The sequence below is a fragment of the Lapidilactobacillus mulanensis genome, from assembly GCF_003946215.1.
GTDB lineage: Bacteria > Bacillota > Bacilli > Lactobacillales > Lactobacillaceae > Lapidilactobacillus > Lapidilactobacillus mulanensis.
Window position 1 is genome coordinate 1 of record NZ_RHOW01000015.1, and the last position, 56,694, is coordinate 56,694.

General features: G+C 43.4%; 38 protein-coding genes, 1 other RNA gene and 2 pseudogenes. 26 read left to right on the forward strand and 15 right to left on the reverse strand.

The features are described from left to right. The first annotated feature begins 926 nt into the window (after positions 1-926). From EKM67_RS05240 to nth, 7 genes are all read left to right on the forward strand, one after another. Positions 927-4,496: a PD-(D/E)XK nuclease family protein gene (locus EKM67_RS05240; protein WP_125577973.1), complete on the forward strand. Its 3,570-nt coding sequence runs from the start codon at positions 927-929 to the stop codon at positions 4,494-4,496. After that, positions 4,489-8,232: a helicase-exonuclease AddAB subunit AddA gene (gene addA / locus EKM67_RS05245; protein ID WP_125577975.1), complete on the forward strand. Its 3,744-nt coding sequence runs from the start codon at positions 4,489-4,491 to the stop codon at positions 8,230-8,232. The genes EKM67_RS05240 and addA overlap by 8 nt, the downstream gene beginning before the upstream one ends. 223 nt (positions 8,233-8,455) lie before the next feature. Then, positions 8,456-11,209, forward strand: coding sequence for a helicase C-terminal domain-containing protein (locus EKM67_RS05250; protein ID WP_164506575.1), 2,754 nt, complete (start codon positions 8,456-8,458; stop codon positions 11,207-11,209). A 78-nt stretch (positions 11,210-11,287) separates the two neighbouring features. Beyond that, positions 11,288-11,764 carry a cell wall elongation regulator TseB-like domain-containing protein gene (locus EKM67_RS05255; protein WP_125577979.1) on the forward strand — a complete coding sequence of 159 codons (477 nt, stop codon included), beginning with the start codon at positions 11,288-11,290 and terminating at the stop codon, positions 11,762-11,764. A 15-nt stretch (positions 11,765-11,779) separates the two neighbouring features. Further along, positions 11,780-13,078, forward strand: a complete 1,299-nt coding sequence (gene asnS / locus EKM67_RS05260; protein WP_125577980.1) for an asparagine--tRNA ligase — start codon at positions 11,780-11,782, stop codon at positions 13,076-13,078. Positions 13,079-13,171: 93 nt separating this feature from the next. Then, a complete protein-coding gene (locus EKM67_RS05265) occupies positions 13,172-13,792 on the forward strand; it encodes a DnaD domain-containing protein (protein ID WP_125577982.1) in 621 nt (206 codons plus the stop codon). A 16-nt stretch (positions 13,793-13,808) separates the two neighbouring features. Beyond that, positions 13,809-14,468, forward strand: coding sequence for an endonuclease III (gene nth / locus EKM67_RS05270; protein ID WP_318531160.1), 660 nt, complete (start codon positions 13,809-13,811; stop codon positions 14,466-14,468). An 85-nt stretch (positions 14,469-14,553) separates the two neighbouring features. Here the strand turns inward: nth and EKM67_RS05275 are convergent. Further along, positions 14,554-16,812, reverse strand: a pseudogene (locus EKM67_RS05275) (PBP1A family penicillin-binding protein). Then, the gene (recU, locus tag EKM67_RS05280) at positions 16,799-17,455 is read right to left on the reverse strand and encodes a Holliday junction resolvase RecU (protein ID WP_125577983.1); all 657 of its coding nucleotides are present in this window, start codon (positions 17,453-17,455) and stop codon (positions 16,799-16,801) included. Before recU ends, EKM67_RS05275 begins: the two are co-directional and overlap by 14 nt. A gap of 68 nt (positions 17,456-17,523) precedes the next feature. Here recU and EKM67_RS05285 point away from each other — a divergent pair, with 68 nt between their 5' ends. From EKM67_RS05285 to EKM67_RS05300, 4 genes are all read left to right on the forward strand, one after another. Further along, complete coding sequence (locus EKM67_RS05285) at positions 17,524-18,093, forward strand: DUF1273 domain-containing protein (protein ID WP_125577984.1); 570 nt, start codon at positions 17,524-17,526, stop codon at positions 18,091-18,093. An 804-nt stretch (positions 18,094-18,897) separates the two neighbouring features. Continuing rightward, the gene (gene gpsB, locus EKM67_RS05290; RefSeq protein ID WP_125577985.1) at positions 18,898-19,380 is read left to right on the forward strand and encodes a cell division regulator GpsB; all 483 of its coding nucleotides are present in this window, start codon (positions 18,898-18,900) and stop codon (positions 19,378-19,380) included. Between the two features lie 19 nt (positions 19,381-19,399). Continuing rightward, positions 19,400-19,755, forward strand: an RNA gene (rnpB, locus tag EKM67_RS05295) — RNase P RNA component class B. Positions 19,756-19,847: 92 nt separating this feature from the next. Beyond that, entirely contained in the window at positions 19,848-20,987 is a 1,140-nt protein-coding gene (locus EKM67_RS05300; RefSeq protein WP_125577986.1) for a THUMP domain-containing class I SAM-dependent RNA methyltransferase, read from the forward strand. Between the two features lie 233 nt (positions 20,988-21,220). Here the strand turns inward: EKM67_RS05300 and EKM67_RS05305 are convergent, their stop codons facing one another. From EKM67_RS05305 to EKM67_RS05315, 3 genes are all read right to left on the reverse strand, one after another. Beyond that, the gene (locus EKM67_RS05305; RefSeq protein ID WP_125577987.1) at positions 21,221-22,138 is read right to left on the reverse strand and encodes a magnesium transporter CorA family protein; all 918 of its coding nucleotides are present in this window, start codon (positions 22,136-22,138) and stop codon (positions 21,221-21,223) included. 144 nt (positions 22,139-22,282) lie between these two features. After that, positions 22,283-23,158 carry a DegV family protein gene (locus EKM67_RS05310; protein ID WP_125577988.1) on the reverse strand — a complete coding sequence of 292 codons (876 nt, stop codon included), beginning with the start codon at positions 23,156-23,158 and terminating at the stop codon, positions 22,283-22,285. 83 nt (positions 23,159-23,241) lie between these two features. Beyond that, positions 23,242-23,637 (reverse strand): reverse transcriptase-like protein, encoded by a 396-nt coding sequence (locus tag EKM67_RS05315; RefSeq protein WP_125577989.1) that lies wholly within the window; start codon positions 23,635-23,637, stop codon positions 23,242-23,244. Between the two features lie 149 nt (positions 23,638-23,786). Here EKM67_RS05315 and EKM67_RS05320 point away from each other — a divergent pair, with 149 nt between their 5' ends. The 8 genes from EKM67_RS05320 (at position 23,787) to EKM67_RS05355 (ending at position 33,794) form a co-directional block, all read left to right on the forward strand. Then, positions 23,787-24,182, forward strand: coding sequence for an EbsA family protein (locus EKM67_RS05320; protein ID WP_125577990.1), 396 nt, complete (start codon positions 23,787-23,789; stop codon positions 24,180-24,182). Positions 24,183-24,186: 4 nt separating this feature from the next. Then, positions 24,187-25,854, forward strand: coding sequence for a formate--tetrahydrofolate ligase (locus tag EKM67_RS05325; RefSeq protein WP_125577991.1), 1,668 nt, complete (start codon positions 24,187-24,189; stop codon positions 25,852-25,854). A gap of 49 nt (positions 25,855-25,903) precedes the next feature. Then, a complete protein-coding gene (gene lspA, locus EKM67_RS05330) occupies positions 25,904-26,374 on the forward strand; it encodes a signal peptidase II (RefSeq protein ID WP_125577992.1) in 471 nt (156 codons plus the stop codon). Further along, on the forward strand, positions 26,371-27,273 hold the full coding sequence (locus EKM67_RS05335; protein ID WP_125577993.1) for an RluA family pseudouridine synthase: 903 nt from the start codon (positions 26,371-26,373) through the stop codon (positions 27,271-27,273). Before lspA ends, EKM67_RS05335 begins: the two co-directional genes overlap by 4 nt. A gap of 341 nt (positions 27,274-27,614) precedes the next feature. After that, positions 27,615-28,136: a bifunctional pyr operon transcriptional regulator/uracil phosphoribosyltransferase PyrR gene (pyrR, locus tag EKM67_RS05340; RefSeq protein WP_125577994.1), complete on the forward strand. Its 522-nt coding sequence runs from the start codon at positions 27,615-27,617 to the stop codon at positions 28,134-28,136. A gap of 69 nt (positions 28,137-28,205) precedes the next feature. Then, positions 28,206-29,489, forward strand: coding sequence for a uracil-xanthine permease family protein (locus EKM67_RS05345; protein ID WP_125577995.1), 1,284 nt, complete (start codon positions 28,206-28,208; stop codon positions 29,487-29,489). A 28-nt stretch (positions 29,490-29,517) separates the two neighbouring features. Further along, a complete protein-coding gene (locus EKM67_RS05350) occupies positions 29,518-30,600 on the forward strand; it encodes a carbamoyl phosphate synthase small subunit (protein ID WP_125577996.1) in 1,083 nt (360 codons plus the stop codon). Beyond that, positions 30,600-33,794 carry a carbamoyl phosphate synthase large subunit gene (locus tag EKM67_RS05355; protein WP_125577997.1) on the forward strand — a complete coding sequence of 1,065 codons (3,195 nt, stop codon included), beginning with the start codon at positions 30,600-30,602 and terminating at the stop codon, positions 33,792-33,794. The genes EKM67_RS05350 and EKM67_RS05355 overlap by 1 nt, the downstream gene beginning before the upstream one ends. A gap of 83 nt (positions 33,795-33,877) precedes the next feature. Here EKM67_RS05355 and EKM67_RS05360 read toward each other — a convergent pair whose 3' ends face one another. Next, positions 33,878-35,611: an Rqc2 family fibronectin-binding protein gene (locus EKM67_RS05360; protein WP_125577998.1), complete on the reverse strand. Its 1,734-nt coding sequence runs from the start codon at positions 35,609-35,611 to the stop codon at positions 33,878-33,880. A gap of 222 nt (positions 35,612-35,833) precedes the next feature. Here EKM67_RS05360 and EKM67_RS05365 point away from each other — a divergent pair, with 222 nt between their 5' ends. From EKM67_RS05365 to EKM67_RS05395, 6 genes and pseudogenes are all read left to right on the forward strand, one after another. Continuing rightward, positions 35,834-36,253: a MarR family winged helix-turn-helix transcriptional regulator gene (locus tag EKM67_RS05365; RefSeq protein ID WP_125577999.1), complete on the forward strand. Its 420-nt coding sequence runs from the start codon at positions 35,834-35,836 to the stop codon at positions 36,251-36,253. Positions 36,254-36,432: 179 nt separating this feature from the next. Next, the gene (locus tag EKM67_RS05370) at positions 36,433-37,296 is read left to right on the forward strand and encodes a DegV family protein (RefSeq protein ID WP_125578000.1); all 864 of its coding nucleotides are present in this window, start codon (positions 36,433-36,435) and stop codon (positions 37,294-37,296) included. A 265-nt stretch (positions 37,297-37,561) separates the two neighbouring features. Further along, positions 37,562-38,392 carry an aldo/keto reductase gene (locus EKM67_RS05375; protein ID WP_125578001.1) on the forward strand — a complete coding sequence of 277 codons (831 nt, stop codon included), beginning with the start codon at positions 37,562-37,564 and terminating at the stop codon, positions 38,390-38,392. Between the two features lie 121 nt (positions 38,393-38,513). Further along, positions 38,514-39,050 (forward strand): annotated as a pseudogene (locus EKM67_RS10985) (2'-5' RNA ligase family protein). Positions 39,051-39,205: 155 nt separating this feature from the next. Next, positions 39,206-40,201, forward strand: coding sequence for a sodium:calcium antiporter (locus tag EKM67_RS05390; protein ID WP_125578004.1), 996 nt, complete (start codon positions 39,206-39,208; stop codon positions 40,199-40,201). A 128-nt stretch (positions 40,202-40,329) separates the two neighbouring features. Beyond that, positions 40,330-40,596 (forward strand): helix-turn-helix domain-containing protein, encoded by a 267-nt coding sequence (locus EKM67_RS05395; RefSeq protein WP_125578005.1) that lies wholly within the window; start codon positions 40,330-40,332, stop codon positions 40,594-40,596. Positions 40,597-41,373: 777 nt separating this feature from the next. Here the strand turns inward: EKM67_RS05395 and EKM67_RS05400 are convergent. The 9 genes from EKM67_RS05400 to parE form a co-directional block, all read right to left on the reverse strand. Continuing rightward, on the reverse strand, positions 41,374-43,353 hold the full coding sequence (locus EKM67_RS05400) for an acyltransferase family protein (RefSeq protein ID WP_125578006.1): 1,980 nt from the start codon (positions 43,351-43,353) through the stop codon (positions 41,374-41,376). Then, complete coding sequence (locus EKM67_RS05405) at positions 43,350-43,757, reverse strand: MORN repeat-containing protein (protein WP_225417322.1); 408 nt, start codon at positions 43,755-43,757, stop codon at positions 43,350-43,352. The genes EKM67_RS05400 and EKM67_RS05405 overlap by 4 nt, the downstream gene beginning before the upstream one ends. Positions 43,758-43,915: 158 nt before the next feature. Continuing rightward, entirely contained in the window at positions 43,916-45,199 is a 1,284-nt protein-coding gene (locus EKM67_RS05410) for an aminoglycoside 6-adenylyltransferase (protein ID WP_164506576.1), read from the reverse strand. Positions 45,200-45,406: 207 nt separating this feature from the next. After that, positions 45,407-46,336 (reverse strand): manganese-dependent inorganic pyrophosphatase, encoded by a 930-nt coding sequence (locus EKM67_RS05415; protein ID WP_125578009.1) that lies wholly within the window; start codon positions 46,334-46,336, stop codon positions 45,407-45,409. 92 nt (positions 46,337-46,428) lie between these two features. Beyond that, entirely contained in the window at positions 46,429-47,388 is a 960-nt protein-coding gene (locus EKM67_RS05420) for a LysR family transcriptional regulator (RefSeq protein WP_125578010.1), read from the reverse strand. A gap of 168 nt (positions 47,389-47,556) precedes the next feature. Then, entirely contained in the window at positions 47,557-48,357 is an 801-nt protein-coding gene (pflA, locus tag EKM67_RS05425) for a pyruvate formate-lyase-activating protein (protein WP_225417320.1), read from the reverse strand. A gap of 134 nt (positions 48,358-48,491) precedes the next feature. Next, on the reverse strand, positions 48,492-50,753 hold the full coding sequence (pflB, locus tag EKM67_RS05430) for a formate C-acetyltransferase (protein ID WP_125578012.1): 2,262 nt from the start codon (positions 50,751-50,753) through the stop codon (positions 48,492-48,494). 421 nt (positions 50,754-51,174) lie between these two features. Then, positions 51,175-53,619, reverse strand: coding sequence for a DNA topoisomerase IV subunit A (gene parC / locus EKM67_RS05435; RefSeq protein WP_125578013.1), 2,445 nt, complete (start codon positions 53,617-53,619; stop codon positions 51,175-51,177). 5 nt (positions 53,620-53,624) lie between these two features. Further along, positions 53,625-55,646, reverse strand: a complete 2,022-nt coding sequence (gene parE / locus EKM67_RS05440; protein WP_125578014.1) for a DNA topoisomerase IV subunit B — start codon at positions 55,644-55,646, stop codon at positions 53,625-53,627. 330 nt (positions 55,647-55,976) lie between these two features. On the opposite strand from parE, the gene plsY reads away from it, so the two are divergent. Further along, positions 55,977-56,594, forward strand: a complete 618-nt coding sequence (gene plsY, locus EKM67_RS05445) for a glycerol-3-phosphate 1-O-acyltransferase PlsY (protein WP_125578016.1) — start codon at positions 55,977-55,979, stop codon at positions 56,592-56,594. Positions 56,595-56,694 lie beyond the last annotated feature (100 nt).

A 56,694-nucleotide genomic window follows, 5' to 3' on the forward strand; every position in this document is an offset into this window, starting at 1 on the left:
TCAGAACACGATCCTTCCTATAATGGCATTATACTAAATCGTGTCCATAGATTCATACTACATCCATCCAACAATATCGACTGTCGCCGCAAGTGTTAATGATAGTAGTGATCCTGTTTCAATATCATCAGCTCCGGTTGCTATTTATGTGACCTATGCTGCTGCATATTTGGGAACTACGTGGTCGTAATATTATGCCAGCATATTTAGTGATCACATTAAGCTTGATATCAAGTGGATTAGTATTAATTGGTGTATTTAGAAAATCAAAACACCAGCAGGCTTGGCTAATTTTCTCTGGACTTACGATCTTAATAACAAGTATGAGTATTTCTTTCCTGTTTACCCCACAAAATCGGTTCTTAGGTTATCTTGTTGGAATACTCGATATTGTCACTGTTTCAAGTCTTCTATTTTTTTGGAGAGATGATTTGTTTCATCGGAATAAACACAAATGATTATTGTCCAAGCGTTATGTTCAAGAGACTGACATCTACTGATGCAGTTCCTTTTTTCCAAATTGTGTCTAATGCCAGACAACTGTAAAATATTGATTGAAATATTTTACAGTTATTGAGATTTCATTTCAATCGTTGGACTATAAAGTCCACGCAACCTGAAGTAACCGTTGCGTGGACTTTTTATTTTACAGCAGATATGTTAATTATTTGATTTTCATTACCAATCAATAATAAGTCGTTCAAGAAAAGCTGAAAGCTCAAATATTTATTCGGCTGAAATACATCACCTAGGAGTTAAGCGCATGTTTTTTAGTCTAGGCTAAAGAGAAGGCATCTTTGATCACGCTGAACTAATTCTAAAAAACGACTGAGCTGTTCACCACAGTTTCCATCCCAAAAAATAACAAGCTGCAGTATTTTCCAAAGCTAAATATGCTAAAATATTAACCAAGGAGCGATGTGCAAATGGTCATGAAATTTATTGTAGGTAAACAGCAAGATGATGTCTCTGCGCAGCTTTTTAAGCAGATCAGTGATGATTACACTGCCCAACTAAATCAGCAGTTTATTTGTTTAGTCCCGAATCATATTAAATTTAACAGCGAAGTCCAAATTTTGACTAAGCTGGCTGATTATCATCCAGAGTTAGCTACCAAGGGGATCATCGCAAGCAGTCGCTTGCAGATCCTATCGTTTTCGCGCTTGCTATGGTATTTTCTCCGTGACGATCCACACTACCAACAACCCCAATTGTCTGACGCAGCGCAGGCCATGTTTTTGAGTGATCTCTTGCAACGACATCGCCAAGATTTGCCACTTTTTTATGGTGAGAGTCGCCGCATCGGTTTCTTAGAGCAACTGGGCGCGCAATTGACCGAGTTAATGCAAGGCAACTTCACCGTCGCGGACCTTAAGGAACTCGTCGATCAATTAGCCACGACTCAACAAGTGGTTGGCTCAACGGTAGACAAGCTGACTGAATTATCGTTTATTTTTGAAAAATATCAAGCCGAAATTGCCGACAAGTTCACGAGTAACGAAGAGTTGATGGCTTATTTATTAGCGCAGGTCGATCAACGCGACTTTTCCGGATTCCACATTTATTTATTAGGCTTTCCTGAATTTAACCAACAACAATTAGCCTTGATTCAAAAATTCAACCAGCAGGGCGCAACGATTTATTTAACATTATACTTAGATCCTCAATTACGTGAGCAACCAACTTCAGAAACCTATTATTTCACCAATTCATTGAGAACTTTGCGCCAACTTGGCTATGATTCGCTTCAACAAATTCCGCAAGAGAATTGGCTGCCTGTGACGGCCAAACGGACGAGTATTGCCTTACAACAGGTGGAGAATTATTGGATCGATTCCACCAATGGCAATCTGATCACGGCAGAAATAGTCCCGGAAATCAAACAGGATGTTCAAATTTGGGAGGCGGATTCTCTAACCAGTGAGGTGCGCGCGGTTGCTAATTACATTCGTCAATTAGTTGCCTTACAAGATTATCGCTATCGTGATTTTTTGGTGCTGGCCAATAACGTGCCCAATTATGCCGCCACCATTTCCGCTTTATTCACCCAAAATGAGATCCCGTATTTTAGTGACCAACAAATGCCAATGGCTAACCATCCGTTTGTTTTATTTGTCAAATCTTTATTAGCTATCACCCAGAATCCATTACGACTCGAAGATCTGCTGATTTTATTGCGAACGGAATTATTGCTGCCGGAAGAAACGAACTTAACCGAATTCCGGCAAGAACTCGATTGGTTGGAAAATTACGCGATTGCGTTCGGCATCCGCGGTAAAACTTGGCTGAAGGAACGCGCATGGACAGTTCAAGGACCCTATTCGCATCAAGACCCTGAATCTTTGCCAGAATTAACCGCCGAGCAAACTAAAAAAATGGCCGCCATTGAAGGCCTACATCAATTTATCATCGCTATTTTTAAACCTTGGTTGAAACTGGTCGAAGACGTGGGTTCTGCTGGTGAATTTGCCGGTTATTTATATGAATTTTTGCGAAGCCATCGCGTAATTGACCGCTTAAAAGATTGGCAGAAAGTGGCGACTGACGAGGGTGACTTGTCTTTGGCACAAGAGCCTCAACAAACTTATCAGGCGTTTATTAATCTGCTCGACGATTACGTCACTATTTGGGGCGAGCAAGAATTCGACCTGACTGTCTTCAGCGACTTGCTGAACGCCGGTTTCAATAATACCGAGTTTTCGCAAATTCCCGCGACTTTGGATGCCGTGTTAGTTTCAAACGTTGGGATGATCCAAGACCAGGGTCATCAAATCACCATTCTGTTAGGCGCCACTCGCGAAAACATCCCCGGTCAAACCCAACAAGCAAGATTGATCGACGACCAAGAACGGCGCGTGATTAATCAATACTTGCTTGACCAACAGCGGCCTTTGCAACTAGGGGAGACCGCCAATCTACAAGCCACAGACCAGCCGTTAAAATACGGCGCGGTTTTTTTGAGCAGTCAACAACGCCTGATTTTTTCTTATCCGAAACATAGTGATGGTCACGCTGATAATAAATTGTCGCCATATGTGGAGCGTATTCAAACCTTTTTCCATTTAGTGCCAACAAAATATCATGATTTCCCGGAAGCGGAGAGTCGAATATTGGACTTTGCTGCCTCTAAACAGGGCGTGCTCGGGCCATTACTGTTGTTGGCGCAACATCAGAAGAGTTTGCGTGAATCTTTACCACAATCTTGGCAATGGGTGGCTCAAGACTTAGCTGCCGATCCAGAACACGGCGAATTTTATCAAGGCATCCTGGCCAGTCTCGATTATCAAAATATACCCGCGCAATTAACGTCGGCACATGTGGACACCTTATATGGTCAGCATTTGTTTAGTTCGGTTTCTCAACTCGAAAATTTCTACATGAATCCTTATGATTATTTCTTGAAATTTGGGCTCAAGTTGCATACTCGCGATCAATATACCGTCGACAGTGCAAACACGGGGACATTTTTCCATGATTATCTGGATCACTTCGTTAAAATACTGGCGGCCGAAAATTTGACCCCGGCGGAATTGACGCCAGAAAAGCTAACTGAGATCAATCAACGAATCACAGCGGAATTATTTGCACAAAATACGTATCAAATCCTGACTGGTCCTGGCCAGATGCATTATTATCGGCGCCAGCTTGGTAAGACCAGTGCGTTTATGACTTCGGTATTGACGGAACAGGCGGCACACACTATCTTGAAGCCATATCGAACTGAGGTTCAATTTGGCTTGATCGATGGTAAAACCGGCATTCCCGGATTGGAGTTTGAGCTGGACGACCAGAAGAAACTCTCTGTTCGTGGGAAAATCGATCGCATCGACATCGGTGAATTAAATCAAACACCTGTTTATCAAATTATTGATTATAAATCTGGTGATAAGAAGTTTGACTTTACGAGGGCTTATTATGGCCTCTCGCTGCAGTTACTGACTTACCTACAAACGGTCGCGGATAATCGTCATCAGCTCACACTGGATAATGCAGAGCCAATTGGGGCATTCTATTTGCACATTGCCGATAAACCGTTAACCTATACTGCCGATATAGATGTTGTTAACGAAATTGTGAAGGAACATCGTTATAAGGGTTTATTGATCGATCAAGCTTTCCCTGAGTATCTAGCAAGCATTGATCCGCAAGCAATTGAACAAAATTCGTTGCTTTATCCGATTGCCTACACTAAAAAAAGTGGCTTCAAACTCACCAAGGAAACGCAAGGCGTCACCGAACCAGAATTAGAACTCTTATTAGCGCGGAATCGGCAATTATTAGTGGCGGCGGCCGAAGAAATTTTTTCTGGAAAGTTGCGGATCGCGCCTTACAAGTTGAGCGATCAAGAAACCGGTCTGAAATATACCGATTATAAATCGATCATGATGTTTGATGCCATGTTGCCAGAAAATCAGTATCGTTTATTGCCAAGTCTGGACAAGAAAACAATTATTGAGACTTTAACTCAAAAGGACGGTGAACCAGCAGATGACTAATTTTACGGCACAACAGCAAGCGGCCATTGATCATCACGGCCATGATATTCTAGTTTCAGCATCTGCTGGATCTGGCAAAACAACCGTCTTAGTTGAACGAATCATCAAAGAAGTGTTGCAAGGTGTCGATCTCGATTCATTATTAGTCGTGACCTTTACGGATGCCGCCGCGGCCGAAATGCGCGATCGAGTCCGCGTGTCACTGAATGAAGAAGTCAGTCAGGCGACCGACCGTGAAACGATGCAGCAACTGAGACAACAATTAAATTTATTAGCCACAGCCCAAATCAGTACCTTGCACGCATTCTGTTTGAAAGTGATCCAGAAGTTTTATTATTTACTAGATTTAGATCCGAATTTTCGCTTGTTGACAGATAATACCGAGCGCGAATTGTTGAAGGAACAAACTTGGGCCAATTTACGTGATCGTCATTATGATCAACAAGACGAAGACTTTTTTGCTTTGGCAGAACAATTCGGTAGCGACCGTTCTGATCAAGGATTGCAAGATGCCGTGTTTCAGTTATACGCGTTTGCCATCACCAGACCCAATACCAACGATTGGCTAGACGAAATCATGGCTTCTTATCAGATCACGACGGATCTAGCTTCGAGTCCATATTTCCAACAACAGATTCGTCCCGCAATTTTTGAGCAGCTGACACAGTTACGTCGTGACTTCCAGCAACTACTCGATATGCTACCGCAAATCACCGATGCGAAAAATCGGTTGGCCGATTTGTTTACGCAAGATTTGGAATGTATGGATAGTCTGATTCAATCAGACCAACTCACTTTCAGCCAAATTGATGCCGCCTTAAAACAAATCGAATTTCCAGCGCGATTCGTAGCAAAAGGGAAAAGTTATGTCGATGAATTAGAAGCGCGCCAGGATTTCAAACAGCAGTTAGATCTAACCAAGGCAACTTATCAGGAGCTGTTAGACCAATATTTCTTTGCACCAGAAGACGTCTTAGTTGAGACGCAGAAACGTGCGGGCAAGATCATGGCAACGCTCGTGGCAGCAACTAAAGAATTCATGGCCAATTACGCTCAGGACAAACGTCGACTTAAATCTTTAGACTTTAACGATTTGGAACAGCTGACTTTTGCCTTATTGAATTTTGAGCAGGCTGATCGCAAACCCGTTCAAACTTATTATCGTCAATTCTTCCACGAAGTTTTGGTTGATGAGTACCAAGATATTAACCCGTTGCAAGAAGCGATTCTGCGTGCGGTGGCACAAGTAGAACCAGGAAATATGTTTATGGTCGGGGATGTCAAACAATCGATTTATGGTTTCCGCCAAGCCGATCCCAGCAAATTTTTAGAAAAGTATCAGCAATTCAAAGCCGACGATAATCCCGGCGAACGAATCGTCTTGGCCGAAAATTTCCGCTCAACGGCCAATATTAACGAGAGCACTAACTTTCTATTTAAACAATTCATGAATCATGACTTAGCCGAATTGGATTACGATCAGGATGCGCAACTCGTCACCGGTGCGCAAGATTATCCGACTGACTTGGAAACGACCACGGAAATCTTGTTGTATGAAAGTAAACCGACAGCCACCGACGCACCGATCAACCAGGCTGATCAAGTCAAAACTGCGGAAATCGGTAAGGCTGAGGCACGGATCAAAATTCTGGTAAACCGAATCAAGCAGCTATTCCAAGAATCTTATCAGGTTTATGATCGTCATGAAGCAACTCCGAAAAAAATCAGCTATCGAGACATTGCGATTCTGGTGCCCACACGTGGCGACAATTTTGCCGTGATCAGTGAGATGCAGCAACAACATGTGCCAATTTACGTTAAGGATGCCAACGATTATTTTCAAACCACAGAGATTCAGGTGATGCTTGCTTTATTGGAGCTCATTAATAATCCGGAACAAGATATTCCGTTAGTTACCGTTTTACGTTCGCCGATCGGCCACTTCGATGAAAATGACCTCGCAGAAATTCGTGGGGTTAATAAAACAGTTAATTTTTACGCAGCATTACAGCTTTCAGCACGATCAGAAAATAAAGTTTTACAACTCCACGTTCAAGATTTCTTAGCGTTGCTAGAACATTTGCGCAATTTTGCCGTTCAACACAGTATTGCCGAGCTAGTTTGGGAAATTTATCAACAGACTGGTTATTTGGATTATGTTGGTGGCATGCCTGGTGGTTTACAGCGCTCATTAAATCTGCACGCGTTATACCAACGTGCTTTCAGTTATGAGCAGACTAGTTTTAAAGGCCTGTATCAATTCATTAGTTTCATTAAGGAAATGCAAGATCATGACCAAGATTTGGCACAAGCGCAAGTTGGTTCTGGTGGCGAGGATGCCGTTCAATTAATGACGATCCACGGCAGCAAAGGCCTGGAATTTCCGATTGTTTTCGTCTTAAACCTCGATCATCATTTCAATCTAGATTCGGTGCGCAAGGATAAAATCGTCCTCGACGGCAAATTTGGTGCTGGCATCAAATATATTGATTTCGATAAACGTCTGAAATATCCCACACTGATTGATAATTTCATCCGTCGTCAGCGTCAACAAGCCACGATTGCCGAAGAAATGAGGCTTCTATATGTTGCCTTGACTCGTGCCAAGCAGAAATTAATTCTGGTGGGGCAAGTTGAAAATTGGCCCAAAATGGTGGCTAATTATCAATTGATCGATGAGCATCGTTCGGTTTTATTGCCCACAAATCTACGACAACCTAGCCAAATTCAAGATTTTCTACAGCTGATCATGCCAGCTTTGTTGCGCGCAAGCACGCTAAAAATTGCGGGAACGGCTGACAACGAATCACCAAGCACGCCGCTTAAAACTGAGGCCAGCTTTAACATCAAGCTGTATCATCAAGCCGACTTGCTCACAACCGAGAATGACACACCCGTGATTCAGGAAAATAGTGCACCGTTAACACCGTTAGATGAAAAATTAAAATCGACGATCCAACAATTGCTTAATTTCCAATATCCATATCAGACGGCCACGAAAACGACGGCTTATCAGTCGGTATCGGAAATCAAACAGGCTTTCGCCGATCCAGATCAGTTCCAGCTGAGCTTTTTGCCATTGACCGTTGCTGGAAGATCCACCGATGAAAATCCGCAACCACAAAGCCTGCAATCAGATAAAAGCCGTATCTTTGCGGATGATTTTCCTAAACCCACCTTTTTAACCGAGCAACAGCAGATAACCGGTGCGCAAGTGGGGACGGCAACGCATTTATTGTTGCAGCGGATCGATCTGCACCAATTCGTCGATCAAACTTATTTGACCAGTTTGATCAAGGGGCTGACTTTGCAGCAATTGATTTTGCCAGAAGTGGCTGCGAAAATCGATTTGAATTCTGTCATCAATTTTTTCCAATCGTCTTTAGGCCAAATGCTGCAAGATCCCCAAAATAAAATCTATCGCGAGGTTGCTTTTTCACTGCTAATCCCAGCGCAAGCCATCTTTGCCATGCCCGACGAACCGGAAATACAAAATCTATTAGTTCATGGTATTATGGACGGGTATGTTTTAAACGATGATGAATTGATTTTATTTGATTATAAAACCGATCATCTTGATCCTCGCAAAGAAACCGAGTCGCAATTACAACTTTTGATCGATAAATATCGCGGTCAACTCAACCTTTATGAAGAAGCGCTGAGTAATATGTTGCAACGACCTGTGACACATAAATATTTATATTTCCTAAGTGCAAATAGATTGGTAGAATTATAGGGGAGCCGGTGCTGGGGATCAAACCTTGGTGGGCCACAACATAAACGTGTTCGAGCTGACTGTCTGCGTAAGCTCTCACAACATAATCGTGTTCGCAAGCACTGTCTTTTCCGCTTAACTTGTAAAACATTTGAATCCAAAAGCAGGATTCAAGTGTTTTACAGGTTAATGCTCAAAGCCAACCCGTGCTTGCTCACAACTTGATATAAAAGGAGCGTTATCTTTGTCTGATCGGAGTTTTGCTGTTGTTGATTTAGAGACGACTGGTACTCAGCGGCATGCTGGGAACAAGATCATTCAGTTTGGTTGTGCCTTGATTGAAGACAATCAAATTATTGAACATATTTCGATCACGATCAATCCTGAACGGTCGGTGCCGCGTGAGGTGCTGGCTTTGACTGGAATTCGTGAGGCTAGCCTGAAAACGGCGCCGACGTTTGATGAAGTGGCACCAGCGCTGCATCAACTTTTGATCGACAAGATTTTCATTGCACATAACGTGAATTTTGATTTACCTTTTTTGAATGAAGCTTTTGAAAACGTGGGTTTAGAGGCCATCGATCCGATTGCGCTTGATACCGTTGAGTTGGCACAGATTATGTTGCCCCAGGCGGCTAGTTATCGTCTAAAAGATTTAAGCACTTTTTTAAATATTGTGCACAAGCATCCTCATCAGGCAGATAGTGATGCGATTGCAACAGCGAAGATTTTTCTATTATTGCTGAAACAAATCGAACAATTACCTCGTCCGGTTTTGCAACAAATGGTTCAACTAAGTCGTTATTTGAGCCGACAAACCGGCGAAGTCTTCGAACAAGCGCTCCGTCAAAAAGCGACTCAAGAATTACCGAGTTATTTACAGCAGGTCGGTGAATTTGTTTTACGCTGCAGCAGAAGTGATGACAGTTCAACAATCATCCATGCAAATGATCATTACCCAATCAGTGATGCGGACAAACGGCAACAATTCGGTCAAAAAATCAAACCGCGAGCCACTCAATTTGCCATGATGGATTTTATTCATCAATATCAGGATCAAGGCGAACCCAATAAACTCGTGATCGAGGCGCCAACTGGGGTCGGGAAATCTTTGGGCTATTTACTACCACTTTCCTACACGCTGACAGGTGCAAACCGGCGGCGTTTAGTGGTGACGACCTCCACAACGGTTTTACAAACCCAACTTTTTCGTCAAGCCGTTCCGTTATTGAATCATTTGCGCGATTTAAATTTCAAAGTTGCCTTACTCAAGAGCGCGAGTCACTATCTTGACTTTGATCGATTGGCTGCTTATTTGCGGCATGGCGCCAAAAATCGTGGGACTGCCATTAATGAAATGCGGATCATCATTTGGTTGACGCAAACGCAAACCGGCGATCTGGATGAATTGCAGATCACCAATTATGAAACGGAATTTTTCCAGAGCATCAATCATTTACCGACGTTAGTGCCAAGCAGTCGGTATTATCAAGTCGATTTCTGGCACAAAATTGTTTCAGATGCTGCCAATGCACAAATTGTGATCACGAATAATGCCTATCTCGCGCAGCACATCAAAGATTTCACCCCTGAGCAAAACGTTCTAGTGATCGATGAAGCTCAACACTTCGCCGAAGATCTGACTCATAGTTCCCATGGCTATTTTTCGGTCATGCGCCTGCACAATCGCTTGAATCAGATCATTGAACTCATTCGTTCGCTTCAAGATAATTACGATGCGGAACCGGCGCTCGAACGGATTCAACCTGATTTATTGTCATGTCAATTATTGTTAACCGAAACGATCAAACGGACGCATGATTTAAACGATCAAATTTTATTGTTGGCGCAACAGAATTTTATTCGCGAAACTGTTTATCTGCAAACCGAAGACTTTTTGCACCATCAAACTGGACTTTTGCGGGCTTTAAATCATGTGATCAGCAATTTAGATCGTTATTTAGACGCGGTTGAATCGCTAGAAGCGACGATCGGCCAGGAAGAATTACGCCCGAATTCATCTCAAAAAGTGATGGAATTGATTTTCCATAACAATAAGCTAGAGCAATTACAGACCCATTTATTGGAAGCTGTCGATCATTTACAAGACCGCGAATTTAAGCAGTATGGCTTTTATTTGGACTTAGATGATGATGGCATTAATTATGAGCTGAATTGGTTAGCAAAGTCACACGAAGCCCTTCGTCAAGCAATCGACAAACAATTTCCGTTACAGGTTTATACGGGGGCCTCTTTGGCAGTTGGTCGTGATTTCTCCTACTTCTTGAATCAACTGGACTTGAAGCCTGAACAAGTCCATAGTCTTCGCTTAAATTCACCATTTCTTTATCAAGAGAAGGCCGAATTATTGTTACCGCAAGAAACTTATTCGCCTAGTGAAAACGGTGCGGATTATGATAATTGGATCGTCAACACGATTTTGCCAGTCCTTAAGCAAACCGATCGGCAGACCTTGATCCTATTCAATTCGCTGGCCAGTATTAAAAACGTTTATGTTCGTTTGCAACAGGTTCTCGGCTTTAAACGTGAAGTGATGGCCCAGGGGATCACGGGTAGCAACGATAAAATTGCCAAACGTTTCCGCTTAGCCAAAGATGCGATCTTGTTAGGCTCACAAAGTTTCTGGGAAGGGATCGATTTTCCTGGTGAACAGTTATCGCTCTTGATCATCACCCGCATTCCGTTTGAATCGCCGAAGAATCCGACGACTCATTATCGGAGTAGCTTGTTGAAGGCCCAAAATATTTCGCCATTTACGGCGGATACGCTGCCTAAAGCGATCCTCAAATTAAAACAAGGGTTCGGACGATTGATCCGGACGGAAACCGATCGGGGAATTGTGTTAATGTTAGACGAGCGCGTGATCAACAGTTCCTACGCGGCGCAAGTTCAACAGGCTTTTCCGGAAAAGTTACCGAAATTGATTCTGCCCAATCAACAATTGGGGCATCACATTCAAGATTTTTTCGCTGATTAAAAAAATTTACTGGAAAACTTTCAACCTACGATTCTTTTGCTATAATAAAAGACAAGATCAGTTAAAGGAGCACAATAAATGGCACGCAACCATAAACGCGGAATTATTGTTGGGATCATTGCTGCCATCTTATTATTGGTTGGCGTTTACTTGGTGGCCGCCATGCCGAAAATAAGTGTGCAGCAACAAAGTGAAAGAATTGCAACAAAGGCTGCCGATTTGACTGAAATTACTGACTTTATGACCTATAACCGCAAGCAAACTTATTACACGGTTGCAGGGCGTGATCAGAATGATCAGCTCAAATATGTGGTGATCAATGGCAAGAACGGTAAAATTAAGATTTACGCTGGTAAGAATGCCTTTACGAAATCTGAAGTGACTGCGGCGGTTAAGAAAAATTATCGCATTCAAAAGATTTATGGCATTAACTTAGGTCTGAATCAAGGACAACCGGTGTGGGAAATTTCGATGAAAAACACCAACGGTAAACTGAGCTATGTTTTACTCGATTTCCATAATGGCAAACAAATCAGCGCGATTGATAATTTATAGTGAGGGGCAAATTAAATGGTACAAAAAATTCGAATTATCGATGCGAAAGATCATGTCGATGAAGAAGTTAAAATCGGGGTTTGGTTAACCGATAAACGCTCAAGTGGGAAGATTTCCTTTTTACAACTCCGTGATGGGAGTGCCTTTTTCCAAGGGGTGGTCGTTAAAAGCGAAGTCTCAGAAGAAGTCTTTGAATTAGCCAAGGGATTACACCAGGAGAGTAGCTTTTATGTGACGGGCGTGATCCATCGTGATGACCGCTCACATTTCGGTTACGAAATCGAAGTGAGTGATCTCGAATTAGTCGGTGAAAGCGAAGGTTATCCGATCACACCGAAGGAACACGGCATCGATTTCTTACTCGATGAGCGTCATCTGTGGTTGCGTTCGAAACGGCCATTTGCAATCATGCAGGTCCGCAACGAAATGATCCGGGCAACTTATGAGTTCTTCAATCAAGAAGGCTTTATCAAGATCGATCCACCAATTTTGACCGGTTCTGCACCAGAAGGCACTACCGAATTATTCCACATCGAATATTTCGACAATGATGCTTATTTGAGTCAAAGTGGCCAACTTTATATGGAAGCGGGCGCCCAAGCTTTCGGTAAGGTCTTCTCATTCGGACCAACTTTCCGCGCCGAGAAATCTAAGACGCGTCGTCATTTGACTGAATTCTGGATGATCGAACCCGAAATGGCCTTCACAACTCAAGAAGAAAGTTTACAAGTCCAGGAACGTTATATTGCTTACTTAGTTCAAAGCGTCATCGACAATTGCGCCTATCCACTACAATTATTGGATCGCGACATCGAAACGTTGAAGAAATATACGAAATTACCTTACCCACGTATCAGCTACGATGAAGCCATTAAGATGTTGCAAGACAATGGATCTGATATTCAATGGGGCGCTGATTTCGGTGCACCAGATGAGACTTATATTTCTGATCAATTTGAACAGCCTGTCTTTGTGCTCAACTATCCGAAAGCAATCAAGCCATTTTACATGAAGCCACATCCAACGCGTGACGATGTTTACCTCTGTGCCGATTTATTAGCCCCAGAAGGCTACGGTGAGATTATCGGGGGTTCTGAACGCGAAACTGATTTCGACGCCTTGAGAGAAAGAATTCAGGCCGCTGGATTAGACGAGAAAGATTATGAATGGTATTTGGATCTGCGCCGTTATGGCAGCACGCCTCATTCTGGTTTTGGCCTTGGTTTAGAACGTGCCATTACTTGGATCTGTCAGTTAGATCATTTGCGTGAAGCCATTCCATTCCCACGGATGATCAACCGGATCTATCCATAGGCAAAAAGCTTCTGCTTGCTAAAATGTGTCTGAGTCACGGTTTTAGTAAGGCTTACGAAATGACTCGATGTTCTGAAAAGGATCTGTGATGAGATGACTAAACTTACTTTTAATGATTTGGTCGGGACACCACAAACGGTAATTGCCAACTTGATTTTGGATCACTATGCCGAGCTCGGCATGTCTGATGCGCAGTTGGCAATTTTTCTACAAATCATTAAATTCAGTCAACAAGGGGAGAAATTCCCGAGTCCAGCTGAACTCGCGGCTGTGGTCAAGCATCCAGTCAGCGAGGTTTATCAAGCACTACAAGCGATGACACAAAAAAGTTTTATTGCGGTGACCACTTATGTCGATCACGATCAACATATCGATCAATATGATGTGGCACCGTTTTTTGAACGGTTGTCTGGCCTGCAAGAGGATCAGCAAAACGTGGCGGAGTTCCAAGAGGAACAGGCCGACGTCACCAAGCTTTATCAAGAAGTGGAAGTCGAATTTGGGCGAACACTTTCACCCATCGAAATGGAAACGGTCGATGGGTGGCTGAATCGCGATCATTTCTCGTCCGAAATCATTCGCTTGGCCTTGCGTGAAGCCGTCTTGAATGACGCGCGCTCATTTAAATATATCGATCGCATTTTGTTAGATTGGCAGAAACGTCACATCAAAAACGCAGCCGATCTGCAACGCTATAAATCAAAATTTCAATAATGTTTGAGGATCGAAGATGATGGTTATGCTGAATCAAAGTCAGACGAAATGGGCAGTCGAGGAAATTATGCAACTATTTTCTAACGCACGACCGAGTTTAGATGCGCGGACGCCATTTCAAATCGCCGTGAGTGTGCTGCTGAGTGCTCAAGCCACAGATGTTTCTGTTAATAAAGTTACGCCAACGTTGTTTCAGACTTTTCCCGATCCGGCTGCCTTTGCGACTCTGACGCCTGAAGAGGTAGAACCATATATTAAGTCAATTGGCTTATATCATAACAAGGCCAAACATATCGTCGCGCTTTCGCAGAAATTAGTGGCCGATTTTAACGGTGAAATCCCTAAAACGATGGCGGAATTAACGTCGTTGCCAGGAATCGGGCGTAAATCTGCCAGTGTCATTCTCGGTGATGCGTTTGGCGTTCCGGCTTTCGCAGTGGACACGCACATAACTCGTATTGCCAAACGTTTGAAGATTGCCAAAGAGAAAGATTCGGTGCTACAGATTGAAAAAAACATCACCCGCGCACTGCCTCAATCAGAATGGATCGATGGCCATCATGCGATGATCTATTTCGGTCGGGAAGTTTGTTCGGCTCGAAGTCCAAAGTGTGTGACTTGTCCATTGCTTAAAATTTGTGCATTTGGGCAGCAGTATGTTCAATCCCAAAATTAATAACCACAATAAAAACGTGTCGTTCAAGATAAAAATTGAACGACACGTTTTTATTGCGGTTATTTTAAATTAAAGCGGGTACTTATTATTGAGTGCCACTTGGAACCGAACTACTCGTTGATGGTGTGCTGGGTGTTGATGACGAGCTTTCCTCGGGTTGACTAACGCTAGATGAACTCGATTCAATAATGCTTGAGCTTGATGATTCGATGATCGAACTCGACGAACTCGATAATTCCGAGCTACTCGATTCTGAACTGCTCGATGAACTCGAGCTAGATTCGGAGCTTGATGAACTCGAACTAGATTCTTCTTCGGCAGGCGCATAACCACGAAGATATAATTCGCTACCTCTTTGCACAACAGAACTTGGTTTCGACCAATCTGAATTGCTGACATTCTCGCTTAAATCACTCATTAAATAGCGATACAGTCGGGAAGGAATCGATTGATTCGTCCCGACAATGCCATTCTCATTAGATTTATCGTAACCTAACCAAATTGCGATCGAATAATGTTTGGTGTAACCGGCAAACCAAGAATCTTTGACCGTGTTACTCAGCGCCGAATTCTTTTCTAATTCGGCATCGGAATAATCAGTCGTTCCGGTTTTACCAGCTTGATAGAGGCCTGTGATCTGCGCGCGCGTCCCTGTACCTGAACTAATGACATCTTTAAGCATATCGGTGATCATGTAGGCCGTTGAGCTCTTCATGACTTGCTTACCAGTTGCTTGATCATAATCGTGTTTGATATTGTCGGCGGTTGTGATCTGAGTGATATATTGTGGTGAATAATAAGTACCACCGTTTGAGAAACTACTGTAGGCAGCCGCCATTTGTAAACTTGAAACGCCAGAACCGATCCCACTAGATAATCCAGCGTCATCAGGTAATGTAATGCCCAAATTATTAGCAAATTGACTGGCTTTAGTCAGACCGACTTATTCCAGGGTGCGAACTGCAGGAACATTACGTGATTGCGCCAAAGCATAGCGCATGGTCATTTTACCCCAATATTGATGATCCCAGTCATAAAGCTGAATGTCTGTTCCAGGATAGGTATATTTGGAATCATCAACTTCTTGACCAGTCGACCAGTTTAAATATTCGATTGCTGGACCATAATCTAAAATAGGTTTCATTGTTGAACCGTTACTGCGAGTCGTCTGGGTGGCGTGATTCAGTGCCATCTGCACGTTACCCACTTTACGATTCCCAACCATTGCGACCACAGCACCGGAATTAGGATTCATGATCGTGATCCCGGTTTGAATTTTATCATCTGGAAAAGTGACGTCGGTTCCGTTGACTAAATCATAGGCTTTCTTCTGGACGGACAAATTCAATGTTGTTTTAACGGTTAAATTATCTTGGTAGGGGTTGTAACCCTTCTTCTTGACGGCTTTGATCACTTCTTGGATATAACCATCGGCGATCAAAGCATTGTCCTCAGAAGTTGATTGGGCCGATTTGGCTTTCATACCAGATGTGATCGGCGTATTGATGGCCGCTTGTGCCTCAGCCGAGGTAATTTTTTTGTTGCGAAGCATGGCATTGATCACGAGATCGCGACGCGTTTTAGCCGCCTCAGGATGCGCATAGGGGTCATAATTAGAAGGGGCGTTAGGAATACCCGCGAGCAAAGCGGTCTGTGCCAGCGTCAGATCCTTGGCCGATTTTCCGTAATAATATTGTGCCGCTGTGCCCATGCCATAGGTGCCGTTGGCCATGAAGACCATATTGATATAATATTCCAAGATTTGTTCTTTTGAATATTTACGCTCAGTCTGAACGGCGAGCCAAGCTTCTTGTGCTTTGCGCCGCAGCGTTTGATCAGACGCAGCCGTTGAAAAGTAGGCGAGTTTGATCAGCTGTTGGGTCAAAGTACTCCCACCTTGAGGCGTTGAGTTGCGATGCGTCACATTATAGGCGGTTGCAGAAACAATTCGGATCGGGTCGATCCCAAATGGTTCATCATAGAAACGCCGATCCTCAATGGAAACGACGGCATCTTTTAACTGTTGCGGAATTTCAGTGCTGGTTAAATTCGTCCGGTTTTCACCTAAGCGTGTGATTTGCGTCCCATCACTAGCCAGAAAGACGGTTGCGCCACCACTGGTTAATTTCGACGCTTTTAATTCTGGCGTATCTTTCACATAATAAGCAAATAAACCGCCACCGAATAAAAACACGGCAAGAATGGCTAACAAGCCCCATTTTACGATGCGTCGCCAAATCGGCTTCTTGCGCTTTGGCCCTTTCTTTTTTGAATTCTTGGCGGGTGAGTTGCCTTTTTGTTGGCGGGCCATTCTTGATTCTCTGGTCATATTATTTTGAGCCATGATTTTCACCTAAATTTTTAAGATTTGTTTTTGCAATCAGCTGATCCACTGCTTCAAGATAATCTAAAGCGGGGCGGAAGCCAGCTTTGACTTCATAGCCAGTTTCGATGATCGTTTTAAGCGGGATGGATTTACGACCCTGACTTTGTTGCGACCAATAATTGATCAACAACGAAGCCGGCGTGACAAAATAACGCTCTAAACTTGAAAAACGCATGATCGTGAAACAGATACCTTGTTGCGCCAAACAGTTTTGAAAATGATCGACTTGATGTTGATGGAAATTTTTTAAAGGGAAGGAGGCTTTATTCGTCGTCTCCTTGGCTTCAAAGTCTAAATAATAACCCTGATAAACGCCATTGTAATCCGTTGTTGATGCGTTGCGAAAATAAGCCTCACGAATGACGGCCTGACTACGTTGCGGATAGTCGACTTTGACGATTTGAATCGGCGTCGGCTTTTTGTAGATCACGGCCTTATTTTGGATCCGATAATAATCATTGCTTGTATTAATTGTCTCCTCAAGCGACATCCCCCGACCGCCAAAAATGACACTGTCACGATGATGTGGCTTTATGTTAGACTGAAGTTGATCGTCCGGTTTACGCAAGAATTGGCGACCATCTGGATAGTTAACTGTCATTACTTCACACTCCATGCCCACATTATACCAAATCGACGGTTAATTAACTCATCAGAAAGGTTGATATTATGTTAAGAAGACTTTGGTTAACTGGATATCGTGGTTACGAATTGAATGTTTATCAAGATGACGACCCGAAATTGAAGGTCATTAAATATTCGCTGAAGAATGCCTTGCGCGTTTATTTGGAAGATGGCCTAGAATGGGTGATCACCGGCGCGCAACTTGGCGTTGAACAGTGGGGCGTCGAGGTTGCAACCGAATTGAAGGCAGACTTTCCAGAATTGAAAGTTGCAGTGATGTTACCATTCGATCAGTTTGGCCAGCAATGGAATGAAAAAAATCAAGGTAAACTGACCCAGATTTTGGCTCAGGCCGATTTTACCAGCAAAGTTTCTAATCATCCTTATCAGAATCCCAGTCAATTAAAAAATTACCAGACTTTTATGGGCGAGCATACAGATGGCGCACTGTTGATCTATGATCCTGAATCTCCGGGCAAGCCTAAATATGATTATGAATTTCTGCAACAAAAAACGGAGCGCGATCCGAAGTATCAATTGCAACTGATCGACTTCTATGAATTGCAGGATGACGCGGAGAATTTGAATGAGCAATTGAAGAATGAAGAAGAATAAAAATTAAGAACGCGAAAATACATTTTGTGTGTAACTGCGGCTTGAATTTGCTGCAGAGAATGAACAGCACACTCGTGGGGACGGCTTCAGGATTTCCAAAGACCGGAAATTCTTCCCCCTAAATTTGGAGCTCTTGCAAAAACCTGCAAGATCTCCGAATTTCCCATGCTCTAAGCGACGATGAATCTGTCGCTAAGTCCATTATCACAGTGTGCTGTTCATTCTCTTCCGCAAATTCTGTGGGTCTATTCTAGTGAACAGAGTTGGATTCTGAACTGGTCTTTCTCCCGTACAAAGTTTTTATGAGCAACATAAATATTTGGTGGCAAAATATCCAATGTGATCATATTTCTCGCAACAAAGCAATCGGCGTTGAAATCAAATCATTCCTGCGAACCCAGTTCTTCTCAGTTCACCGCTAAACTAATTCCAGTTTAGGTCGCGGCTGCGTGGGGTAAGTGACGACACTGTGAAACTCGTGTTGCGACAGGGCCATCGTCGCTTACAGCAGGGGCGTATTTCGAGATTTTTATCAGGAGCCGGGTTTGCGACTGAGAAAAAGCTCGAAATCGAGGTGGAAGACTTTCCCCAGAACTTGGGGGAAAGCCTGGAACCGTCCCCACAGTAGTCAGTCACTTGCCCCACGCAGCCACGACCGAAGGTAGTCTACGAATCTTTTGACACGCTGAATAATCCTCACATCCACAAAGTTATCAGAAATTTAATGTTAGGACCTTTTGCATTTTCATGACTTTTTGGTATACTAAGTTTAACGCGTTAAAAGTTTAATGAGGTGCTGATGATATGGATAAATCAGAAGATACACGCGAGCTTACGGTTAACTTCACACCAGAAGATATCGTAAACAAAGATTTTAAGCAGAAATATCGTGGTTATGATTCCGCCGAGGTCGATCCATTTCTCGACAAAGTCATCCAGGATTACGAAGCTTTTAATAATCGAATCAAGACGTTAGAGACTGATAATCAACGTTTAGTGCAAAAAGTTGACGAATCATCGACGCAACCTAGTCCAGCACCAACTGCTGTGACTGGCTCTGCCAATAACGTGATGCAAAATACAACGAATTATGATATTTTGCGACGTCTCAGTAATTTGGAGCGTCATGTTTTCGGTGAGAAAGAAGCCGAGATCATTGCCAACAAACCTGCGAATCATTCAACAGAGAGTCGACCAACGATCACTTCGACTTACGAAAATACACCGAAGGCAGCACCAAAATCAACTGATCAACCAGATGATAATTCTTGGTTGAATCGGTTCTAAAATTTGATCGTAATTGGTAAATTTCGAGTAATCGCGGTCGGTCTTGAATCGGCTGAGGAAAGTCCACGCTCGCACAAGCTGAGATGCTTGTAGTGTTCGCGCTTAGCCCAATAAGCTAAGGTACTTCTTGTAAGTAACGGCAGCCCAATGACCTACAATCTTTTGATCATGGTTATGGCTTGAAGGTGCCACAGAGACGAGTCATTTGCGAAAGCGAATGAATGGAACGGGTAAACCCCGCGAGCGAGCAACCCAAATTTTGGTAGGGGAGTCCTACGGCGGCAAATGAACCTAAAGTAGGAGCGGTAGCAGATAGATGATTACTGATGATTGAAATTGCCTAGTTTCAATCGGAACAAAACGTGGCTTACAGAAATTTACCAAGGCAGAGGGTTGAGACATTTTGTCGCAACCCTTTTTACATATATAGCTTTAATGCATTAATTATACTTTTAGAGGAGTAAGAAATGGAATATCAATTAATTGCGACAGTGGCGGCGGGATTCGAGTCCGTAGTCAACACCGAATTGAAGGCATTAGGATTTAAAACGCATTCCGAGAATGGTCGCATCGATTTCACTGGTGACGAGCGCGATATTATCAAGGCCAATCTATGGTTAAGAGTTGCCGATCGGGTCATGATCGTCGTCGATTCTTTCCAAGCCGAAGATTTCACCGCCTTGTTCGACCAGGTTAACGCCATTCCTTGGGAAAATTATTTGGCGATGGACGCTCATTTTCCAGTAACAGGTCGCTCGGTTAAATCTAAGTTGCACAGCGTTCCCGACGTTCAGTCGATTACTAAAAAAGCAATTGTTTCGCGGTTGCAAGACTTTTACCATCGTCACACACGATTACCAGAAACAGGTGCGACAACTAAAATTGACGTTCGTCTGCTCAAAGATCGTGCGGAGATCCTGATCGATACGACCGGTGACAGTTTATTTAAGCGGGGCTACCGGGTCGATCATGGTGAAGCACCTTTGAAAGAGAACTTCGCTGCTGGATTGATTGCATTGACGCCTTATCGTGCCAATGATCCATTTTTAGACCCCATGACTGGTTCGGGTACCATTGCCATCGAAGCGGCGCTAAAGGCACGAAATATCGCACCTGGGATCAAACGTCATTTTGCCTTTGAACAATTTGCTAGTTTTGATCCGACGTGGTTAACTGAAGCTCGTGAAGAAGCCCAAGCAGCTATTAAAAACGATATTGAATTGACGATCATGGCTAATGATATTGATCAAAGCATGATCGACCTTGCTAAAGTCAATGCCAACAATGCCGGCGTGTTACACGATATAACGTTCAAGCAATTGGCTGTCAAAGATTTCAAAACGGATCTGCAAAATGGCATTATCGTTGCTAATCCACCTTATGGTAAACGACTTGAAGATGAACACAAGGCACGCGAAATCTATCGTGATTTGGGTAAAGCCTTCAATTCTCTAACCACTTGGAGCAAGTATATTTTAACCAGCGACATGGAATTCGAGCGTTTCTATGGTCAGCAGGCAACTAAACGCCGCAAGCTCTACAACGGTTATCTCCGCACAGACCTCTTCCAATTCTGGGGCAAACCAAATTACAAAAAACACGAATAAAAAAATGCCGACACCTAAACTCAAAGATGTCGGCATTTTTATGCGCTAACTAAAATGAAAGGTGTCTTCCCACAGACTGACTAAGTTTACAACCAGAACTAACTCTACAAAAAGAACGAGTCGTTCGTTCCAGTTTAATCCAAACCACAAAAGCAGGGTCTATCCACAGACTGCACTAATTCTACAAAAAGAATGAGCCGTTAATTCCAGTCTAATCCAAACCACCTACCAAGCTACAAGAAATGATCATGCTTCAACTTGTAGATAATGAAGACGCTGGGAATGATCGTGATCACAATCGAAAAGATCCAGCCCCAGTTTTGTTCCGCGAAGGGTAGATAGGTGTTCATTCCGTAAAAGCCAAAAATAATCGGTGGGATCATGAGCACCACTGAATAAATCGTTAGGATTTTCATAACATTATTTAAATTATTATTCAATAAATTGTTATAGGTGTTGGAAATTTTATCGACCATGTCTGTGTTCAGTTCCAACATTTCTTGGGCTTGGCGCGCTTCAATTTCAATTTCGGCTAAATGGGCGCTGGTTTGTTGGTCCAACTTCAAGCGATTACCTTGATCGATCTGAAAACGCAGCTGGGAAATCGCAACCAGATTTCCATTGGCACCGGTTAGAAAGTAGGTTTGATTTTTACTGAGATCGGCCAGTGCAAAAATCTGCTTCGAACTACTGTGATGGTGTAAATGTTCCTCGATATGCGCGCGAACTTCGCTCATTTGCTGAATATAGTCAAAATAATCCGTCGTGACTTGGTATAAAAGGTCGAGTACGGAATCCCACACGCCTTGAGTTTGATCCTGATTAGTGAGTGAGGTGACTTCTTTAAGAATAAATTTCGTCCGTTCAGTGACAAACACGATCAACTGATTATGATGAATGATCAAGCTCACCGGTTGAATCACGTGATGCGTTTCACCGGTCACTGCCAACGGGACATTATAAACAATGATCCAGGTTTCGGTGAATTCGTTGTATTCGACTCGGGCACGTTCGACTGGATCAGCAGCATAGGCGAGAAATTTATCAGTCAGATGATAATTTGCTTTTAAATCTTGGCGGTCCTGATCATCCATGCTGGTGACCTCGATGACTTGATTGTTTGCTTGCGTATATGGGTTGACTCTGATCACATTAAATTCCTCCAGAAACTATCAATGAATTAAGCGTAAGACAACCCGCAGGAATAAACAAGTTAAAGGTTGAGGTTATGCAAAAAAAGCCACGCAGGTTGGACCTGCATGACTTTTTTGAAAAAATAAGATTTAGCTTTCAGGTTACATCTTGTCCCAATCACGCGCCCAAATAAAGGCCATCGCGTTTTCGCCGGTATGAACACCGACAACGGGGCCGATAATACTGCCTTCAAACGTGACGTTAGGGTAGCGTTTCGATAAATCATCGATCCATTCTTGCTTGACTTTGGGAGCATTCGCATCGAAAACCGTCGCACGAATCGGATAGTCCTTATCTTTGATTGCTTCACCAAAGTGAGTGGCGATCCATTCGTAAGCGCGCGTGGCTTGGCGTTCCTTGGCAATCGCAGAAATTTCGCCTTTACCAGTGTGATCAACATCCATGCCTAAAATCGGCTTGATTTTAAGTAACCCGGCAACAAAACTCGAGGCATTGCTCAAGCGACCTGTACGGCGCAGATGTTCGAGATCATCGACCATGAATAAAACATGGGTCGTTTCCCGCAAATCGTATAAAGCCTGCATGATTTTTTCGGGTGCTTCACCCGCAAGTGCCATTTTGCCGGCCAACAAGGCTGCATAGGCAGTACCTGCACAGGTAATATGTGTATCAAACGGATAAATCTTGATCCGTTGCTCGCGTTCGGCGTAGGCGGTCAAGTTTTGATAAAATGAACTGATCCCGCTAGAAATCACGGGCATGATTACTGCCTCGTAACCTTCAGCCACGAGTTTAGTCACTAATTCTTCAGTTTCACCGATCGAAGGTTGAGAAGTGGTTGGCAAAACTTTATCGGTGCGTAATCGTTCGTAAAATTGGACTTGGTTAATATCGATCATATCGCGTAATGTTTCATTACCCCATAAAATTGGGATCGATAACACATGGATCTGGTATTGTGCTGCCTGTTCTGGTGTTAAATAAGTCGCACTGTCAGTAATAACCGCAATTTTCATTATGTTACCCCTTTACAATCAAATTCCTTTCGATTTTAACATAGATTGGCCGAATCCTCAATTTTCATTCCGGTTTTGGTCGTTTAATCTCGATAGACGGCTTGTCGAGCCAATTGGTGCGCCGCACGATTGTCGCGATCACCGACCAACTTAATCAGAAAAAGAGGGAACTGATCGGTATATTGCAAGATCTGCGCCGTTTCTTTTGCGTAGTGCTTAGCGTAGCGTTTTTCCAGACTGTCTTTGACGATCTGACTATCTGTTAACAAAACCACCGTATCTGTTGCAGCTTGCAAATTTGCGCTGATTTCGTGGACACCCTCTAAAACCGCCTGAAATTCAGCGTGGTGGTTGTCTTGATAATCGATCGAACGTGAAAATTGAAGATCGATCGTGCGTTCTAAATTATAGATGGCAATGCCAATTCCGGCCCGCATTTGTCCGTCGTCGACCGCCGCATCCGTTGCTAACCACAACATGGAACCACCTCCTCATTTTTTAAAGCTGAAAGTTCTCTTAAAGCCGATGCCAATATGCCCCAAATAAATTTCAATCCGCTATACTATTCAAAGAGAATTCGCCAACTTTTTCGATAAGTCTATGATAAGATAATTAAGTGAGGAAAAACATGCCTAAAAAAAATAAATTATATTGTCAACCATTAACTTTGAGCCGTATGAATCTTTGGCTGTGGGTCACTTGCTTGTTGCTACTCGCAATTATTATTCAGTTAGAAATGACAGATAAGGTGAGTTGGCTCGCAATCACTTTAGCAGTCGTGTTTGTGGTGGCCACCATTTATCTGGGCCTGAGCAGTTTTATCAGTGTGGATCCCGTAACGAAGGCCATCAACAGTCACTATCCATTCAGTCGCCAAGCCTTGATTCTTGCGCGTCCGCAGGTTGTAGCGATTGAAGCGCACAAATATAGTGTTCAGATTCAGCTTGAACACGACATGAATTACCGTTTCTTGATGACCAAGAAGAAACGTCAAGAACTGATTCGACTATGGGAAGGAAAATAAAACGATGGAAGATATCGAGATTGTCCAACAGAACACCCCAGAACCAATTGAAAAAATTGCTAACAAGATCGGCCTGACCGCCGATCAAATCGAACCCTATGGCCACGACAAGGCCAAATTATCGATGGCGGCCTTACAACGGCTACAACAAAACCCAGCCGGTAAATTAGTGCTTGTGACCTCGATCAATCCGACGCCAGCAGGTGAGGGCAAATCAACCGTGACGGTTGGATTAGCCGATGCTTTGCAACAACGCGGACAACATCCCGTGATTGCCTTGCGTGAACCTTCTTTGGGTCCAGTGATGGGCATGAAGGGTGGTGCCACTGGCGGTGGTTATGCCCAAGTTATGCCGATGGCCGATATTAATTTACACTTTACCGGCGACATGCACGCGCTAACAGCTGCTAATAATACGTTGGCAGCTTTGATCGATAATCATATTCATCAAGGGAATACGTTAAACATCGATCCGAAACGGATCGTTTGGAAACGCGCGCTAGATATTAACGACCGGGCTTTACGCGAAACAGTCATTGGCTTAGGTAAGCCTGCCAATGGTGAAATGCGCGAAGAGGGTTTTGATATTACCGTTGCCAGTGAAATGATGGCGGTTTTGTGTCTCGCCACTGACTTAGAAGATTTAAAAAAGCGATTGGGCAATATTTTGATTGCTTATACTTTCGACCGTCAACCCATTTTTGTGCGTGACCTCCAGGTTCAGGGCGCATTGACGGTTTTATTGAAAGATGCGATCAAGCCTAACTTAGTTCAAACTTTGGAGCATACGCCGACAATTATTCACGGCGGACCTTTCGCAAATATCGCGCATGGCTGTAATAGCATTCTGGCCACTGAGGCTGCCATTCATGCCGGCAATTATGCGCTGACTGAGGCGGGTTTTGGTGCCGACTTGGGCGCCGAGAAGTTCCTAGACATTGTGACGCCACATTTGTCGAAAGCACCCGACGTCATCGTCGTGGTGGCAACTGTACGTGCACTGAAATATAACGGTGGCCAAAAATTAGCCGATTTGAGTACAGAAGATATTCACGCGTTGGAAAATGGCTATGTCAATTTACATCGACATTTGCAAAACATGCAACGCTATGACATTCCAGTTGTTGTCAGTATCAATCGTTTCGTTAGCGATTCAGATAAGGAACTGGCAGTTTTACAGGATTTAATTAGTCAAGAAGGCTTAACTAGTGCGATCACGGATGTTCATGAGCAGGGTGGCAAGGGCGGTTTAGCACTTGCTGATCTAGTGATCGAAGCGGCCACAGAAGAAGTTCCAGATTATCAACGTTTGTATGATGATGACAGTTCAATCATTGAAAAATTAACCACGATCGCTCAGGAAATATACGGTGCCAAGGATGTTGAATTCACTAGTAAAGCTAAACAACAACTGCGGTTGATCGAACGCCATGGCTGGGATAAAATGCCGATTTGTGTTGCGAAAACGCAATATTCATTTTCTGATCAGCCTAAATTATTAGGCGCACCTACTGGTTTTACCTTAACTGTTCGTGACTTGATACCTAAGCTTGGCGCCGGTTTTATCGTGGCGATGGCGGGCAACGTCTTAACGATGCCAGGATTGCCGAAACATCCAGCGGCCGAGAAAATCGATATCGATGGGCAAGGCCGCATCACTGGGTTATTTTAATTAAGAGGTTGAATTCCAGCATAGCGGGATTTAGCACAAGGAGAAATTTATGCGTATTTTATTAATCGTTCTCGGCATTCTTATCATGGGCGCGGATCAGCTGCTGAAGAACTGGGTCACCTTAAATCTCAGCTTTGGTGATGCCGATACTTTGGTGCCCGGACTACTGTCGCTGACTAAGGTCTACAATTCTGGTGCCGCTTGGAGCATGTTAGAAGGTAAAACTTGGTTCTTTTATTTGGTGGGCGCGATTGCCTTAGTTATTTTAATTCCTTTACTTGTTCAAGCTTACCGCAAAAAAACGAGTCTAATTTATTTTACCGGTCTCGTCTTGATCATTGCGGGTGCCGTGGGTAACCTGATCGATCGTGTGATGCAAGGTTATGTGGTCGATATGTTCCAGCTTGATTTTATCAACTTCCCAATTTTCAACATCGCTGATTTCTCGTTGACGATCGGCGTCGTGCTCTTATTCATCTTCGTTATTTTTCTCGACAAAGATGAGGATGTGGCGAAATGACAACCTATCAAGCCACCGTCACAGATGAAAAAGGGCGTATCGACAAGGTGATCACGGAATTGATCCCCGCCGTCAGTCGCAACCAAGCCCAAGCCGCTATTAAAATCGAACAAGTAACGGTCAACGGTCAGCCAGTCAAAGCCAAATATCAAGTTAAGGCTGGCGATAAAATACAAGTCATGTTGCCAGAGCCTGAACCAATTGAAGCCGAACCCGAGCCAATGGATCTGGATATTGTTTACGAAGATGACCAAGTGATCGTCGTCAATAAACCGCAAGGCATGGTCGTCCATCCTGCGCCAGGACACGCACATGGCACGCTTGTTAACGGCCTGTTAGCGCATGGTCAGCTTTCATCGATCAATGGCAAAATTCGGCCCGGAATCGTTCATCGTATCGACCGCGACACTTCGGGCTTGTTGATGGTCGCTAAAACCGATATTGCTCATCAAAGCCTCTCCGCACAGTTGAAAGCAAAATCAAATCTACGCGAATATATCGCCTTAGTTCATGGCGTGATCACCGAAGAAGCGGGGACGATCGACGCCCCGATTGCCCGCGATCCTAAAAATCGCAAAAAACAAGCTATTGTCGCTGGCGGTCGACATGCCGTCACTCACTTCGAAGTCATTGAACGCTTCGAAAATTTCACCTTAGTTCGTTGTCGTCTCGAAACTGGACGCACCCATCAAATTCGTGTGCACTTCCAATATATCCAGCATCCCGTGGCCGGCGATCCCTTATATGGTCCTAAAAAAACACTACCAGGCAACGGCCAATTTTTACACGCGGCTAAGTTAGGATTTAAACATCCAACAACCGGTGAGTGGCTAGAGTTCGAAGCACCATTACCAAAAATATTTGTGGATACGTTAGCAGAATTAAGACACGAATCATAATATTTTCAACACGAAATCCATATTTAAAATCGGTCACATCTGACCGATTTCGACCGAAATGTTTAGCGAAATTTAGTTAACCAACTGTTTTGAGCGCTAATTAGATCAATTTGCGGAAGAGAATAGGCGGCGCACTATTGACAACTCTCATGCAAACCTTTACACTTACTACAACATATCCTTTAACTTGGTCCCGTGAGGCTAAGAAGGTATTCAGACTTGTAGCCGAATTATGGCGACATCACAACGACGAATAACCCAACCTCACGACTAGTTTAGACTGGTGCGTGGGGTTATTTTTTTGGATATTGTGCACACAAATAAAATAAAGGAGCGTTAGTATGACTAAAGTTATTATGGATGCAACGGCAATGCAACGTGCATTAACGCGGATTACTTACGAAATCATCGAACAGAATCGCGGCTTGGAAAATTTGGTGATCATCGGTATTGAAACGCGGGGCGCTTATTTGGCGAAACGGATCGCCCAACAGATCGAGCAATTGGAGGGGTCAAAACTACCGGTCACGAATTTGGATATCACCAATTATCGCGACGATCGGCCCAATACGGATTCCACCAATAGTGCGCGGATCAAGATTCCCATCACGGGCAAGAATATTGTTTTAGTCGACGACGTTTTGTACACTGGCCGCACGATTCGGGCCGCTTTAGACGCCATCATGGATAGTGGTCGACCACAAAAAATTTCCTTGGCCGTTTTGATCGACCGTGGTCATCGTGAACTCCCGATCCGGCCAGATTTTGTCGGTAAAAATATCCCCACATCACACGAAGAATCGATCAAAGTCATGGTTAACGAAGTCGATCAGCAAGATCAAGTCCGCTTAAATCAAGTTTGAACCAAATAATGCAAGTTTTTGTTTAGCTTTTGGTGTGAATGACTTAAAATTAAAGGGGAGAACAAGTAAATGCCAACAAAATATAAACGTAATCCAGATGCGATTTTAGATATTGAAGATAAGCCTAAATTTGGTGCGTGGGTCGCCTTATCGATTCAACATTTGTTCGCCATGTTTGGTGCGACGGTTTTAGTTCCGATTCTGGTTGGCTTAGATCCTGGCATTGCCTTGTTCAGTTCTGGTGTGGGCACACTGTTACATATCCTCATCACCAAGCGTAAAATTCCTGCCTATATGGGTTCTAGCTTCGCTTTTATTATTCCAATGCAATCCCTGATGAAAACTGCTGGTTATCCCGGAATTTCACAGGGGATTTTGTCGGTCGGTGTGGTTTACTTGATCGTTGCCTTGATCGTGGCACGAATTGGTTCAGGTTGGATCGATCGGGCGTTGCCGCCAATCGTTGTCGGACCCATCGTCATGACCATCGGTTTGTCACTGGCTTCTTCTGCTGCCAATGACGCCACACTTGATGCCAATGGTAAGTATGATTGGAAAATTCTAGTCGTTGCTTTGCTGACCTTGCTAATTACGATCGGATTTAACATGTACCTCAAGGGCTTCATGGGCGAGATCGCGATCTTGCTTGGCATTATCGTCGGTTATTTGATTGCCTTGGCATTCGGCTTGGTCGATCTGAAACCCGTTATCGATGCACCCTGGTTTAAATTGCCTAACTTTGAAATTCCCTTTGTCAGTTATCGACCTAAGTTTTATTGGGGTGCGGTGGCAATGATGGCGCCAATTGCCTTCGTGACGATGACTGAACACATGGGACACATCATGGTTTTAAACGGCTTAACTAAGCGCAACTTCTTCAAAGATCCTGGCTTGCACAAAACCTTGACTGGTGATGGGGTGGCTTCACTGTTTGCCGGATTAGTCGGTGGACCCGCCATTACCAGCTATGGTGAAAATATCGGTGTGATGGCGATCAACCGGATCTACAGTGTTTATGTGTTGATCGGCGCCGCGTTTTTCGCCATTATTTTCAGTTTTGTCGGTAAATTAAGCGCCCTGATCCAGAGTATCCCCGGCGCAGTTCTCGGTGGCATTAGCTTTCTATTATTCGGCGTCATTGCTGCCAGTGGCTTACGGATCCTGATCGAAAATAAAATTGATTTCAACAAACGTCGCAACTTAATGATTGCTTCTAGTGTACTGATCATTGGTATCGGTAACGTCACCTTGCAACTAGGCAGTTATCAATTTACAGGCGTTGCCTTAGCAACCGTGCTCGGCATTGTTTTAAACTTAGTTTTACCAAAGAACGCGGCTAGCGAACAACAATAATGAGAATGTGCTCGGAAAGATTGATAAAATGAAGAGATATTTGATTTTAGAAGATGGTACGGTATTTCCTGGCGACGCATTCGGCGCCACCATTAATACGACCGGTGGACTGGCACTTTATACTGGCGCCACCGGTTATCAAGAAGCCATCACGAATTATAGTTACACCGGCCAGATCCTGGCATTCACATATCCGCAGCAGGGGAGTACCGGCATTAATCGCGATGATTACGAAAATATTACCTCCGCACTTAAGGGAGTTGTGATTGGTGAAGATTATAATTTCACCAGCCATTGGCATGCCCAAATGACTTTAGATGCCTTCTTGAAGGCGCAACGGATTCCGGGATTGATGAACGTAGACGTCCGTCGATTGCATCGTCATATTGCGCAGTACGGTAACATGAAAGCCAGCTTCATGGACACTCATGATGAGCACGCCCATGATCAAATCAAGGCCTTAGTGGTGCCCAATAATCAAGTGAGCCAAGTCTCGACGAAACAGCCATATCCCAGCCCCAACGTCGGTAAAAACGTGGTCGTGCTCGATTTAGGCTTAAAGAATACCGTTTTGCGTGAATTATCGAAACGGCGTTGTAACATTACGGTTTTGCCATTTGACGCCTCCAGTGCACTAATTGAAACGCTCGCTCCCGATGGCGTCTTGATTAGTGATGGACCAGGTAAACCTGAAGCCTTGACGAAAACAATTCAAACGATCAAAGAGATTCAAGGACACTATCCAATTTTTGCGATCGGTTTAGGTTTTGCAGTCGTCGCGTTGGCCAATGATGTCTCTGTCAAAGCGCGAACAGTCACTCAGCACCGCATTAATTTAGCCGTTCAAGAAAAAATCACCGGAGATACAGATTTCGTCGCTCAAAATAGTGCCTTTTATTTAGAACAGCAAGATGATCTCAAAGATTTATTACCAACTTATTTACCCGTTAGCGCGGCGGAAGTCGTTGGTTTTCGGCACCGATTCTTACCGATCTACGCGGTTAATTTCGATCCCGAAGCCGCTGCCGGTCCGAAAGATGCGCTGCATTTCTTCGATGACTTCATCGAATCCATGGATGCCGCTATCGATCGACACAGGAGGGAATACTAATGGTCAGACGAACAGATATTAATAAGATTCTGGTCATTGGTTCCGGGCCATTCGTTGTCGGTCAAGATGACGAGTTTGATTATTTAGGCACCGAGACGGTGATCACTTTAGCCGATGCCGGTTATCAAGTTGTGTTGGTCAATTCCAACCCAGCAACGACCATGACTAGCCCGCACACCAATGTGCGTGTCTATTTGGAACCCTTGACTGAGAAATTCCTGACTGAGATCATCCGTAAAGAATTGCCCGATGCCATTTTAGCAACGGCTGGGGGCCAATCGGCAGTCAATCTGGTCATGGCCTTGCAGAAAAAAGGATTATTGCAACAACTTAAAATCGACTTGATCGGCTCGAGTTTACAAACCTTGCAAATTGCTAGTGATAGTGTGGCATTTGAAGAAATCTTGCGTGATTTACATTTAAAAGTCAATCCAACTTTGACGTTGACCTCCGATCACAATATTCATCAGGTCGCCGAGCAGTTAGGCTGGCCGATCATGATTCGGCCGATCAATTCGATTGGTGGAACTGGTGGTGGCATTGCGGACGATGAGACTGAATTGACCGAAATCGTTGAGCGAGCATTGGCACTATCACCAACTGATCAAGTTACCGTGACTAAAAGTTTGGCAGGATTCAAAGAAGTTGAATTTGAAATCCTCCGCGATCATACCGATCAAGTCAGTGCGATTTTTAATTGTGAGCAACTCAATCAAGTCGGCATTCATTCTGGCGATTCTATTGCCTTCGCACCGATTCAAACTTTGACCGACCGCGAATTTCAACGGTTACGCACCGCCGCAATTGCCATCACTCGCAAACTAAAAGTCGTGGGTTCTTGTAACATTCAGTTCGCAATCGATCCCGTCAATGGTGAATTCTGGGTACTAAAAGCCACACCGCGGCTCGGTCGTACTAGCGCGTTTGCTGCCAAAGCACTGGGCTATCCGATTGCTAAAATTGCCGTTTTACTGGCTATTGGTCAACAACTAACCGAAATTCCGCATCCATTTGAGTCTGGCAATCAGGCGCTGGTTGAACCGGCTTTCGATTATATTGCCTGTAAATTACCACGGTGGCCATTTGACCGCATTTCTGGTGCGGATCGCCGTTTAGGACCGGAAATGAAATCAACCGGTGAGGTCTTGATCCTCGAACGGAGTATTGAAGCTGCCTTGTTGAAAGGTATTCGTGCATTGGATCAAGGCATCGATCATCTTGGACAAGAACAAATCAGTGCTTTAACGGACGAAGAACTCACGGCGGGGTTGATTTATCCAACCGACGCCGAAATATTCTATCTGGCCGAAGCTTTACGCCGTGGCTATACCGTCGACGATCTACATCATCTTTCCAAGATTGACACCTTCTTTATCCAAAAAATTCAGCACATTGTTAATATTGAAGAAGACTTGCAAGCACAAAAGGGTGATCTGGACGTTTTACGTCGCGCGAAAAAATATGGATTTTCCGATTTAAAAATCAGCCAACTCTGGGAAATTACCGTGTCTCAACTGGCAGCACTCCGTCAAGAAGCCGAAATTCGTCCTGGTTTCCAAGAAATCAATGCGATCGCGAGCAACCCTTTAGTTCATTCACAACAATATTTCATGACTTTTGCGACCAACGATGAAGTTGTGACTAACTCGAATAAAGAAAAAGTTTTGATCATTGGACCTGGTCCTGCACGTGTCGGTCAGGGGAGTGAAGTCGATCACGAAACCGTTCAAGGTCTTTTGACACTACGTCAATTAGGCTTTGAAACGATTTTGTTAAATAATAATCCTGACAATTATTCGACTGCACTTCACGTTGCGGATCGACTTTATAACGCGCCAATTAATCTGGAAGTTGCCTTGAGCATTGCTGCCATTGAACAGCCTAGATATGTGATCACCCAGCTCGGCGGCAAATCCGCCAGCAAGTTGACGACCGGCGTAGCGCAAGCAGGTTATCAAGTGCTCGGCGCCTCAGGAGAAGCGTTAGACCAAGTTCATCAGCCAGCCAAATTACAACAATTATTGGCTGAATTTGATTTTAAGGGACCTAATGTTTTCGAGATCCAAAACAAAACTGTTTTGAAAAAATATCTCACCGCAGAAGAAACATTGCCATTTCCGATTCTGATCCATCCCAATCCACTGCATTTGTTTTCGCCCACAGAAGTGTTGAACTCTGAAATCGATCTGGCCAAATATGCCCGTCATTTTCAAAAAGATCCGCTGAACTTTCCCTTTACTGTCCGTGAATTCTTGCGGGGCGATAAATACGAAGTCGACGGAATTTTCGATGGTGACCATATTTTGATCACCGGTGCACTGGAGCATTTGGAACATTCAAGCCTTCATTCCGGCGATGCGATGACGATTACGCCACCGCAAAACCTGACGTCAGAAATGATCGTCCAAATGGAACAGGTCTTCATCAAAATCGGTCAAAAATTGCAAACGATCGGTTTCATGAACATTCGTTTCTTAGTGCGCGATCAACAATTATATGTGTTAGCCTTGGATTTAAAAGGCAGTCGAAATTTGGCTTTTTTAGATAAAACCACCCCAGAAAAAATAGTCGCGTTAGGCGTTAAAGTCTTAATGGGCACGAAACTCAGTGACTTAGGTTACACAGAAGATCAATCGCTGCCAATGACCAATGTTCACGTTAAAATGCCGGTTTTCTCATTCACGAAATTAAATAAACGTGAAAAAGTGACCGCCACACAAATGAAGACGACTGGTGAGGCGATCGGAACCGATTTAACCTTTGAAAAGGCACTTTATAAGGCGCTGGAAGCATCTAGACAGCCGCTGCCGGAATACGGTCGCATTCTCTTCTCAATTGCCTCACACGACATGACAATGGGCTTAAAGATGGCCCAACGATTCAAACGTTTGGGTTACCAAATCGTTGCCACCGCCAAAACTGCCGCTGCATTTCAAAAAGCCGGCTTGGTGACTGACTTGGTCCACGAAATTGGCGGTCAGCAACCCAACATCGCCACCGAAATCAGCCAGAGCCAAATTCAAATGGTGATCAACACCGCAGAATGGCGCGGACCAGTCAGTATTTCGGGTGCCATGTTGCAAGAAGTCGCGGTGATGCATCACGTGCCGCTAATTACCACAATGGATGAAGCACACGCGATTTTAGCGGTGCTAGAATCACGCGCATTCGCCATTGAACCGATCAGTGAATAAAGAAGAACCAAAAACGGACAACCTCAGTTTAAAAGAGGTTGTCCGTTTTGCGTCCGCTTCAAAAGTAGACAGAGATAATTAAATTATTTAGTTGCAGCAGGTTGGTTATTTCTTAATTGCTCAACCAGTCGTTCATCTGGCGTTACATAAGTTGTTTTCTGACCCGTAAAGATCACGAAGCCAGGTTTAGCGCCATTAGGTTTATGAATAGCTTTCACATTGACGTAATCCACCGGCACTTGACTCGATTGACGCGCCTTAGAGAAATAGGCGGCGAGTTTGGCGGCTTCTATAATCGTTTCGTCGCTGGGATCAGCTGATTCAACGATCACATGAGAACCGGGAATATTCTTTGTGTGCAACCAGAGATCGGTTTTGCGCGCTTTTTTAAGCGTCAATTGATCGTTTTGCAGATTGTTTTTCCCAACTAATATTGAGGTGCCATCGCTGGCATAGAATTGTTCTGCTGGATTGATTTTAACTTTACGTTTCTTTTTCTTATTATCTTGGCGAAGGACACCTTGTTGAATCAACTCGACGCGAATGTCTTCAATATCTTTAGGCTCTCCAACTTCGATTTGAGCCAAGACGCCGGTCAGATAATCTAATTCAGCCTGGGTTTCTTCGAGTTGCGTCTTGACATAAATTTTAGCGTTCTTATCTTTTTGGTAACGTGTGAAGTACTTTTGGGCGTTTTTAGCCGGGGTCAGCGCAGGGGAGAGATTGATCGTGATCGGTTGATTATCATCGTAGTAATTTGCCAAGGTTACTTTGGTGGCGTGTTCTGGCACTTGGCTCAGATACGTTGTCAAAATTTCCCCCTTGATGCGATTATCATCCGCATTTTGTGCACTGGCCATCGTTTTATTCAGCTTTTTCAACTTTTTCTCGTTACGCTTGATCACTGTATTCAACCGCTGCAATAATGAACTGGCCATTTGGTGTTTGCGATCAGTCTCGGCTTTTTGTCCGAAGAAACGATCCAACATCGCACTTAAACTCGTGAAACCTGATTGTTGTTCAGTGAATGTTTCGTAGGGAATGGCCGCAAACTGGAGTTTTTTATTCTGAACGCCAATCGTAGCATCGATGTGATCGAACCGTTGCCAAAAAGTACCCACCAACTGACCTAGTTCTTGGGAATTCGCCGCACCACGCGTTTGGTCGATCAATTCTAATGCCGTGTCGGTCCCGAGACCCTGATAGAATTGTTGCCAAACTTGGCGCGATTTGTTTTTAAGATCATGGAGTTGCAACCAAACACGGTCCCAATCATCAGCGGTAATTTCAGCCGCAAAGGGATCAAACCCGCTGGCAAGTTCAGGTTGAACGTATTGCGCACCCGGCATTAAGAGTCGATAGCGGTTTTGATCGGGTGAAACGTGCTTGATTAGTTCAAGAATCTTATTGGTCGACTTCTCCACGAGAAAAATATTACTGTGGCGGCCCATCATTTCGGTGATCAATTGTAAATCTTCTTGATCGCCCAATTCATTGCGCGAACTCAGATTGATGATCAAAATACGATCGTTTTGCACCTGTTCGATCGATTCAATGCTGGCATTTTCTAAATATTTCCGCAGCGTCATCACGAAATTCGGTGCGGTTTGTGGGTTTGCATAGGGAATCTCGGTAACTTGGGCGCGTGCTAAATTAGCGTTGGCCGATAATAATAAGGGGAGTTTTTTGCGTTGATTGCGGACGGTCACCACAATTTCCAGCGCGTAAGGCTGTTGAATCTTCGAAATACGGCCGCCAACGAATTGTTCAGTGAGCTCGGCCGTCATCGCGTGTAAAAAAGTTCCATCGAATGACATGAGTAAAATTCCTTTCTGGAAAAATATTTCTTATAAAAGTTGATACGGAGCGATTGCTTGAATATTGTATAATGTGAGTAACGTTAGGGCTTTCATTTTTTGAAATCCACTTATAAATAATTTCTCATTTTTACAGAACTTTAAATCTTGCCCATCCTTGAAACAATATTCAAGCTGAATGGCGCAATTAGATTTTCGAACTTGACAAGGAGTAGTGCACCCATGCGTGAACTCACAGAATTAGCAGTTGAACTGGCAAAGCAAAGCCGGGTCATCGAACAATTACTTAGTGAACAAACACAATTACCCATTTCACAGATCCGCCTGTTATTGAAAATGGATCAGCATCCCATTAATTTACAAGTTTTAACCAACGACTTAGCCTTAGACGCATCCACACTCAGCCGACAACTGGCATCCCTGATCGTTAAGGGCGAAGTTGGTGTGGTTACCTTAAGCGATAAACGGCAACGAGAGTATCATCTGACCGAAACCGGAATGACCTGTCATCGGCAATTATGGCAGCAATTGGACGCACTTCAAACGGCTTGGCTTGGTGATTGGTGTGATGAAGACATTCACAGCCTGGCAAAGTTACTCAAACGCGCATTGAGCCAGGTACAATCCCCAAAAGTCAAATAACTGCACTAGTCATTATTCTATCATAAGCTTAGGCAAAGTACTCGCGCAACCGATCAGATTATCTCAATTCTAATCGTTTGCGTGTTATTTTATGGTATGATTAAGGACATGATCCTTTTCTTATGGGGATAACAATAGATTTTTTTACAACTAACCTGTTTTAAGGGGGAAGTTTAAGTTTGTCAATTGCAATTGTTACCGATAGTTCGGCCTATTTATCCACTGCAGAGATCAACGAACTCAATATTAAGGTCATTCCAACACCCGTGATTATTGACGACGTCGTTTATCAAGAAGGCGTCGATTTATCTGCCGATGAATTTTATGAAAAATTACGGACCGCCAAGACTTTTCCCAGCACCTCCCAGCCTTCATTGGGCGATACCTTGAAGGCCTATGAAGACCTTGCCAACGAAGGCTATGATACGGTCTTGTCGATCCACTTATCTAGTACGATTTCTGGATTTTATAACACACTTGTTACCATGACACCAAATCTCAAAACGATCAAAGTTATCCCATATGATTCGGGGATCACGATTCGTTTGATGGGTTATTTGGTGCTTAAGGCCGCTATAATGGCTCACAATGGCGCAAGCGTTCAAGAAATTATTACCCAGCTAGATCAGCTGAAGCAGACGATGAATGAAGTTTTTATCGTTAATGATTTACAGAATTTAGTTCGCGGCGGCCGCTTATCCAATGCATCTGCCTTTATTGGTACCATGTTGAAAATTAAACCCTTGCTGACTTTTGATGCCAAATCAAACAAAATCGTCGCCTTCGAGAAAGTTCGATCGATCAAAAAGGCCTACGCGCGAGCCGAAGAACTTTTCGCTAACGATTATCAGCAAGCTCCGCAACCGTTACGTTTACTGATCGTTCACGCCAATGATCTTGTCGCTGCGCAGGCCTGGGAAACTGCAATTCATGCTAAGTTTCCAGATTTAACGACCGAGATCACCTATTTTGGACCAGCTATTGGGACGCATCTCGGTGAAAAAGCCATCGCGTTAGCTTGGATGGCGGATATTTATTGTTAAATTAGGCGCGTCGCCACGGGAATGTCTTGTCTAAGGAACCAAGCATGAGAATTATAGTTCAAATTCTATCTCTTGGTTACCTTAGCCAAACATTTTAACCCGTGGCGCCTCACAACTTGTTTGAATCGTGTTCGTCGCCACTGAAATGTCTTGTCTAAGGAACCAAGCGATGAGAATTATAGTTCAAATTCTATCTCTTGGTTGCCTTAGCCAAATATTTCAACCCGTGGCGTCTCACAACTTGTTTTAGGAGGTTATTGTTATTATGGAAACTTATCAATTACGGGACGGATCGGTTATTCCTAAGGTCGGTTTCGGCACCTATCAATTAAACGGCGCGCTCGGCGTTAATGTTATCGTGGCTGCTTTGAATAATGGCTACCGTTTACTCGACTCCGCCTTCAACTACGAGAATGAGGGCGCAGTGGGGGAGGCTATTTCAAAGAGTGGTATTTCCCGCTCTGAAATTATCGTCTCTTCAAAACTGCCTGGTCGTCATCATCATTATCAAGAAGCCATCAATACGATTCAGGAGTCGCTTTACCGCGCCCAGCTGGATTATTATGATTTATATTTGATCCATTGGCCTAATCCACTGGAAAATAATTACGTCGAAGCCTGGCAAGCGCTGATCGATGCACAGAAATTTGGCTTGATCCGCTCAATTGGTGTCTCGAATTTTCTACCCGAACATTTGACCCGTTTAGAAAAAGAAACCGGCGTGTTGCCAGTCATCAATCAAATTGAGTTGCATCCATATTTTAATCAGGCTAAGCAACGCCAATTCGACACAGAGCATCAAATTTTAGACGAAGCTTGGAGCCCATTAGGCCGCGGTAATAATGAATTGGCAGATCCAGTCATTACTAAACTCGCCACACAATACCACAAAAACGCTGGCCAAATCGTTTTGCGCTGGCAACTACAACTAGGTGTGCTGCCTATTCCAAAATCGAGTCACAGCCAACGCCAACAAGAAAATTTAGCGCTTTTTGATTTCGAATTGAGTGAAACAGAAATGGCTCAACTTAATCAGCTCAGCAAAGTTGACGGTCGTTTGGCAAACCAAGATCCCGCAACCTATCAAGAATTTTGATCATATCTGAAAGCATCGGCTAGCACAATTTAGTTGGTGCTTTTTTGATTAGACAAATTTCAAAATCATGTTTATAATACGAATCATTAACTTATTTCAAATCAGTCGATGAGAGCAGGCGATGACCGTGACAATTCAGCGGTCGGTGATTATTTTTCCAAATTTTGCGGGGATTGAACGAGTTGAAACGATCTGCCAACAATTAGATCCACTTTTCGCTAAAATCAGACCACACATTTCGTTGGTTTTTCCATTTGATAGTGATTTGAGCACCTTAGAGATCGGTCGACATCTTACAGCACGTCTTAAAACGACGACTGAATTTCCGCTCACGTTGTCTGGGTTATAATTTGCCAATGACGGCTATATTTTCCTCAAGGTCGCGCTTGGCAACGACCGCATTCAAACGATTCACGATCGATTGTACACATCGATACTGTCGAAATTTCAGCGGACCGATCTGCCATACTCGCCACATGTGACGATCGGCCACGTTACCGATCCGACCAAACTAATCACGTGTCAGCAACAACTCGCGGATTTCGACCAGCAACTATTTACCACCACAATTACCGAAATTGCGCTGGAAGAAATCGGCTTGGATGAGCGTAGCAATATTGTCCAGACGTTCTCTCTTAGGCGGAACCCGTTGTTCTAATTTGTATCTCCAGCTAGATTATGTTATCATAGAAATACACAATTAAATAAATCATCGGTTGAGCATTCGCTTCAAGGTTTAATTCTTCTTAGGGCAGGAAGAATCTTGAAGTGGTGCTCTTTTTTGATCACTTTTAAAGCAAAGAGGGCGTTCTGATGCAACAGTTACTCACCAACCTACCAATATTTGTCATTGTTCTGCTATTCGTCGGGGCACTCGTCCTGCTGTCGAAATCTGCAGATTATTTAACGAACAATGCCATCAAACTCTCGAAAATTTTAAAAATTCCCGAAATCGTTATCGGAGCCACGATCGTTTCGATCGGCACCACCTTACCAGAATTTGCGACCAGCATTGCCGCCATTGGCAGTGGATCGACTGATCTCGCGTTAGGAAATGCTTTCGGATCCGTGATCACGAACTGTTCCTTAATTTTGGGCATCAGCACATTATACGGCAGCATTCCCGTGTCAAAAAAATCCCGCTCGACGATTTGGACAATTTTGCTAGGATTATTCTTACTTATTCTGGCGATTTTACCCGCAATCATTCAAGGACGCGCACTAGTATTGCCAAGATATGCTGGTATTGTCTTGCTAGTTATTTTGCCAATTTATTTAGTCAGTTCGTTTAAACGACACGCTCCACCAACCAAACAGGATCCTGAGGCTGTTTCTAAGATCGATTGGCGGGCAATCATCGGACTGATCAGCAAGATACTCTTCTCAGCGGCCTTAGTCACGGTCAGCTCGACAATTTTGGTGGGCACAGTTCAGCATGCAGCTACGAGTTTCCATATTTCTGAAGCCATCATTTCCGGAACCGTGGTCGCATTGGGAACGAGTTTGCCAGAATTATCAACGAGTATTGCGGCGGCTAAAAAAGGTTTCGGTGGCTTGGCCATTGGTAATTTGCTGGGTGCCAGCGTCATGAATATTTTCTTGGTCCTCAGTACAACAATCACATTTACACCTGGTCAACTCATCATGCCTAGTTTATTATTGAAACTTCATCTGCCGTTAATGTTGTTGATCTTCGGTTATTTGATCGTCTGCGTTTATAATTCGAAGAAATACGAACTGACGAAAAAAGAAGGCATCGGTTTCCTGATGATCTATTCAGCGTACTTGCTGGTCAGTCTGCTTAATTAACGACAAGAAACACGGGATTATTGTTTGTTTTTAAATATATGAGATAATTGATTCTTCGAGAAGTTAACCATTTAAACGTGCCAGAGAGTTAGCTCACGCCAAAAAGTTAAGAAAGGAATGGCTCGATAATGAAAATTGATCATTTAATTAAAGAAATGCAAAAAGATCCTGAGTTTGCCGAGGAATATCAGAACCAAGGCGAAAAGCTTCAAACAGCTGTTGCCTTATATAAAGCGCGTGAACTTGCCGGTTTAACGCAGCAAGAGCTAGCCGAACGCGCGAACACCACGCAAGCAACTATTGCGAGAATCGAACGTGGCGACAACGTTTCATTTGATAAACTGGCGTCAATCGCACATGCCATGGGCAAAGAATTGAGCGTCAATTTCAACTAATCATTAGTATTTCAAAAGCAACGTCACTGTCTAATTCATTGTGACGTTGCTTTTTATTTGAGTGTTATATTTTTTCGGAACCAAACTGTCGAACATAATAAGACACAGTCAACAGGGGTGAGACACGGGCAAAATTTTTATCGATAAATATGGCGATAGATTCTAGTTAACATAATATATATTATTGGAAGTTTTTACAAGCTTAAAAATAAACAGTGTTTTAGTATTGTCTTCTTAAACAATCATCTTTTATCTTTAATGCTGGTCTAGCTTCTCTGGTGAATATTTTTTACTTGCTAACTCAATTTGATTTATCATATAGCTGACCGAAATTTCATTTCAGATTCTTCTTCCCAATTATTATTTAGAAAAAATATATGAACTGATTATCTCAAAGATCATATGATTCGTAGTGACGAACATGTGGCTAAGTTGGCATCATCAACGATAGACATATCAATCGAAAATTAGTTTCTATGGTTATATCTAATTCATTTAATGATTGGGCATGTATCATTTACAGCGTATGTAATTATCATTCCATATATAAAATATATCATTTGATCATAAACATGCTACCGTAAACATAAAATATCGAAGCTGATGTTCTTAAGGCCGTTTTAGAATTATCCAAATCTAATTTAGTGATTGCTCATTAGTTTCATAGTCAATGAAATCTTTTTTAAAATTACCTTATGCGTAGTGCTTAAACAAAATACGGTCTTCCCTGTTACTTACTGATGTGAAATTGAGGACCAACCAAAAAGCTACCACGAATTATTTCGCGGTAGCTTCTTTGACTGGACTATTTTTAGCTTGTGCAAGAGCTTGGTTGACACACTGTGCGAAGAGAATATCACCCTGAGTGATACCGCCAAAGTGCGTGCCATCGGTGCCTTTAAAGATTTCTGGGTGCTGTTTTGCTAACGTGTTCCAATCCGCAATGGTAATAAACGGATACTTGGCTGGTAATCCACGTTCAAAGACAGCTAATTTTTCTGAATTGTACGTTGCGTCTGCATTGCCATCATGTGGCGTCATCAGAATTAAGTGATGTCCTGGTGCAAGCGAATCGATGATCTTCTGTGTTTGTAATTGCCAATCATCCAAAGCATTCGTGCCGACGGAAATGACAACATATTTACGCAGCGTATGATTTTGCTGCTGGGTCATCATGACTTTATAAGCCAGATCCATCGTCCGGTTACCCTCGGCGTCAATGGCACTGTCAGCCACGTGTTCGCCTAAATAGCGACGAGTTCCTAGGGTCACGCTGTCACCGATGATCGAAACGCCATCAGGAATTAATGCGGCGGTTTCTTTTTCGGTTGCAGCTTGTCTTTCGGCGTCCGTTTTTGCTGCTTTCTTTTCTTTTGCGGCTTGAGCAGCCGCTTTTTTTGCTTTTAATTCTGACGCTGCGGTGTCGTGTGCGCTTTGAATTTGATCAGCGTCTTGATAAATACCGCCGACCCATAAATTGGTCTCTAATTTGGTGTCATTTGGCGCGGCACTGACGGTATAACCGGTAACGCCGATCAACCCCAGAGCAATCATACTCAACGCCACATAACCTGTTACCGCAACCCAGTGACGGCGCAGATTCAATTGTGTTATTCGATTTGTCAATTTCTGACTACCAAAGTTTGGCTTCTTGCCGGCAATCATTGGTTCTAAAATATAATAAGATAGCGCAGAAAATGCCACAGAAAGAATGACCGTAATAATTGCGGCGATGTAATTCGGAAAAAGGTGTGAAAAGACCACAAAAAATGGCCAATGAAAGAGGTAAACGCTATAGCTCGTATCCGCGAAGAACGTGGCAATTTTGGGCTCGGCTGTATTTGGTGTCTTCTCGTGTAAAACTCGCGCCGACACGATCATGAGCACCGCCAACAGACTGGCAATCAGAAAACCAAATAAATAAGTATTCAAATTATCAAATTTAAGGACAAAGCTCAGCACAATTAAGGCGATCGAACCACTGACCATCCCGCCAATTGCCACATTACGTGGACATTTTGTAATCAGTTGCTTAAATCTCGAAGATGTATTTTTGATACCAGACAAAGTGCCCAAACAACTGCCAATAAAAAATGGAAAACTGTGCGTTAAACTCGAGAAATAAACGGGAGAATATTCTTTTAAGCCTGACGAGCCGATGATCATGGCACTCAGGCTACCAATTGCCAAAATCGCCGCGATAATAAATAGCCAACCCTTTAAAACAGTCACATTTTGTTCGGGGTTCGCCCCAAACTCCCCCTGCTTCTTGGTAGCATAATATTTGATCCAAGAAGCCAACAAGAAGGCGATCAACCCCCAAATCAAATAATAATGCATCTCAATGGCCAGAGACCACGTGTGCACAAATAAATGCGGGATAAACTTATTCTCATAACTGCCACCTGTCGCAATCTCGAAGAAGTTGGTCGTAAAGCCAAGAGATGCGGCAATTTGTTTGCCAATATTAGCGATGAAATCCCGACTGATCAAATAAGTGAATGGAATTGTGATCAAGACGGATAAGGCCAACGGTGGAAAAATACGATAAAACCGACGCCGATAAAAAGAGACTAACTTGAAGGATTGATCACGCGTAAACTCGTCGACGATCAGCGCCGTAATTAAATAACCAGAAAAGGTGAAGAAAATATCCACACCGATGAAACCACCTGGTAAAATATTTTTAAAAAAATGATAGGTTAGGACCAAAATCAATCCTAAGATGCGCACAAAACTAAACCATTTGATCCTCATTGCCCTTGTAATTCCCCATTTTTGAATGTTGCAATTATTTGATTATTCTGCGTAATTGTACCCGTGCCCGTCATCTTTCCATTGGCAAAACTTCCCTGAAATTCCCAACCATCATGTGAAACATAATGACCCTTGCCAGAGAAGCGCCCATTCGCAAATGTGCCGGTGTACTGATCTTGATTGGCAAAACGAAGCGTGCCCTGACCGTTGAATCTTTGATTAACGACGTATCCGTCATATTTCAACTTGTTCTGATCTAGGCTCTCAGTCGTGTGCCCAGAAAAATTCGGCCATAAACTGATTGTTGCCAACGCTATGATCAAAACAACCATCACAATTTCAAAAACATGTCGTAAATCAAAATGGCGGTCAACCGTTCGATTCTTGGTTAAACTTTTTGTCACACTCGCCAATCCCTGACCCCCTATAAATGAGATGCCAATCGGCCGACATCTCTAAATGCTTGAAAAAAAACAATAACCATATCGTACCATATTACCGCTTAAAAAACAGCCATATATTGCAGGTTTAGGGGCTACCTAGTTAGCAATTTGACAGACATTTAGCCCAGCGATAAATCTTTGAAATTATGTTTCTGATCGTAGAGAATCAAATAGCCAGGTTGAAGCACTTTTCTAGTACCTGAATCCAGAGGCTCATTCAGCCAATCTGGGGTCACCAGACCGATTTCAAGTTCTGAATTATCTTCATATGAAGCGCGAATAGAGATGCAGGCACCATAATATTCCGTTTGAACCTGCTTAACCTTCCCGAAACGTTGTGTGTAGTCCGTATTTTGCAACAAGGACGCGCGATCAGAAGTGACAACAACTAAATCTAAGTCTGAACCTGGACGCTGGTCGTCGTGCGCGTATGAACCCACGACCACTAAGCTTTCGATTGCTGGCTCATTTTTGGCCCAATCGATTAATTCATCGGCCAACTGATCCAGTAAGGTTGCCTTGTTTTGGTCAAAGTAAACGGCCAATTCATCTTCATGTTTACTTTTTAAGTAAATAATTGGCACTTGCGCGAGTCCGAGAACCGGTTTCGTCTCGAAGTGCTGCTGATCAGCAACTAGTTGCGTATATTTCTTCTCTAATTGCGCCATCGATTTCAATGCCGCATAAATATTTCGAATTGAACTGGTGTCAAAACTCGTCCAAATTTCTCGTTGCGTCTTGGCATCCAAATAAGCTTGCGTTTGTTGAAATTCCTTACCATAACTGCGATCGAAGCCATGAGTACTAGCCACATGCCACGTTAAAAGACGAATTAATTCTGTCCGGGTCAAATTTAGGTAAAATTGTGCCAAAAACGTTTCCTGCCGAATTGTCGCTTTTAAGGTATTACAGAATTGCCACCAGAATTCTTTGATGGCGCTTTGGAATTCTTGCGGTGTTGGCCGCCGTAACCAATATTTGCGATCACTGGGATTAACTGCCTCAGTCACACGCCCATCTTTATCGCTCACGATGCGAGTTAACGTATCTTCAGTGAGATAACCAGTCAATTGTTTCAGTGGCCGAAATTGCCAATCAATCCGCAACCCACTTTGATAAAGCACTAAATAAACATAACGTCCGTCGACATCCTGTTCTTCGGGTGCGTACAGGCCATCATGACCAGGTGTCGTGATCAGCATTGGCGCGCCAAATTCGTGTAGAAATGTTGTTTCTTTTTGATATTTAGCAACATTGTCGGTGAAAAAAACGACATCATAATCCTTGAAATTATCTTCGGCAATATGTGCATTCGTGCGGGATCCATTCATGCCAAACACGCGAAGATCATCATTTTGGTTGAAAAAACGCTGTAACTGTAACATTGTTTGATCTTGTTTCATCATGTATCTCCTTTGTTGTCCACTCATTTTAACCAGCATCGATTGCCTTAATTGGGTGTGTTTCATCTCTATTTTACCATAGTTGTGCGCAACGTCTTGGCTGAACTGGATTGTTTTTTGACTACTTTTGTCTTCAATGCATCAACATATTTCCGCGCAAAAAAAGCTATCGAATTTTCGATAGCTTTTGATGATAAGTCTGTTTAATTAAAAGGCTTCTGTTAATTGTGGGACAACTTGCTTCTTACGAGAAACGACACCAGGTAATGAAACCCGATCATTGACTAATTTCTTACTAAAGGCTTTCTCAAAAGCAGTTTGTCCGTTGGCACTGCCTAGAACAATTGCTTCGGAATCACTATTCAGAATATTAGTAATGATCAAGACGAACAAGTCATAATTCTTGTCGACGATTTCGTCCTTCATTGCCGTTTTAAGCGCCGTCTGACGTGCCAGCACATCATCGAGGTCAACTGTGTTAACTTGTGCGACACGCACGCTGTTACCGGCCATATCGAAGCTCTTAGCGTCGAGGTCGATCAATTCCTGTTCGCTCTTGCTAGATAAATTAGTACCAACCTTAAGCATTTCCAAGCCGTAAGTTTCATAGTCAACGGTTGCAATCTTAGCTAATGATTTGACCGCTTCTTGATCGACTGGCGTGGTTGTTGGTGATTTAAATAATAACGTGTCAGAAATAATGGCGGACAGCATGAGTCCAGCAATTTTGACAGGAATAGCTACATTTAATTCGTTGTATAATTCCCACAAAATCGTGCTCGTACAGCCAACGGGTTCTGCGCGATAATACAAGGGATCCGTTGTGTTGAAATTATCGATTCGGTGATGATCAACGACGTGCGTTACCTTGACGTCTGCGATATCACTAACACTCTGTTGAGGTTCGTTATGGTCAACTAACATGACCTTCTTAACTTCGTCACTAGCACGTTTGATAATACGAGGTGCCTGGTAATCGAAATGAGCCAACGCATAGGCGGTTTCTTCATTGACTTCACCCAATGCAACTGCCTCGACGTCATAGCCACGTTGTTGTTGCAAATAAGCGTAAGCAATCGCCGCCACAATTGCGTCTGTGTCAGGATTTTGGTGCCCAAAAACTAACTCTTCTGCCATTATAAAAAAGACTCCTTTATCCGATGTTGCCAGAATTAAGCAACATCATTAGTCAGGCGTATTACTACGCTTCAATTCCATTTTAACCCAATTTAGATAATTCGGGTATCACTAATTACAGTTAAATAGTCCTTTTCCTTGAAAAAATCGTCCCATTCTTGGAAGAAGCGTTCAATACGAGGAATCTTCGACTTGTCATGACGATAGACAAACGACATGTCAAACGAGACGATCGGATCGAAATCGGCATGATACATCTTGATCTGATCTTGATGCGCCAACCAGAAGCTGTATGGTAATGCCGTCGACAACCCACGAGCTTCCGCGAATTTAACAATTTGATATGGCGACGTGAACTGTGATTTCACAGTCGGTTCATCGACCATTTTATTCTTGTAAACCTCACCTAGTAACTGGGCGATGAAATGATCTGGCGGATAAGTGACCCAATCAGATTTGTTCGTTGCTTGCAGCTTAACCTTCTTGCGTTCGGCCAACTTTTCATCGTGATGCAAATAAACGAGATGATCAGTCAGAATCTTTTTGGTTTCGTATGAACGCCAATTTTTAATGCTTTCATCCGGCACATACATGACGGCTAAATCAATTTGGTTGCTTTCTAATTGATCCCAAATTTCGCGCCGCGTTAACAACGTGAAGCGGATTTTGATATCCGGATATTTCTCAGTGAAGTAGATGAAGAAGTCTTCGAAAGCACCATCTTCCATCGAAGATAAGAAGCCGATATTGATGGGACCATTAGATGGTCCCGTCGATTGTTGAACCTGATCTAAAGCCTCGTTCACCATCCCAAAAATATTCTGGGTCGTGGTCAGCATTGTTCGACCTGCGTCAGATAAATATAATTTCTTCCCGATCGAGAAGAAAACCGGTGCGCCAACTGTTCGTTCCAATTTTTTAATTTGTTGGGTCAAGGCTGGCTGTGTGATCCCCAAAATCTGCGCAGCTTGCGTATAGTTCATGGTTTCTGCGAGTTGCAGAAAGTAAGTCAACGTTTTAGAAGCAAATAAGTTCTCCTGTCGCGTTTTCATATCTAATCTCCTTTTGATTGTCGGCGCCAATACTCATTATGAGCTTATGGACAACAAGTCAGGCACCCTTTAGTTAATATAAACTTTATCATTATAATAATATAAGTCTAAAAAAAGAGCAACTAATAAGGTTGCTCTTTTGACGAGAAATTCATTATTCTTAGTTGATTATGAGAATGGAAACTGGCGATAGCCTTGATAATCATTAACATGCAAATAATTCTCCGCATTGACCACGCGATCATGCGTTGGTGGCTCGATACCCTTCAACGGATAGTCGATACCCAATGTCTCATACTTGACGACACCCATCGTGTGATAAGGCAAGACTTCAACTTTATCAACGTTGTGCAACTTGCTGACGTATTCGCCGAGTTCTTTCAGATTTTCGTCGTAATCCGTCCGTTCTGGCACCAGCACGTGGCGGATCCACATGTGATGACCATTTTCAGACATGTATTGAATCATCGATAAAACGGTCTCGTTGTTAAATCCAGTCAAACGTTTGTGCCGATCTGTATCGATCTGCTTAATATCGACTAGCGAAACATCGGTCACGGCCATTAATCGCTTAAATTTATCGAACCATGGTTGTTTGTAAGTGAAAGGTTGGCCACACGTATCGAGACAAGTATTGATTCCTTCAGCCTTAGCCTTGGTGAACAAGTCAATTAAAAAGTCGATCTGCAACAGCGATTCGCCACCACTGCAGGTGATGCCCCCCTGTTTACCCCAAAAAGCGCGGTAACGAATGGCATCATCTAAAATTTCGTCGGAAGTAACTTCATCGCCAGTACCGATGTTCCACGTGTCTGGATTATGACAGAACTCACAGCGCATTCGACATCCCTGCAAAAAGGCAACGTAGCGAATGCCAGGGCCATCTACTGAACCGAAAGTTTCAATTGAATGGACATAACCGATCACCGGTTTAATTGTTGTTGCTGTTGCTGGAGTTGTAACCATCATAATCATCCTTTCAAGTGGTGCGTGTGGACGGCAATTTAGTCATCCGGTTCAAAAACTACAAAAAGCAATAAACCGTTAGTAGTTTATTGCTTTTTGTAGAGAGCGTTACTGAACGCTCCCTAAGTGAGTCAGAATTACATTGTTTCGAAGTAAGTCCGTGAAATAACGTCGTCTTGTTGTTCCTTAGTCAAATCTGCGAAGTAGACACAGTAACCAGAAACGCGGACAGTCAATGTTGGATATTCTTCTGGGTGTTTCTGAGCATCGATCAAAGTCTCACGGTTGAAGACGTTGATGTTCAAATGCATCCCTTCATTTTCCATGTAACCATCGACCATGTTAACCAACGTATCCTTACGAGCTTCGTCATCATGTCCTAAAGTGTTAGGCGTAACACCGAATGTGTTCGAGATACCATCAGTTGCAAATTCATATGGTAATTTAGCAGTTGAAAGTAATGATGCAAGTGCACCGTTCTTTTCAGCACCATAAGCTGGGTTAGCACCAGGTGAGAATGGTTCGCCGGCTTTACGGCCATTAGGTGTTGTACCAGTGTTCTTACCATAAACAACGTTTGAAGTAATGGTCAAAACAGAAGTTGAAAGTTTAGCACCACGATAGAGATGATGTTTGTTCATCATTTCGTAGAAGTGTTGGATCAACCAAACACCGATTTGGTCAGCACGATCATCATTGTTACCATAACGTGGATAGTCATCGTTGTCAGCCTTGAAATCAACAGCAAGACCACTCTCGTCACGAATAACTTTAACATGACCATACTTGATTGCAGAAATCGAATCAACGGCATGTGAGAATCCAGAAATACCAGTGGCAAAAGTACGATCCAAGTTAGTATCCTTCAATGCCATCTGTTCAGCTTCATAGTAATACTTATCATGCATATAGTGAATAGCATTCAGTGAGTTAACATAAATGTCAGCTAACCAGCCCATCATTGGATCCAATTTCTTCATGAATTCGTCGTAGTCGATATATTCACTAGAAATTGGTGCGTATGCAGGCCCAACTTGTGCTTTGCCAATTTCGTCAACACCACCATTGATGGTGTAAAGAATTGTCTTAGCTAAGTTAGCACGAGCGCCGAAGAATTGCATACCAGTTGCAATTGGTTGTGCAGACACACAGCAAGCAATGCCGTAGTAATCTGTGCCCCATTGTTCCTTGAGCATTTCGTCGTTTTCGTATTGAATCGTCGAGCTGTTGATTGAAACTTGAGTTGCATAACGTTTGAAGCCTTCTGGTAACTTGTCTGACCATAACAAGGTGATGTTAGGTTCTGGAGCAGCACCCATGTTATCCAAAGTCTTTAAGAAACGGAATGCCGTCTTTGTAATGTGATGTTTGCCATCCATACCAGAGCCACCAAGTGAAAGTGTTGCCCAGATAGGATCACCAGAGAATAATGAGTTGTATTCAGTCGTTCTGATGAAACGAACCATGCGTAACTTCATAACCAAGTGATCGATAAATTCTTGTGCTTGGTCTTCGGTAATCGTGCCCCGTTTCAAATCACGGTTGATATAAGCTTCGATCGTTGTATCGATACGGCCAACAGACATGGCAGCACCGTTTTGAGTTTTAACTGATGCGAGATAGCCAAAGTAGATCCATTGGATGGCTTCTTGAGCGTTCTCAGCAGGACGGCTAATATCAAAGCCGTATGATTCTGCCATTTTCTTCATTTCAACTAATGCACGATATTGTTCTTGAACTTCTTCACGTAATTGGATCACGTCGTTAGTTAACTCGCCATCACCAATGTTTTCAAAATCATGTGCCTTAGCCTTCATCAAACGATCAATACCATAGATCGCAATCCGAGGTAAATCAGGAATTAGACGGCCACGTGCATAAGCATCTGGCAAGCCAGTGATGATCTTGTAGTGACGTGCTTTACGCATATCAGGTGTGTAAACATCGAAGACACCTTGGTTATGAGTCTTGCGATCTTCAGTGAAAATCTTGTGTTGTTCAGGATCAACTTTGAAGCCATAAGCCTCGAGTGCATCTTCGGCCATGCGAATCCCACCAAATGGCATGAATGCGCGCTTCAAAGGTTTGTCAGTTTGCAAACCAACAATTGTTTCGAGGTCTTTCTCGATATAGCCAGGTTTGTGTGAAGTGACGGTACTAACAACGTTATTGTCAGCATCCAACACGCCACCAACTTCGCGTTCCTTCTTCTTCAATGCCAGAACTTCATCGTTCAAAGTTGTGGTTGCAGCTGTAGGTCCAGCCAAGAAGGTGTCATCACCATTGTACTGAACTAAGTTTTTATTTATAAAATCACGAACGTTGATTGAGTTTTGCCAGTCACCAGCGACAAATCCATCCCAATAGCTTGGAGTCGCTTTCTTTTCCATCTGTTTCATTATTATGCCTCCATCAATGTATTGTTTAACAACACTTTTTACATTTGTAGTATAACATATCACAATAATAATGCAAGACTTTTATATGCCTTGTTTTAGGAAATGTAAGTGCTTAAGAAATGTGCTAATTAAATAATCAGTGTTGTTAAATTTAGGGATTTGTTAATGCGTTCACGAATTTAAGCAACTGTTAGCGTCTGTGTTTTATAACAGATTTTAATTACTGTTTTGCAACAGGAAGCGTTTTATTTCATAAGGGTTTACCGTATTTTACACCACAAAAAAATCGTTGATATGTGGTTAGTTCCACCAATATCAACGATAAAAGTTTGAGAATTATTACTCAATATATCCTGTAGCATTCTTCGATCAGGTTCATGATCGAGACCACTAAAGCGCCTTACAAGGACGAATTTTTATTTTAATTAATTCGAATTGGCGTCCCTATTTTTTCGGTATCTAAGACAAAGCTACCATTAGAATAACGATCATTCAAAGGCACATCAACAATTTTGACTGCCACGGTTTGATTCTGGTCCGTGGTGATCTGTAACGTTTCATCCTCTGCCGTCACCAGGTGTGCGGTCACGATGCGATGGGGCTGACGTTTCAGTTCACGTAAGACCAGCAATCCGCGACGCGCGCGATTACTCAATGGCAACTCACTCAATGCCATTTTCTTAAACGCACCCCGCTGAGTCAAAATTCCCACCGTATCGTGTTGAGCTAGCTGTTCACTGGTCAAAGTCAACACCGAGACAACGTGATCGTCGTCTTTCAAGTTGATCGCCTTGACCCCTGCAGCCTTAGCCCCAACAACCGGCACATCGCTTAAACTGAAATGCAATGCCAAGGCGCCATAAGTAAATGCGTAGACTTCTGCAAACGCCGCTTCATCTGGTAAGAGATAACGAACATCGATCACGTGCGTCGACGCATCTTTTAATTTGATTGCCTGTTGTGGACGCGTTCGATAAGTACGACCTGGTAAGAGACTTTCAAACGTGACCTGCTTAATATAACCATCAGCCGTGGTCAAAACAAACTGACCCGTTTGCTTGAGATCCTTGAACGTATACACCGCCAAGACGGATTCATCGTTATCTAAACCGACGTCTTGAGAAAGATGTTGACCCATCTCTTTCCATTTACCATCCTCGATTTCGTGGATCGGTCGATAAATCAGGTTACCCTTAGTCGTGAAAATAAATAAATGATCTAAGGTGTTGACCGTCTCCATGAAAATTGGATAGTCCTCGGCCTTCAAGCCATTATCATCCGCGCCAGTTGCTTGGAATGACCGCAAACTACTGCGTTTGAGATAACCGTCATGACTGACCAACACTTGCACGTCCTCAGCAGTCACCATGACACTGGTATCAATATTAAGCGACTGAACATTTTGCTCGATCGTCGTCAACCGGTCACCGGGAAAATCATGCTTGATCTGTTTCAATTCTTTCGTGATCACTCGATCCAATGTTTTGGGATCGCCGAGAATTTTTTGGTAGCTGGCAATTTTGTCAGAAAGTTCTTGGTGCTCTGCTTCTAGTGCCGTGACGTCGGTATTCGTTAAACGATACAGTTGCAAGGAAACGATGGCTTCTGCCTGTACTTCACTGAACTGATATTCGGTGATCAGGTTCTGCTTAGCGTCACCCTTGTTCTTGCTACCACGAATGATCCGGATCACTTCGTCCAAAATCGACAAAGCACGAATAAGGCCTTCTACAATGTGCTGACGCTTCTGCGCTTTGGCGAGGTCAAATTGGGTACGTTTGGTTGCAACATCACGCTGGTGAGCAATATACGCCGTTAAAGCCTGTTTAAGACCGATCTGTTGAGGTCGTAACTCAGAAATAGCTACCATGTTGAAATTGTAGGAAATTTGTAAATCGGTGTTTTTGAATAGGTAATTCAAAATTCCCTTGGCATCCGCGTTGCGCTTCAATTCGATCACGATCCGCAAACCAGTCCGGTCGGTTTCGTCACGGACTTCGGAAATACCATCGACTTTCTTTATCAGTCGCAATTCATCGATTCGCTTCACGAGCAAGGCTTTATTGACTTCATATGGCAATTCGGTCACGACGATCTGTTCGCGTTGACTCCGCATTTCCTCAATAGCCGTCTTCGAGCGCAAGACGACGCGACCGCGGCCAGTTTCATACGCCTCTTTGATGCCGTCGACGCCTTGCAAGATCCCACCGGTGGGAAAATCTGGGCCTGGAACAAATTTTATCAGGGCTTCAAGGTTAGCGTCGGGATGATCCATCAAGTAGATCACGGCATCAATCACTTCACCCAAATTATGGGGTGGAATTTCAGTCGCATAACCCGCTGAGATCCCTGACGATCCATTCACGAGCAGATTGGGAAAGTGTGCAGGCAAAACGGTGGGTTCTTCGGTGGTATCATCAAAATTTAAAACCATCTTGACGGTTTCTTTGTCAATATCACGTAATAACTCGGCCGAAATTTTACTTAAACGCGCCTCGGTATACCGCATAGCCGCAGGCGAATCGCCATCCATCGAACCATTATTACCATGCATCTGAATCAGTGGCTGCCGTAATTTCCAGTCTTGACTCATTCTGACCATCGATTCGTAAATCGAACTGTCACCGTGAGGATGAAAATTACCCATGATATTACCAACAGATTTAGCAGACTTACGAAAAGCGTGGTCATAAGTATTGCCATCTTGATTCATGGCGAATAAAATTCGGCGCTGAACTGGTTTCAAGCCATCACGGATGTCGGGTAAGGCGCGTTCTTGAATAATATACTTTGAGTAGCGGCTGAAACGCTCGCCCATGACTGTTTCCAGCGATAATTCTTCAATTTTCTGTGTGTCTTCAGCCATTAAACTCACTCACCTTTATTATGTTCAACTTGTTTTAGTAAATCTTGTTCGCCGGTGTTCACATGATGATCATCGTTAGCAGCAGTTGTGTCCAAAATACTGCCCTCTTCATCCATGGTGAACTTGACGTTTTTTTCGATCCAACGTCGACGCGGTTCAACCTTATCGCCCATCAATGTCGTCACGCGCTTTTCAGCTAGCGTCGCGTCGTCGATCTTCACGCGGATCAGCGTTCGGGTGGTTGGGTTCATGGTCGTTTCCCACAATTGATCTGCATTCATTTCGCCTAAACCTTTGAAACGCTGTAGACTGTAGCCTTTGCCCATCGACTTCACTTCAGTAGCAAGCTGATCTTCGGTCCAAGCATAGCTGATCTTGGTTTTCGCACCAGCACCTTTTTGTAATTTATAAAGTGGTGGCAACGCAATATAAACTTTGCCGGCTTCGATCAAGGGGCGCATGTAACGATAAAAGAACGTCAGTAATAAGATTTGAATATGGGCACCGTCATCATCGGCATCGGTCATGATAATGATCTTGTCATAATTGCTGTCTTGTTCTTTGAATTCCGTCCCAACGCCGGCACCAATTGTGTAAATCATCGTGTTGATTTCTTCGTTTTTGATAATATCTTGCAACTTCGCCTTCTGCGTGTTCAAAACCTTCCCACGTAATGGCAAAATTGCTTGGAAACGTCGATCTCGTCCTTGTTTGGCAGAACCACCGGCGGAATCACCCTCGACTAAATAGAGTTCATTCTTCTTGGGATTACGCGATTGAGCGGGCGTTAATTTACCAGAAAGTAACCCTTCATTCTTTTTCTTCTTCTTACCGTTACGGCTCTCATCACGTGCTTTACGAGCAGCATTACGGGCTTCTCGAGCCTTCAAAGATTTCTGGACAAGCATTTGGGCCACGTCGCCATTTTCAAGCAGGTAAAAAGAAAGTTGTTCGTAAATCAAACTGTCGACGGCTGAACGTGCTTGTGGCGTTCCCAAGCGGCCTTTAGTCTGGCCTTCAAATTGCAGAATTTCTTCCGGAATGCGCACGGAAATCACCGCACTTAACCCTTCGCGGACATCGCTGCCTTCAAGATTCTTGTCTTTGTCCTTTAACAAACCCACTTTACGCGCATAATCATTGAAAGCCTTAGTCCAACCAGACTTCATTCCGGCTTCATGGGTCCCACCGTCCCCCGTTCGCACATTATTGACGAACGAAATAATATTTTCAGAATAACCATCGTTGAACTGGCCGGCAAATTCGATTTCGATCTCATCTTTCTTGCCTTCAATGCCGATCACGTCAGTTAAGACATCTTTATCCTCATTCAGATAACGCACAAACGATTGGAGACCATCGTCAAATTTAAAGACGTCTTCACGAGCTTCTTCCCCCCGCAAGTCAGTCAGTGTGATCTCAATGCCCTTTAACAAGAAGGCAGATTCGCGTAAACGTTCCGCCAACGTGTCATAATCAAATGCCGTCGTGGTAAAAATTGTTTTATCCGGCATAAACGTTAACGTGGTCCCGGATTTCAATTTCGTATGGCCGGCCGACTTCAGTGTTCCTTGCGGATGGCCGCCATTGACGAATTTTTCTCGGTAGAGCTGATGATCACGCGCGACTTCAACCACTAGCCAAGAAGATAAGGCGTTGACGACAGACGCACCGACACCGTGTAATCCACCTGAGGTTTTGTAGTTATTCTCGGTGAACTTACCCCCGGCGTGCAAAATCGTTAAAATAACTTCGATCGTTGGCCGACCCGACGAATGCATTCCTGTCGGCATTCCCCGACCTTCATCTTGAACGGTCAAACTACCATCCGCATTGATCGTCACGGCAATTTTCTGGCCAAAGCCAGCCAAAGCTTCATCGACCGCATTATCGACAATTTCATAAACCAAGTGATGCAATCCACGTCCATCCGTAGATCCAATATACATACCAGGTCGTTTCCGAACGGCCTCTAAGCCTTCAAGGATCTGGATCGAGCTATCATCATATTCATTACGTTTCTTCATGTTATCCCCCGTTTATTTAGAGTGCGAAACCACCCGGGCTGAAATTGTCCGTCAAGAAATCGGCGCAAAAATAATCGTACTTTTGTGTCTTTCGGTTTCTTAACGGTCAATTTCAATGTGGAGCCGCACATTTAGGACGAATGTATGTTCATATCTAAATTACCATAAATGATTTTTGCGAATCTGTCAAACCACTTTTCGGCATAGAAATACCGTGGTTGAAAGTTTTGGTTGGAATCACACCTTGATTGCGTTTTGTTAAATTTTCTCAGAAGACCACACACGTTAAATAAATCATGGTACAATTATGGCGCACATCTTAGCGGAGGAATCATATTGAAATTTGCAATCTTACTAATTTTAGCATACATTTTAGGATCATTTCCGTCTGGCGTGGTGATCGGACGTCTTTTTTATCACCGCGACATTCGCCAGTATGGCAGTGGCAACATTGGAACCACCAATACATTTCGAGTTCTCGGTAAACCAGCCGGAGTGGTCGTGTTGCTCTTAGATATTCTCAAGGGTGCACTTGCTGCCGCCCTACCGATCTGGGGTCAATTGACGCCGCCTCATTACTTAGTCCTCGTCTTCGGACTGGCCGCAATTTTGGGTCACTCATTTTCAATTTTTATCAAATTTAAGGGTGGCAAAGCAGTGGCGACGAGTGCTGGCATCTTATTAACCTACAATCCCGGCTTTTTCGTGATTGCCGTCGCAATCTTCTTGGCGATTCTTTATATTTCGAGCATGGTCAGCGTGGCCAGCATGCTCGGGCTCGTCTTGATCACCATCAGTTCGCTGTATTATCAAGATATTTTTCTAACTTGCGTCGCCTTCGGATTGACATTATTTATTTTCTACCGTCATCGTGAAAATATCAAACGCATTCGCAACCATAATGAAAATTTAGTCCCCTTCGGTTGGTATTACCATCACAAAAAATAATTTAATCATGAAAAAAGAAATGATCGTTAGTTGATCGGCTATACTCCTACTTAAGTAGACAAGCAAATAATCAAAGCTTGTACACTTAGGAAGGAGTTTT

Bases quoted from the DNA above. Each gene is read 5' to 3' on its own strand.
- EKM67_RS05265 (WP_125577982.1), top strand. From the start codon at position 13,172: ATGACTAAACTTACTTTTAATGATTTGGTCGGGACACCACAAACGGTA.
- gpsB (WP_125577985.1), top strand. From the start codon at position 18,898: ATGGATAAATCAGAAGATACACGCGAGCTTACGGTTAACTTCACACCA.
- EKM67_RS05390 (WP_125578004.1), top strand. From the start codon at position 39,206: ATGCAACAGTTACTCACCAACCTACCAATATTTGTCATTGTTCTGCTA.
- parC (WP_125578013.1), bottom strand. From the start codon at position 53,619: ATGGCTGAAGACACACAGAAAATTGAAGAATTATCGCTGGAAACAGTC.
- EKM67_RS05350 (WP_125577996.1), top strand. From the start codon at position 29,518: ATGAAGAGATATTTGATTTTAGAAGATGGTACGGTATTTCCTGGCGAC.
- EKM67_RS05415 (WP_125578009.1), bottom strand. From the start codon at position 46,336: ATGGCAGAAGAGTTAGTTTTTGGGCACCAAAATCCTGACACAGACGCA.
- EKM67_RS05365 (WP_125577999.1), top strand. From the start codon at position 35,834: ATGCGTGAACTCACAGAATTAGCAGTTGAACTGGCAAAGCAAAGCCGG.
- EKM67_RS05255 (WP_125577979.1), top strand. From the start codon at position 11,288: ATGGCACGCAACCATAAACGCGGAATTATTGTTGGGATCATTGCTGCC.
- EKM67_RS05360 (WP_125577998.1), bottom strand. From the start codon at position 35,611: ATGTCATTCGATGGAACTTTTTTACACGCGATGACGGCCGAGCTCACT.
- EKM67_RS05300 (WP_125577986.1), top strand. From the start codon at position 19,848: ATGGAATATCAATTAATTGCGACAGTGGCGGCGGGATTCGAGTCCGTA.
- EKM67_RS05325 (WP_125577991.1), top strand. From the start codon at position 24,187: ATGGAAGATATCGAGATTGTCCAACAGAACACCCCAGAACCAATTGAA.
- EKM67_RS05335 (WP_125577993.1), top strand. From the start codon at position 26,371: ATGACAACCTATCAAGCCACCGTCACAGATGAAAAAGGGCGTATCGAC.
- addA (WP_125577975.1), top strand. From the start codon at position 4,489: ATGACTAATTTTACGGCACAACAGCAAGCGGCCATTGATCATCACGGC.
- pflB (WP_125578012.1), bottom strand. From the start codon at position 50,753: ATGAAACAGATGGAAAAGAAAGCGACTCCAAGCTATTGGGATGGATTT.
- EKM67_RS05395 (WP_125578005.1), top strand. From the start codon at position 40,330: ATGAAAATTGATCATTTAATTAAAGAAATGCAAAAAGATCCTGAGTTT.
- EKM67_RS05310 (WP_125577988.1), bottom strand. From the start codon at position 23,158: ATGAAAATTGCGGTTATTACTGACAGTGCGACTTATTTAACACCAGAA.
- nth (WP_318531160.1), top strand. From the start codon at position 13,809: ATGATGGTTATGCTGAATCAAAGTCAGACGAAATGGGCAGTCGAGGAA.
- lspA (WP_125577992.1), top strand. From the start codon at position 25,904: ATGCGTATTTTATTAATCGTTCTCGGCATTCTTATCATGGGCGCGGAT.
- EKM67_RS05375 (WP_125578001.1), top strand. From the start codon at position 37,562: ATGGAAACTTATCAATTACGGGACGGATCGGTTATTCCTAAGGTCGGT.
- EKM67_RS05345 (WP_125577995.1), top strand. From the start codon at position 28,206: ATGCCAACAAAATATAAACGTAATCCAGATGCGATTTTAGATATTGAA.
- EKM67_RS05285 (WP_125577984.1), top strand. From the start codon at position 17,524: ATGTTAAGAAGACTTTGGTTAACTGGATATCGTGGTTACGAATTGAAT.
- parE (WP_125578014.1), bottom strand. From the start codon at position 55,646: ATGAAGAAACGTAATGAATATGATGATAGCTCGATCCAGATCCTTGAA.
- EKM67_RS05420 (WP_125578010.1), bottom strand. From the start codon at position 47,388: ATGAAAACGCGACAGGAGAACTTATTTGCTTCTAAAACGTTGACTTAC.
- EKM67_RS05320 (WP_125577990.1), top strand. From the start codon at position 23,787: ATGCCTAAAAAAAATAAATTATATTGTCAACCATTAACTTTGAGCCGT.
- EKM67_RS05400 (WP_125578006.1), bottom strand. From the start codon at position 43,353: ATGAGGATCAAATGGTTTAGTTTTGTGCGCATCTTAGGATTGATTTTG.
- asnS (WP_125577980.1), top strand. From the start codon at position 11,780: ATGGTACAAAAAATTCGAATTATCGATGCGAAAGATCATGTCGATGAA.
- pflA (WP_225417320.1), bottom strand. From the start codon at position 48,357: ATGATGGTTACAACTCCAGCAACAGCAACAACAATTAAACCGGTGATC.
- EKM67_RS05240 (WP_125577973.1), top strand. From the start codon at position 927: ATGGTCATGAAATTTATTGTAGGTAAACAGCAAGATGATGTCTCTGCG.
- EKM67_RS05355 (WP_125577997.1), top strand. From the start codon at position 30,600: ATGGTCAGACGAACAGATATTAATAAGATTCTGGTCATTGGTTCCGGG.
- EKM67_RS05315 (WP_125577989.1), bottom strand. From the start codon at position 23,637: ATGTTGTGGTTAGCAACGGATGCGGCGGTCGACGACGGACAAATGCGG.
- recU (WP_125577983.1), bottom strand. From the start codon at position 17,455: ATGACAGTTAACTATCCAGATGGTCGCCAATTCTTGCGTAAACCGGAC.
- EKM67_RS05410 (WP_164506576.1), bottom strand. From the start codon at position 45,199: ATGAAACAAGATCAAACAATGTTACAGTTACAGCGTTTTTTCAACCAA.
- pyrR (WP_125577994.1), top strand. From the start codon at position 27,615: ATGACTAAAGTTATTATGGATGCAACGGCAATGCAACGTGCATTAACG.